Annotated in this window: 44 protein-coding genes (1 of these 44 only partly in view); 23 read left to right on the plus strand and 21 right to left on the minus strand. The window is 41.4% G+C overall.

All coding sequences use genetic code 11. The annotated features are described in order from the left end of the window. A protein-coding gene (locus OQ289_RS12025) for a hypothetical protein (protein WP_270087103.1) crosses the window boundary here: on the plus strand, positions 1-133 show its end. 1,316 nt of this gene lie to the left of the window's left edge; 133 of the gene's 1,449 nt are visible here — the last part of the coding sequence; its start codon lies beyond the left edge, outside the window; the stop codon is at positions 131-133. After that, the gene (locus tag OQ289_RS12030; protein WP_270087104.1) at positions 121-1,203 is read left to right on the plus strand and encodes a hypothetical protein; all 1,083 of its coding nucleotides are present in this window, start codon (positions 121-123) and stop codon (positions 1,201-1,203) included. The genes OQ289_RS12025 and OQ289_RS12030 overlap by 13 nt, the downstream gene beginning before the upstream one ends. Positions 1,204-1,390: 187 nt before the next feature. Here OQ289_RS12030 and OQ289_RS12035 read toward each other — a convergent pair whose 3' ends face one another. After that, entirely contained in the window at positions 1,391-1,681 is a 291-nt protein-coding gene (locus OQ289_RS12035; protein ID WP_270087105.1) for a hypothetical protein, read from the minus strand. Between the two features lie 206 nt (positions 1,682-1,887). Here OQ289_RS12035 and OQ289_RS12040 point away from each other — a divergent pair, with 206 nt between their 5' ends. From OQ289_RS12040 to OQ289_RS12055, 4 genes are all read left to right on the plus strand, one after another. Beyond that, complete coding sequence (locus tag OQ289_RS12040) at positions 1,888-2,358, plus strand: hypothetical protein (RefSeq protein ID WP_270087106.1); 471 nt, start codon at positions 1,888-1,890, stop codon at positions 2,356-2,358. Positions 2,359-2,904: 546 nt separating this feature from the next. Further along, complete coding sequence (locus OQ289_RS12045) at positions 2,905-3,435, plus strand: hypothetical protein (protein WP_270087107.1); 531 nt, start codon at positions 2,905-2,907, stop codon at positions 3,433-3,435. A 13-nt stretch (positions 3,436-3,448) separates the two neighbouring features. Then, the gene (locus OQ289_RS12050; protein WP_270087108.1) at positions 3,449-4,387 is read left to right on the plus strand and encodes a hypothetical protein; all 939 of its coding nucleotides are present in this window, start codon (positions 3,449-3,451) and stop codon (positions 4,385-4,387) included. Between the two features lie 486 nt (positions 4,388-4,873). Beyond that, positions 4,874-5,896: an SseB family protein gene (locus tag OQ289_RS12055; protein ID WP_270087109.1), complete on the plus strand. Its 1,023-nt coding sequence runs from the start codon at positions 4,874-4,876 to the stop codon at positions 5,894-5,896. A 15-nt stretch (positions 5,897-5,911) separates the two neighbouring features. Here OQ289_RS12055 and OQ289_RS12060 read toward each other — a convergent pair whose 3' ends face one another. From OQ289_RS12060 to OQ289_RS12115, 12 genes are all read right to left on the minus strand, one after another. Further along, positions 5,912-7,402 carry a S41 family peptidase gene (locus OQ289_RS12060; protein WP_270087110.1) on the minus strand — a complete coding sequence of 497 codons (1,491 nt, stop codon included), beginning with the start codon at positions 7,400-7,402 and terminating at the stop codon, positions 5,912-5,914. Between the two features lie 206 nt (positions 7,403-7,608). Next, the gene (locus OQ289_RS12065; protein WP_270087111.1) at positions 7,609-8,706 is read right to left on the minus strand and encodes a cellulase family glycosylhydrolase; all 1,098 of its coding nucleotides are present in this window, start codon (positions 8,704-8,706) and stop codon (positions 7,609-7,611) included. 14 nt (positions 8,707-8,720) lie between these two features. Next, on the minus strand, positions 8,721-10,145 hold the full coding sequence (locus OQ289_RS12070) for a BACON domain-containing protein (protein ID WP_270087112.1): 1,425 nt from the start codon (positions 10,143-10,145) through the stop codon (positions 8,721-8,723). A gap of 22 nt (positions 10,146-10,167) precedes the next feature. Then, positions 10,168-11,529, minus strand: a complete 1,362-nt coding sequence (locus OQ289_RS12075; protein WP_270087113.1) for a DUF5125 domain-containing protein — start codon at positions 11,527-11,529, stop codon at positions 10,168-10,170. 18 nt (positions 11,530-11,547) lie between these two features. Continuing rightward, positions 11,548-13,182 (minus strand): RagB/SusD family nutrient uptake outer membrane protein, encoded by a 1,635-nt coding sequence (locus OQ289_RS12080; protein ID WP_270087114.1) that lies wholly within the window; start codon positions 13,180-13,182, stop codon positions 11,548-11,550. A gap of 9 nt (positions 13,183-13,191) precedes the next feature. Continuing rightward, positions 13,192-16,599, minus strand: coding sequence for a SusC/RagA family TonB-linked outer membrane protein (locus OQ289_RS12085; protein ID WP_270087115.1), 3,408 nt, complete (start codon positions 16,597-16,599; stop codon positions 13,192-13,194). A gap of 245 nt (positions 16,600-16,844) precedes the next feature. Continuing rightward, positions 16,845-18,047: a FecR family protein gene (locus tag OQ289_RS12090; protein ID WP_270087116.1), complete on the minus strand. Its 1,203-nt coding sequence runs from the start codon at positions 18,045-18,047 to the stop codon at positions 16,845-16,847. A gap of 94 nt (positions 18,048-18,141) precedes the next feature. Next, positions 18,142-18,720, minus strand: coding sequence for an RNA polymerase sigma factor (locus tag OQ289_RS12095; RefSeq protein ID WP_270087117.1), 579 nt, complete (start codon positions 18,718-18,720; stop codon positions 18,142-18,144). A gap of 294 nt (positions 18,721-19,014) precedes the next feature. Next, on the minus strand, positions 19,015-20,352 hold the full coding sequence (locus tag OQ289_RS12100; RefSeq protein WP_270087118.1) for an SWIM zinc finger family protein: 1,338 nt from the start codon (positions 20,350-20,352) through the stop codon (positions 19,015-19,017). A 4-nt stretch (positions 20,353-20,356) separates the two neighbouring features. Next, positions 20,357-23,473 (minus strand): DUF6493 family protein, encoded by a 3,117-nt coding sequence (locus OQ289_RS12105; RefSeq protein WP_270087119.1) that lies wholly within the window; start codon positions 23,471-23,473, stop codon positions 20,357-20,359. Positions 23,474-23,797: 324 nt separating this feature from the next. After that, positions 23,798-24,892, minus strand: coding sequence for a Fic family protein (locus OQ289_RS12110; RefSeq protein ID WP_270087120.1), 1,095 nt, complete (start codon positions 24,890-24,892; stop codon positions 23,798-23,800). A 66-nt stretch (positions 24,893-24,958) separates the two neighbouring features. Beyond that, on the minus strand, positions 24,959-25,213 hold the full coding sequence (locus OQ289_RS12115; protein WP_270087121.1) for a hypothetical protein: 255 nt from the start codon (positions 25,211-25,213) through the stop codon (positions 24,959-24,961). A gap of 49 nt (positions 25,214-25,262) precedes the next feature. On the opposite strand from OQ289_RS12115, the gene OQ289_RS12120 reads away from it, so the two are divergent. From OQ289_RS12120 to OQ289_RS12150, 7 genes are all read left to right on the plus strand, one after another. Further along, positions 25,263-25,769 (plus strand): pyridoxamine 5'-phosphate oxidase family protein, encoded by a 507-nt coding sequence (locus OQ289_RS12120; protein ID WP_270087122.1) that lies wholly within the window; start codon positions 25,263-25,265, stop codon positions 25,767-25,769. Positions 25,770-26,017: 248 nt separating this feature from the next. Beyond that, entirely contained in the window at positions 26,018-26,596 is a 579-nt protein-coding gene (locus OQ289_RS12125; protein ID WP_270087123.1) for a Crp/Fnr family transcriptional regulator, read from the plus strand. A 60-nt stretch (positions 26,597-26,656) separates the two neighbouring features. Then, positions 26,657-27,010, plus strand: a complete 354-nt coding sequence (locus OQ289_RS12130; RefSeq protein ID WP_270087124.1) for a DUF4260 domain-containing protein — start codon at positions 26,657-26,659, stop codon at positions 27,008-27,010. 264 nt (positions 27,011-27,274) lie between these two features. Beyond that, on the plus strand, positions 27,275-28,924 hold the full coding sequence (locus OQ289_RS12135; protein WP_270087125.1) for a cell envelope integrity protein TolA: 1,650 nt from the start codon (positions 27,275-27,277) through the stop codon (positions 28,922-28,924). A gap of 13 nt (positions 28,925-28,937) precedes the next feature. After that, the gene (locus OQ289_RS12140; RefSeq protein ID WP_270087126.1) at positions 28,938-30,185 is read left to right on the plus strand and encodes a hypothetical protein; all 1,248 of its coding nucleotides are present in this window, start codon (positions 28,938-28,940) and stop codon (positions 30,183-30,185) included. Between the two features lie 371 nt (positions 30,186-30,556). Then, positions 30,557-31,054, plus strand: coding sequence for a DinB family protein (locus tag OQ289_RS12145; RefSeq protein ID WP_270087127.1), 498 nt, complete (start codon positions 30,557-30,559; stop codon positions 31,052-31,054). 416 nt (positions 31,055-31,470) lie between these two features. Next, positions 31,471-32,196 (plus strand): DUF2071 domain-containing protein, encoded by a 726-nt coding sequence (locus OQ289_RS12150; protein WP_270087128.1) that lies wholly within the window; start codon positions 31,471-31,473, stop codon positions 32,194-32,196. A 311-nt stretch (positions 32,197-32,507) separates the two neighbouring features. Here the strand turns inward: OQ289_RS12150 and OQ289_RS12155 are convergent, their stop codons facing one another. The 3 genes from OQ289_RS12155 to OQ289_RS12165 all read right to left on the minus strand — a co-directional run bounded on the left by OQ289_RS12155 (position 32,508) and on the right by OQ289_RS12165 (position 35,095). Continuing rightward, the gene (locus tag OQ289_RS12155; protein ID WP_270087129.1) at positions 32,508-33,617 is read right to left on the minus strand and encodes a TlpA family protein disulfide reductase; all 1,110 of its coding nucleotides are present in this window, start codon (positions 33,615-33,617) and stop codon (positions 32,508-32,510) included. Between the two features lie 74 nt (positions 33,618-33,691). Next, entirely contained in the window at positions 33,692-34,246 is a 555-nt protein-coding gene (locus OQ289_RS12160; protein WP_270087130.1) for a hypothetical protein, read from the minus strand. A 210-nt stretch (positions 34,247-34,456) separates the two neighbouring features. Further along, on the minus strand, positions 34,457-35,095 hold the full coding sequence (locus tag OQ289_RS12165; protein ID WP_270087131.1) for a GNAT family N-acetyltransferase: 639 nt from the start codon (positions 35,093-35,095) through the stop codon (positions 34,457-34,459). Positions 35,096-35,486: 391 nt separating this feature from the next. On the opposite strand from OQ289_RS12165, the gene OQ289_RS12170 reads away from it, so the two are divergent. The 9 genes from OQ289_RS12170 to OQ289_RS12210 all read left to right on the plus strand — a co-directional run bounded on the left by OQ289_RS12170 (position 35,487) and on the right by OQ289_RS12210 (position 46,467). Continuing rightward, entirely contained in the window at positions 35,487-36,041 is a 555-nt protein-coding gene (locus tag OQ289_RS12170) for an RNA polymerase sigma-70 factor (protein ID WP_270087132.1), read from the plus strand. A 66-nt stretch (positions 36,042-36,107) separates the two neighbouring features. Beyond that, positions 36,108-37,088 carry a FecR family protein gene (locus OQ289_RS12175; RefSeq protein WP_270087133.1) on the plus strand — a complete coding sequence of 327 codons (981 nt, stop codon included), beginning with the start codon at positions 36,108-36,110 and terminating at the stop codon, positions 37,086-37,088. 100 nt (positions 37,089-37,188) lie between these two features. Continuing rightward, positions 37,189-40,410 carry a TonB-dependent receptor gene (locus OQ289_RS12180; protein ID WP_270087134.1) on the plus strand — a complete coding sequence of 1,074 codons (3,222 nt, stop codon included), beginning with the start codon at positions 37,189-37,191 and terminating at the stop codon, positions 40,408-40,410. Positions 40,411-40,421: 11 nt separating this feature from the next. Continuing rightward, positions 40,422-41,885, plus strand: a complete 1,464-nt coding sequence (locus tag OQ289_RS12185; RefSeq protein ID WP_270087135.1) for a RagB/SusD family nutrient uptake outer membrane protein — start codon at positions 40,422-40,424, stop codon at positions 41,883-41,885. A gap of 31 nt (positions 41,886-41,916) precedes the next feature. After that, positions 41,917-43,293: a hypothetical protein gene (locus OQ289_RS12190; protein WP_270087136.1), complete on the plus strand. Its 1,377-nt coding sequence runs from the start codon at positions 41,917-41,919 to the stop codon at positions 43,291-43,293. 193 nt (positions 43,294-43,486) lie between these two features. Further along, entirely contained in the window at positions 43,487-44,443 is a 957-nt protein-coding gene (locus OQ289_RS12195) for a TolB family protein (protein WP_270087137.1), read from the plus strand. Between the two features lie 168 nt (positions 44,444-44,611). Beyond that, a complete protein-coding gene (locus OQ289_RS12200; protein ID WP_270087138.1) occupies positions 44,612-44,797 on the plus strand; it encodes a hypothetical protein in 186 nt (61 codons plus the stop codon). A gap of 58 nt (positions 44,798-44,855) precedes the next feature. Continuing rightward, on the plus strand, positions 44,856-45,968 hold the full coding sequence (locus OQ289_RS12205; RefSeq protein WP_270087139.1) for a helix-turn-helix domain-containing protein: 1,113 nt from the start codon (positions 44,856-44,858) through the stop codon (positions 45,966-45,968). Positions 45,969-46,161: 193 nt separating this feature from the next. After that, positions 46,162-46,467, plus strand: a complete 306-nt coding sequence (locus OQ289_RS12210; RefSeq protein ID WP_270087140.1) for a putative quinol monooxygenase — start codon at positions 46,162-46,164, stop codon at positions 46,465-46,467. Between the two features lie 99 nt (positions 46,468-46,566). Here OQ289_RS12210 and OQ289_RS12215 read toward each other — a convergent pair whose 3' ends face one another. Continuing rightward, a complete protein-coding gene (locus OQ289_RS12215) occupies positions 46,567-48,411 on the minus strand; it encodes a hypothetical protein (protein WP_270087141.1) in 1,845 nt (614 codons plus the stop codon). Positions 48,412-48,584: 173 nt separating this feature from the next. Here OQ289_RS12215 and OQ289_RS12220 point away from each other — a divergent pair, with 173 nt between their 5' ends. Next, entirely contained in the window at positions 48,585-52,556 is a 3,972-nt protein-coding gene (locus OQ289_RS12220) for a two-component regulator propeller domain-containing protein (RefSeq protein ID WP_270087142.1), read from the plus strand. 43 nt (positions 52,557-52,599) lie between these two features. On the opposite strand, the gene OQ289_RS12225 is transcribed toward OQ289_RS12220, so the two are convergent. From OQ289_RS12225 to OQ289_RS12240, 4 genes are all read right to left on the minus strand, one after another. Then, the gene (locus OQ289_RS12225; RefSeq protein ID WP_270087143.1) at positions 52,600-53,034 is read right to left on the minus strand and encodes a SusE domain-containing protein; all 435 of its coding nucleotides are present in this window, start codon (positions 53,032-53,034) and stop codon (positions 52,600-52,602) included. A gap of 6 nt (positions 53,035-53,040) precedes the next feature. After that, a complete protein-coding gene (locus OQ289_RS12230) occupies positions 53,041-54,747 on the minus strand; it encodes a right-handed parallel beta-helix repeat-containing protein (protein WP_270087144.1) in 1,707 nt (568 codons plus the stop codon). Positions 54,748-54,861: 114 nt separating this feature from the next. After that, on the minus strand, positions 54,862-55,971 hold the full coding sequence (locus tag OQ289_RS12235) for an FISUMP domain-containing protein (protein ID WP_270087145.1): 1,110 nt from the start codon (positions 55,969-55,971) through the stop codon (positions 54,862-54,864). Positions 55,972-55,983: 12 nt separating this feature from the next. Beyond that, positions 55,984-57,585, minus strand: a complete 1,602-nt coding sequence (locus OQ289_RS12240) for a RagB/SusD family nutrient uptake outer membrane protein (protein ID WP_270087146.1) — start codon at positions 57,583-57,585, stop codon at positions 55,984-55,986. Positions 57,586-57,671: the final 86 nt, after the last annotated feature.

Below are 57,671 nucleotides of genomic sequence, written 5' to 3' on the forward strand. Positions count from 1 at the left end.
TGAGGCACTATTTAAAGGGCTTCAAGCCCAGTTTGGGATATCGGAAAGCCAATTTGACGATTTTATAAAGAAACATACCAATATAGATCCCCAAGGATCTTTGAAAAACAAGAAAATATCATGTGCAAAATAATTTTATCTTCGATACTGCTGGTCCTGCTTGGTACTGTATTACCAAAACTAAGCCATGCACAGACTAGGTATGTGCTATTTGATCAGGACAGGTTGGCAGATACCTTGAATGAAACCCTTGTCTGCAAGAGGACCTACGCCGGGCTAGAATCGGATAGTGTCGGATTTCCGGACCTAACCATCTTTAATTTCTTTTTTAGGGAATCAGGTCCAGACTATCGGGATAGTAAAAAAGAATTTCAGGGGTTCCAAAATTTTTTAAACACAGGAAGGGAGCTACCCGTTAATGTACTGGTCACTATCACACCATTGACCACGACGTCGTTTACATATAAAGATGTCACGACATCTATTGAGAATAGGGAAATGGACCTCTTGCCCCTAGACTCCCTTTTAAGACGAGGCGCGCAGGATATCTTTTACTCGATCTATGCCCCTATGGGTATATTTGATTTCGACCCTGAGTTGAACCTGAAACGGACCGATTACAGGCTGGTGATCAAACATAAGAACAAGTACCGATTGGTGGATAACGAAACCCTTACCGAGTATTATTATATAGGTCGACGCCCAATAGAATTCTACATCCCGAATGCTGCTGGAATTTTCACACAAAGTGGCAGTAAAAACTTCTCTAAAGAATTATGTCTAAACGGCGGAAGATTAGGATTGATAGATGGTGGAAGTTTATACAGACTAAAAGGTGGTATTATGAAAGATACGACCATTACTATAGGATTTGAAAAGAACCAAAAAATACCTATCGACAGATTTTGGACACTGTCCGTGAATCCTGCTTTTACTAAATCTCCAAAAGTATTGAATAAAGGCTCGGACTGGTATGCCGTTGAGGGAATTGGCGATTTCGAATTTAACTGGAAGGTCGGCATCATCAATGGAAATTTCCTGGATTACTTCAAGAAAGGAAAATTGATATATTTTCCAGATAAACAATGGAACAAAGAAAAAGTCAACTTTTGGTACCGGACCAAAACGATCAATGGGAAAAAACTGAAAGATTTTTTTAAAGGAGAATATATTGAAAGTGGATTGATAAAGACTTATATGTAGCTGAAAAAGGATGGCTGAACGATTGAGCTTTATCTGATTATTACGTGTCGTAAATATTCTTCGATATTCCGATTCATGAATTAAAATAGCAACAAAGCCTTTCGAGAATATCCGAAAGACTTTGTTGTAAAAACTCGTAAGATCTAAAAAAGGAAAATTAAGAAAAACTTTATCCGCTTTCTTTTATCTAGGCAGTGTAACCGTAGTCTTCATCTTTCAATCTTTCATCTGAGGAGAAATAGCTATCGATGGTTTTAAAGACATTCTTTTTACTGACCGTACCTAAAACTAAGGTACAAAGGAACTCATGTTCTGCTTTCGGTGACACTTCTCCCTTTAACCATGGTTCTCTCTTACTAAAATCTACTTTTGAATAACGATCATTCTCAGATTGTCCTAATGTAAAGTCTGGGAGATTAAAAACCTCGATAGACCTCCAATATTTTATGATTGATTGCAAATGCTCCTTCTCTCTCATAATTTGCTCTAAGTATTTTTCTTATCGGTAAAAACAAATCTAACAAATGCCTTCTCTATTCTCAAGACATAACTAAAATATGATATATGCTAAAATTAATAATTCACCCTTGCAATACAAGAAAACATTGGATATCTTAGAAGGAAGTATTACCAACAATTAGGTAAAATAAAAAACCGTATTAAAAAACTTGAATAAGTGACGTTATGAGAAAATCGTTTACGCTCCCCCATTTACCAAACTCGATATTGGAGATTGAGACGTCTATATGGACCGGACGGTCTAAACTATGGAAAGATGGCGTGGAGTTGGAACGCTCCTCTGAAAGCGGAAAACCATTCCTCGTACCCACAGAATCTGGAGAAGTACACAAGATGTATCCTAAGCCGTCACTTGGTCAGTTGACTCCTCCTCTGGAGATTGATGGCATCAAATATAGTACTGCCGAAAAGCTTCATTGGTATCAGTATGCGTTATCCGCACTACCTATGCTATTAATCCTTCTAGGCGGTGGCCTCGGGGGCGGGATCGGTGCTTTAGGGACAATAATAAATCTTAACACTTTTAGTACGGATGAGCCTGCGACCATGAAGTACCTAAAGGTAATAGGCATATCTATTCTCTCCTATGTACTGTATGCGCTGGTCGCGTATTTGTTTGTAAAGATGATGGCTTGATGGAGGCTTGTGCTGTGCCTTACGGGAAACCGGAATATGTAACACGGCCTATTTGGTAGGTTTGCGATAATATAAATATAGTAGTTGTTAGAATTGAAAAACCTGTTATTAATCGTTGGCATTTTATGCTGTTCAATATGTTTTGGACAGACAGGAACCTCTATCAGACGTTGTATTGATATTGTCAAGTCTGACGATGGCAAGTACTATGCCTTGTATAGTGACAACACCTGGGAAGAAAGTACCTATGCGACATCAAAGCTTATAAAGGCAATGCGCAAGAAAGATATTGCTCCTGCAAAGACAACATCTCCAACAAACACATACGGAATAGCAAGCTCCTCTCCTGCTAAGACGACAAGTTCTCCGAGTAGAACATCCAGCTCTAGTAAATCCTACCAAAGCAGCAGAACATCAAACACAAGAAAATCAACATCAAGAATATATATTCGAGGCCCACGCGGTGGCTGCTACAACATCAATAGTAACGGTGGCAAGACGTACGTGGATAGGAGTTTGTGTAATTGATAACGAAAAATAAATAAAATGACTTTAGCCCAAGAAGAAGAAAAACTCAATAATTTAATCGGAGCAGATTTGCAAGTCGACATAACCGAACGTGTAAAAAACTTCACTCTATTATGGAATATATACGAAACATTCGCATGTAACAGGTCTGCCAACAGTACTGCAATTTCAAATAATGTCGACTGCATCGAGAATGCTAAAAATATAGACATTAGAAAAATCGAAATATTTAAATTATATTTCCTTAGCAGATACTTTAATAAAGATAAGGCTCCAAACAATCGTTTTCTAGACCTAGTCAAAAACGATTCAAGAATTGCAGAGCTTATAGTAAATGAACTACCTAAAAACATAATTGACAAAAATACTCTAAAGGCGTTGTTATTCATTGTTTACAGATATCGTAATAACTTATTTCATGGAAATAAAAATGTGGTAACTTTAGATAGCCAAATTGACAACTTTACTTATGCAAACGAACTATTAATTACAGTTCTAGAGATGATGAGTGATAGAGGTTTACTTTTACATCCGATTAAACAACCTTAATAATCAATTAATTATGTCAATATCTCCATTATCGGAAATTCAGAAAAAACGAGTAGCTATGCTACAAAAGCAACTTACACGAGCTTGCTCTGCAGGAGAATTAGAAACTGCTAAAAAGATTCTTGTCGATTTAAAACCCATCTATCTAGATACAGGAAATAACGCCAGATTTTATATATCAAGCCTAAGATATTATGAGTCAGTAATGGACCATGGCGATAAAAACATAGCCTTATTAGGGATAAAAGGTATTAGAGAACGATCTAACAAAAACACACGAGTTCATTTAGAAGCATCTACCCTATTAGCGATTTGCTATTTAAGAATAGGAGCTTTCGACTTATCGGAGCCAGTAATAAAAGAAGTTCTTAAAAACGACAAAGTGATTACTTCTTCAAAAAAGAGGGCTGAATATCGTAAAGAGATCATTTCAAGATTTGATGAAGAAGCACTAATAGCTGGACTATCAGAAACTAATCCTGTAAAAATGACTCTAAAGGACGTGGAAAATCAAATTATTGATAACATCGGCAAACATGAGGACGAATTGTACGAGAACATAGGCGTAGCAGTACCCGAAAATGCGAAAAACATATTACTAAGAATCGATATGTTCTCAAAAAAACAATTACCAACTGCAGAACGTATTGCATTACCCTCAGGACAAGAAGTAGTTGAGAATAAAAAAGTAGGAAAAAGAATACAACGTTTTATTTCAAGATCATTATATAATTCATTTTGCAATAAAGACAGTGAAATTTATAAAAGTATGATATCAGGGAACTTAACAAACTTAAACACCATTATCACCACGGCTATTATCGAAACTTTCTATAAATTTAGCATTGGTATTAGTGCACTGATAGGAGTTGTTGCTGCAACAATTATAAAGCATGGAATAGATTATATCTGTTCGATTAGCAAACCTAAGAATCTAATAGACTATAGATAGTTCTATTTGTAATCTAGAACTATTATATCAAATTTTTATATTTCTGAAATGATTCTCTCACAAGTCAAACTAAAAGGGTTTCGAATTGATTAAATGAATATTGGTATTGAGCTGTATAGAAATTGAGTATTTATGAGGTTGTTTAGTAGTTATTTTGTTAGTAATAACACGCGGCACGCGTGCACTAGCTATGGAATCTTGCCCCCTCCGATGGACATACTGACTAGGTGAACTTCAAACTAGATAAACCTTAGCTCGAACCAAAACTCAGTATTTACGTAATCCTACACGACAACCTCAGGTTGTATTTCCAAATAGAAGGACTATGACGAATGCCTTTGCAAGTATTCATCATCAATATTGCCAATTAACCTATTATACATCTTTAAATAATTCTATATTTATGTTTTTAATAGCTAAGTATAGATTGACCTATAGCGTATTAGCATTTGAACCAAATAACCAAACATTCAACCTATAAAAAGAATGGGACTATTTGACATATTTAAGAAAAGGAAGACCGCGACTACCTTTCCGGAGAACGAGCTAGAGAGATGTCTAATGGATATAGCCACGAGTGCATCCAAACAGAAAGAGTTCTTCCAGAAACTACTCTGGAGCGAGCTATTTGTAATGGAGATAGCCCCACCGGGTATGGAAGACGGACTTCACCCCCCTGAAGAAAATACAAGGGCGCTGTTAATGACCCTTGAAGGAGGGCAAATCCCGATATTCACTTCTGGAAATAGGATATTCGATCAAGGGGTACTGAATAAAGGGGTACTTTATATGACGTTCAGAGGGCAAGACCTATTTGAAATGACCAAAGGAGCCAGCTTTGTCCTGAACCCCTACTCGGACCATGGAAGAGAATTCCCCCCGGAAACGATAGAAGCCCTGCTGGATGGGTCGATATATGAGAAAATTGACGAATATGAGGCGGAAGAGAGACGCATAGCGGAATTCGTCGAAATATATGAAAGGGCCAGCAAAAGGCAAGAAAAGCTGATCTACCTGGATGGATATAAAATCAAAGATGTAAAGCCCGCTGAAAAACTGGCGCTTGAAGAATCGATAGCAGATTTTCAAAAATGCCTGGAAATGGTGCCCAACCATTGGCAAAGTATGGTATTGCTGGCTAGGGCCCTCCAACGACTAAGAAGACATGCGGAAGCCTTGCAACTATTGGAATCAGCCTGCAAAATAGAGCTTGACAACCACACGATCCCGATGGAGGCTTCCACAGAGGCGGTGCACATGAAAGATGTGGACAAGGCGCTGTACTATTCGACAGAAGCCCTTAGAAGGGCTCCTAAAGATAGCGCTACAATGGGCAACCACGCCATGAACCTACTCCTAGCGCATAGAGATATCGAAGCGCAAGAGACGATTGAAGAGGCGCTCAGGCTGCAACCGGATGATAGCGTCAATAGGCATATTGAATCTATCGTAAATGGTGTGCTATCTGGAGAGCGTGAAAGACCCACTTTTGAAGAATTGGTGAAGTAGAAGGTTTTCGTAATTTTAACTTGGGAAGGGTAAGATATTCTGCTCAATGGTATCCAGTACAAATCCTACCCAATCTTTCTGTGATATGGAGGGGTCTAGGTAATAGTCCGGTTGGATTCCGCTGCCGTCAATTTCCATTCCCGGGATGCGAAGGCTTTTCGACCTGCAGTACCATAACTGAAATTCCCCACTCGGCGAAATTGCAGAGGTCATATTGGAAAAATCAAGGGCTCCGAATGTAGAGCTTCCGTATAATTTGACCTTGCTACTCTGCTTTGCCTCAAGGAGGAACTGCTCTGTTGTACTGGCACAGTACTCGTTTACCAGGATTGCCACACGGAGGGGGTTGGGTAGAATCGAGTCCATACTGTCAACGGTTACATTGGCCTCCCTTACCCTCACGAAATTACCGAGATCAGCGTTCAGCCTTTCATAGGTCTCCTTAAACTCCGCCCGCTGTTTTTCCCCATACAATGTATCCTGAGAGAGTTCCAAAACGGCCATGTTGTTCAATTCGGTCGATAGGAGTTCGACTCCAACGGTTCTTATGGGATTTGTGTATATATAGGGTATCAAGGATGAATATGCCCAATCGGATCCCCCACCGTTATTGCGCAGATCTATGATTAGGTTATGGGCATTTATAATATTTTCATGGTGGGTGCGCAACACACTGTCAATCGCCGTTTTATTTGACATAGCGAAACTCGGTATGCGAAGGTAGCCTGTACGGACGGAAAGTTGTTCGTAGTAGGGAGAGTGGGTGTAAAGATAATTGATGTAATTCTTGACCAGTGGTTTGTCCTCAAATTTTCGGGACTTACGGAGAAAGAAGGACATGCCCTCGATATGAATGATGTTATTCCCGATAAAGTGTACCGGCACGTTTTCTTTAACGGAAAAATCCCGAAACCATAGCGTAGCCCTGAAACTATCTCCATCTGGATATAACTTGAATTTTATCTGGTCTTTTTTCCACGGCGTACCTGGAGCATCCAGGAGGACGCCACTATAACCGCTATCGGTGGGAACTATTCCTACTTTATATGGAGAGCTTTCCCAGACTCCGATCGGGGACGGCTCGTGCTGCTTAGCTATCTGATCCTGGAAACGCCGTTCATCTAAACCCAATGTTTCATGGTTTCGTATCTTATTACTGTCCAGTTTGAGTATAGGTACTGATTGCTTCTCCTCGTTTAGGACGATCACTCCTATATGTCCCTTTCTAAAAAATCGAAGCCAGTTATATATTAAATTCTTACAATCATTTTTTGTGCGTATATCTTTTGCCTGATGCATCAATAGTGCCGTGTGATCCTCATAGGCCTTCTGTCCTTTTTCATTCAAAATGTATCCAAATCCAGCATCATTTTTTTCGAATGTATTCTTGACCCATGTTAACTCCGATGAGCAGTCACATCGGTCTTGGGCCATTACGTGCTTTGCTGGAATAATTAACGATAAAAATAGAATTAAACAGCTTAAGAGGGCTTTAGTAGGGTTCATTATCAAATGATGTTGTTTTACCGTAAGATAGGAAGTTTTTCAAACAAACTAATTTAATACTTTCAACTGGCTTGAAAAATAGGGAAATCTACCAAAACAGGAAATAATACACGCTGCACGCGTGCACTAGTGGGGCTGCCTAGCGGAGTAAATCTCTCTATAAAAAAAGTTAAAACCCCGTCGAATGGGACGGGGTTTTAACGTGTTTATTTTAGCGTATCAACGGCACCAGTGAGCGATCGAATGACCTGCAATTCGGCTTCTTGGTAGGCTGTTCCATCTTTTCGGAAGATATCATGAAACCATAATGTGGGTTCGGCGAGATGAGGAAGTGGTGTATCCCATGCAAATATGGTATTGGTCTTACCAGATACGAGTCCCCAATTTATAGCGCCTACATTTTCTTGTTTTAGCATAGGCATGATGTCTTGAAATGTACTCTTCTGTGTCCTGGCCATATATTCTGTACATATGAGTGGCCGGCCATATTGCTTGAGAGAATCTATCAATTTTTTGTGCTCGTTTAAAGGTTCATAGGTATGGTAGGTCACGATATCTGAATTTTCTAATTGAAAATTGTTCAATGCTTGTAGATTTAGATCCCAGACGCCTGCTGTGATAGGCTGAGATGGATTTACGGATCTTGCCCAACTAAAAACCTTTTGCAGTAAAAAGAGACTTTTCTCGTTGTAACGATAAGGGCCTGATCCACCTGGTTCATTGTAGAGGTCCCACATTAGGATTCTTTCATCGTTTTTGAAGGTACTGAGTATATCTTTTACATATTCCTCTAATTTGGGTAGAACCGCGGTGGTATCGCCTTTGTAGTAGAGGTCTCCTGGATCTCTTAGCCAGCCCGAATTGTGTACGCCTGGCTTGGGACTTGGTTGCTGACCGACTTTGAACTCCGGATTCCAACAATCGTCAAAGAATACGAACATGGTGGATATCTTGTGCTTGTGGGATATGTCTAGATATTGATTGATGCGTTCCTTAAATCCTTCTTTGTCCGATTCCCATAAGGCATGATGTAAAAAGACGCGCATGGTATTCATGCCGATAGCGGCAGCCCAGCCTAATTCACGATCTATGGTGACAGGGTCAAAGGTATCTGCTTGCCACATCTCTAACTGATTAATGGCATTGCTAGGAATAAAATTGGCACCGCTCAACCAGCCTTGTCGGGCATACCAGGTGGAGGCCTTTTCCTTGCTCCAAATATCCGCTGTATCTGTCTTCTGCGCAGTACAGGATTGGAATAGGACTAACACTAAACATGCATATACAATGATTCTATTTTTCATGATTTTATCTTTTTTTAATTCCAAGTATAAATTACGACATCTCCTGCTTCCACTTGAATGGAAGTATTGGCTACGCTCTGGGTCTGCCCATTTTTCAGCATCCTTTTGACGCCTGCATCTGCATCGACTTTTAGTTCCATGGCTGATCGATAATCTTTATTGACTATAATCAGATAGTGTTTGTTGTCTTTAGTCAGGTGAGAGACCACCGCGCCTTTTTCTCCTGTATAAATTGATTTTATCGGGCTGGGCAAATTACCGATGCCTCTGGTTCCTTCGGGAAGTACGGCCCCGGTATGCCACACATCTTGTACGGTAGCATGCATAAAGACAGTGGCTAGGTCTTGAATCTCTTTGTTGACCGTTTTAACCAACGCATAGACGGGTGTCTCTGTCTCTCTATAAACACCGTGGAAGGTAAAGTATTGTATCGCTTGGGCTCCATAGGCCAAATTACTAAATACCTGCAAACGCAATTCTCCTAATGTAGGGACCTGATAAAAATGACTGGCATCCAAACGATGTGATAAGGCCAGTACAAATGCCCAGAAAGGGATGTTCTTTTTCTTCGCCGCTTGTGCAATCTCCTCTAAATTTCTATACCAATCTGCTCTGACGACACTGGGGTTGCCATCGATGGATACAATAGGATAATTGTCAAAGGATAGGAAGGGAACGGGTACTTTGTCCAAATAAGTCTGCAAGGTCGTCTTGTATTGCTCTTTACCCCAGGCCCAATTGGGATATACATTGACATACACGGGATGCTTACTGTCAACGGCTTGAATTTTTCGGGCCCAAGATCCGATTTCATCCAATTCGGATGTTTCGGGTTCGTCGTCGAGGTGGTATCCCATAAGTGCTGGCGAACCTGCAATTGTTGAAACGGTCTGCTGCGCATCGGTCTTAAGCTCTGGACTTGAAATAATTAGTTTGACGCCAGCTCTATCTGCCTCGTGGAGCACATGCTGTACGGTAGCTATATCATCATACCATCCTAGATAGGTATTGAAGCCTGCTTCTTTCATTTTTAGAAACTTAGTGTAAGCATTCTCGGATTCGATGCCTGTCCAAGCAACGATTGGGATTTCATCTTGCTCCTGGTACGTGTATGCTTTGCCTTGTTGTACTTGGATAACCTGCGTTGCAATGCCATTGCCGGAGATGCGGAATGCGGCTGTTCTTCCGACCCCACTATACTCCGCTACCTGTAGTTGTACGCTCGCTTGCCCCTCTCCTTCTGCGGGACTGATCGTACACCAGGATTGCTCAGAAATGGAACTGATCTTCCACGTTGTATTGGATTGTACATTCAACGCCTGTTGACTGGCTTGGTCACTTACTGCAATTTTTTCGGCTACTCCTTCAATTGAAAAATAAGCTTTCATGGGCTCAGGTGCACATGACCATTGCAGCAGTAAGAATATATAAATCATCATATGTTTCATGTTAATTAGTGCTTTAATATTGTGGTATAAATTCGATTATCTCCTGAGCTACGTCCATTTTTACCTGATAGATACCAGCTTTAAATTGAGCCCCAGGTATTAAGTCCCCAGCTCCTGAACGGGTCACGAGGGTATTGGGAATCACCTGATATTTATTTTTGGTATCCACTTCTTGCGCCCAGCCATATCCTTTAAAAAATTTAAAGCCCATACTGTTATCGAGATATAAAGTCGCTTCAAATACTTGTGGCCCCGATGTCTTAAAAAACAACCATTGATGTGGGTAGCTAAAATCCCAGTTTAACGTGGCTACAAAGGGTTGTATAGGTAATCCTGCTCCTGTGCCCAAGATGTACATAACATCGGGATAAAACACATCTCTTGGTCTTTCCAAATACAAGAATCTGGTACTGGAATTGAACTTTAGATTATACAGGGCTGTGGGTCCTGTAAACTTGGCGTCTGTGGCTCCCAGCAGCTTAAAGAATTCGGGTCTTAGGTTTTTAGCTAGGTCTGAACCCATGCCGCTAAAGCTTACGACAGCGTCTTCTACTAACGTAATATCGGACTGGGTGTATGCTCCTCCAATAGAAAAAAAGCTGCTTAGATCAACCTGTATGCGATGCTGGAGCAACTTGGATATATTAAAACTAAGCATGTCAAATTCGAGATATTGAATCGGAAAGCTACTTGAATTTGGTGTTGGAATGCTAGATGATGTTTCATCAGTTACGACTGAAATCTTGTTGTTTTTCCATCCCCAGACTAATCCGGAATAATCGGGCTTGTTATCGATCGTACGCTCGGCTATCTTAAAGTCTGCCCCAACGCTAGTCAGGTCTACAGCTGTAGTACGATAACCGTAAGGGCTATCCCCTAATTTTTGCATCGTGTAAACAGCCCCTTTGCCATCGATTAGAAATAACTGTTCTGGATTTTCTGGCCTGACGACGTCTACACTTTCTTCGTCTTTCAATACTAACTCCGTAGTGGTATTTGCCAATGCATTGCTGACCTTCAGCGATACGTTCAACTTCCCATTTTTAAATCCGGCAACAAAGGGTAAAACGGCCTCTTCGACAATCTTTAATGATCGTCCGGAAATGTTTTTGGTTATATTTAAGATTTCGGCTTCATCCATGCGGATTAATAATTGATAAGACACAAGGTCATTGTTCGCGTCGCTTACATCGGCCGTGAATCTGACCTTCCCTCCTGCAGGAACTTGTATCTCTCCATTAGCTCCTTTTAGTGCTGCATGCGCAATGGTGGGGGCAGATGGATTAGGCCATTCTGGCCACTGAGGTGTGGTGATATCTTTATTCTGACAGGAAATAAAGATTAATACAAAGAGTATATATACTATTCTTTTCATGATTAATTTATTATTGAACTACCTTGCATTTGCGACATCACTCCGCCAGCCTTCGCGCTCAAAGGTTTGAACTAAATTCTTTCCATACGACTCCTTGGCCTGTTGGACGGCATAATTTGGTATGGGTAAATACTGATGGGTAGGTATGACTCCTTTTAACTGAAAATTGCGCTGGGCAAATTTATTGAATCGGATCAGATCGATTTTACGCAGTCCTTCATAATATAGTTCATGGCCCCGCTCTGTTAGAATCGCATCCAAAAAAGATTCCTTATTGCTGCGTGCTTGTTCTGGAAGATTGCTTAAGCCTGCCCGTTTGCGCACGAGATTGACCGCGGCAATAGCTTCAGCAGAAGGAATGCCATTGCTCTCTCGTACGTCGGCTTCGGCATACATCAAAAGAACATCTGCCCACCGAGCTAGTGGTATATCAGTGCCTTGAAATGGAGTGGCTGTCTCTATGGGAAACTTATTCAGAATAAATCCATCCCAGATAGGATTATTGCGATCGATCCATTTGCCGGCAGTTGTATAATAACGGGTAATGATGGCCTCTTTGCGCAAATCATTGGGCTCAAAGGTGTCGTAAAAACGAGGACTTACGTTGAATGTCTGGCCCCATCCGGCGCCTTGCAAAGCGAATGCTGTAGGCTTACCCTGATCATCTACACGCGCTGCATTATCCGGAACAGCCAACATCATCAACGGATTGAAGTTTCCAGATTTATTACCCCCGTCTGCGCTTTCATCAGCACTTACGGCCATAATAATCTCTTCATTGAAATTGTTGGCATTCTTGAACACTTCGGTGTACGGATTAGTTCCTTTGCTATATAGATTGTACTTTCCTTTTAATTCTTGGTACATCTTCAATGCTTTGGCATAATAGCCTTGCTGGTGATATCCTTCATTTAAACAATGGCGCATAATGCATACCCGTGTGTAATCTTTGTTGTATCGCCCGATATCTTTCTGCGTCTCAGCTATATATTGGTATGCGAAATCAAAGTCATCCATAATCCATTGCGACATCTGTGCCATGGTAGGTCGTTCTAAATTTTCTAAAGCGACTTTGTCGGTCACCAGGTCTGGGTCGACAATGACCGGTACCGGACCGTATACATGTAACAAATAGTACATCATCAAACCGCGACATAAACGAGCTTCGGCAAGAAGTTTCATTTTGTCGTCTTCGGACATGATGGATGTAGATGCTTTATCAAGTGTGCCAATAACATTGGTAAAGTAGGTAACCTCTGCTAGCTTTGGGAAATGATTTGGCCTTGCATCATCCAATGTACCACGCACGTAATAAACAGCTTGACTGAAATCGGCTCGAGAGAGTCTGAGGTATTCGCCGCCCCAACCATTATTCCAAATCGCCATTTCTTCTGTGGGATAATCAAAAAGCTTCAGCACGCCACCGGCAGGAATATACCAGCTATGTTGATTACCCGTGGTCCCTGCGCCAATGTAATAGGTCCAGGTGGTGGTAAACGGCATATAGCACGTCATCATAAAGGATTCATACTCTGCTTTTGTTTTGGGGTAATTCGAGACATTTAAGGTTCCGTATAATTGTGGGTCAAAATTTTTCTCGCAACCTGTGGCTAGAAAAATAACACCAATTAAATATAATATCTTCTTTTTCATAATGAATCATTAAAAACTGACTACCGCACCGATTGTATAGGTCCTGACCATAGGATATTCGGCAGCGGACAGACTATTGTAGCCTGTATAATATCCTCCTGTCTGTGCTTCTGGGTCTACGCCAACAAATTTTGTAAAGGTGAATGGATTTTGTGTATCGATAAATAATCGGATATTCTTTACATAGTTGGAGATAACCTTATGCTGTTGTAGATTGAAATTATATCCAAGCGTGATGTTGCGTACACGTACAAACGATGCATCTTGAAGATCTTCTACATAGCCAACATCTCCAGGCAAGGCTACGGCTTTAGTGGAAGCGATACCTCTTCTTGTACCTTCTGTATTATTCTGGGAATTCCAGATTTCAAAGGCGTATTGATTTGAATTTTTCGGCCCCGGATAATACAGGTCACCGACCATGGCCCAACTATACGCATAATTGCGCTTCCACTGACCTAACTGACCATACATGAAAATATCCAGATCGAAATTTTTATAATTGAATGTGTTGCCGAATCCAAGAATGATCTTAGGTTCTAGATTTCTCATTTTAACATCGTCTACCGTGATCTCGCTATCTCCGTTGTTGTCTTTTATGATGGGGTACCCGGGTTTCTGAGCATCTGGAGATAAACTTTTTTGGGATTCGGGCATATTGCTCCGATCACTATTGATGATACCATCAGTATCGTAATAATAATAAGCGTTCATGGGTTCGTAAAACCGCGCTCTGTATTCTTCATAATAATGGTTTGGCTCACGCTTGACCCAGGTAGACTCGTAATGGGAAAGGGTGATTAGTGATTTCCATTGAAAAGAGGAAACTGATTTTATTTGATGGGTATGGACACTCGCCTCCCAACCTGTCCGCATATAATGGCCGAAATTCATGGGTACAGTACCACTTGAACTCAGAGGCGAAGCGGGATCGCTGCCCAGTAAATCGGTGATATCATTCCGAAATACATCAAAACTCCCGGTTACTCTATTCGCAAACAAACTAAAGTCTACGCCTATATTTTTCATGGTAGTCTTTTGCCAAGATACATCTGGATAATCTGGTCCACTTAAAAGATAAGGAATATAGGTCACGGAATTATTGGAAAATTTGATAAACTGACTGGCGACGTAATAGGTGCCATACAAACTAGAACCTAAATTGTCACTACCTGTCTCTCCCCAACTCCCTCGCAACTTAAGTTGATCTACCCAACTAACACCCGCTAAGAAATGTTCGTTGCTGATCTTCCATGCTGCTGATAGAGATGGAAAATAGCCATATTTCTTACCTGGGAAAAACTTGTCTGTACCGTCTCTACGCAAAGTCCCGGATATGATATACCTGTCTTTAAAATCAACTCCTGCCCTGACAAATTGGGACCTTCTCTCGCTTCCGCTTCGGGAGGAGGTAGGAAAATATTCGCCTTCTGCTGCAGCAATATTGTCGGCTCCAATATTGTCGTTAATTTGCTGGTAATCGATTTCCAAACCTTGACCACTTTGCAGGTATTTACCCATGCCGGCAACGGCTTCTACACGCCATTGCTCGTTGATTTTTTTATTGAATGATAAGGTGGATTCAAAGGTTTGGTGTTGTCGCTCAATATACCCCAGATGTCCTCTTGACTTATACATCTGAAAGAAATAGATATCGGATGGTATGTATAAATCACGATTGGTATTTTCTTTGTTCAGACCATAAATGACCCTTCCTTTCAACACATCTTTAATAACATCAATATCGGTTGCAAAATTTAAATAATAGCCATTTGATCGGGTATTGTCCTTGATCTTGACCATCTCTGCTGGATTAGGAAAATTCTGGTAGATACTTGCCTTACCATCTGCACCATATACGGGCAGGTATGAGGGATATGTCAATGCCGATTGAAGTGACCCGGAACCGTGACCTCCTGAACCTCCTTCGGCACTGGAGTTGGTAAAGTAATTTTGATTGATATTAGCAATTGCGGTCAGTTTTAAAAAAGGAAAGAGTTGAGCTGAAAGATTGGAGCGCATGGTGTAACGCTTAAGACCGGAATTGACCACGGTACCATCTTGGTTGAAATAGTTGCCAGATAGATAATAATTGTATGACTTGGTACCGCCCGATAGCATGATGTTTTGATTCGTAATGCTTCCATTCTTCAATACATGGTCTAACCAGTCGGTTGTAGTGGCAGCCTGGATGTCGTCTGGTGTAAATTGTGGTATCCAATTATGATCAAATGCATGCGGGCCATAGGGATACATCTCATGGGTAAACAGGTAATTTTCCTTATTAAAAAGATTGGCAAGATTCATATAATCTTGTCCATTCAATGGTTTTAGATAAGGGTAATTTTTAACGACAGAATGTGAGCCATCGTAGCTGATTCTTGGTGAAGATTCTGTTCCTTTCTTGGTTGTAATCAAAATTACACCATTGGCTGCACCAATACCATAAATCGCAGCCGAAGCATCTTTTAGTATTTCGATCGACTCAATGTCGTTTGGATTTAACCCAGCCAATCCGCCTCTGCGTATAGAATTGGGGACATCTGTGGAGCCGGATCCTACTTCTAACTGTCCGCCCGGCATCATGATGCCATCGACAATATAGATGGGCGGACCTGCACCTCGTATGGACAAATTAACGTCTCCTCCTGGCTGGGGACTGCTCAAGGTGGCTTGTAATCCTGCGGCTCGTCCTAAAAGCATTTGCGACATATTACTAATGGCTGCTTTTGAAATATTATCAGGCTTTACGGTGGATACGGCTGTAGTTAGGTTTTTTCTTAAAGCCGTACCATAGCCTACGACAACTACTTCATTGAGGTTATTCAAAGAACTTTTAAGCTGAATTTCGACTTGATCACTGCTAGATATAATCTGCTCCAGGCTCTCAAACCCGATGCTGCTGAATGCTAGCACTTTGTCGGTTGGTGAAACCTTAATCTTAAAATGACCCTGTTGATCAGATTTTGTCTGCATATTGGCCCCCTTTACCTGTATGGTAACGCCTGCAATTGCTTTGCCTTGATCGTCCTTAACGATACCCGCTATTTCTCTTTCTTGAACAACTACGGGCAATTGATAGGTATCTTTTCCTTTAACAGAGGGGGCTTCTATTTTAGTTCTTCTATGGACTAAAATAGTTTTATCATCTAACGTATATTCGTAGGGTTGATCTTTAAATAATACGTCCATCAGTTGGTTTATACCGACTGATTTAACAGAAAGTGTCACAGGTTTTGCCGCTTTGAGATCTTCTAAATTATATAAAACCACATAGGGAGTCTGTTTTTCGATCAATTGGAATATTTTGGCTATAGTCGTTGACTTTACTTCCAACGAAATAACTTGAGAATAGCTTTTGGCCTGTATATGGATACAAAAGCAACATATTAAAGGACAAACTATTTTAAAGATCATAATCGTTTTCTTTAAAAATGATAAGGGTAGTTTTCTTCGGGGCAGGAATATGCTTTCCTTTCCTCGCATTTTTTTCATAATTTTGATTTGCTAAGGTTTACTATTAAAATATGAGTCCATTCTATTTTAGCGTGTATCCTAAGTATATGGCTGGGGCAGTGCGGTCAACACGCCCAGCTTTCTTTGATACAACACTTAAGCTTAAGTAGGTGCTGCTTTCATATAATGATTGTTTTGGTTATCTATTATTTTTTAGGATTAAGATCGTCATATAACAATAGGGTGCGATTGGTCTGAAATTCTGATTTTAAGTTAAACTCTTGCTCAATGAAATGGACAAAAGTTGACAACTTGACGCCTCTACTCATTTTCCCCCCTAAATAGCCGTTAAGTTTCTTTCCTTTATAAATTACTTTGATGTCATACCAGCGTTCAATTTGTTTTAAAGATTCTTCAATACTGATCGCATGAAAATTGAAATATCCATTCTTCCATGATACGATGGCTTCGGTATCTACAGGGTGTACCTGCATCTTCTTATCTGCTCCATAGACGATTTGCTCGCCGGGTGACAACACAATCGTTGCACCTGAGGGATCGATAGTACGCACGCGCACGGAACCTGTCAGCAATGTGGTTTTACTGTTTTCTTCATTTTTGTAGTCATTGACATTGAAGGTGGTTCCGAGAACTTCAATCTGCTGCTCTCTTGTATGAACAATGAATGGCCTATTTTTCTCTTTAGCAACCTCAAAATAGACTTCACCTTCTATTTTTACTTCTCTATAATCTTTATTAAAAGTAGAGGGATATGTAATTGCAGAACCTGCATTCAGCCATATTTTGGTGCCGTCTTGAAGTACGGCAGAATAGGTCCCTCCATTCGGAGTGGTCAAGGTGACTGTTTCATTATGGGCAAGATGTCTAATCTCTGTTCCATCCCCATAAGTAATCTGATCGGTATGCTGGACAACCTGCGAATTTGTGCCATCCAACGCCAGTGTCTCTCCGTTAGATAAGGTAAGTAAGGCTTGATTTGACCCAGGCATAATATCTTGAACCTGTAGGTTAATATCCACCATATTGTCGGACAATTTTTGATCGCGGGATGCCCAATATAGGGCACTTCCAATACCTATGCATACGACTATAGCTGCTGCGTAGCGAGACCATATAGGAAATTTTCTGATGCGTGGTGTAGACGCTATAGCGCTATCTAGTCGCTCTTGGATAGTCAACCAAGTATTATCGACTATACGGGCAGCTTTTAGGCGAAGGTCATTTGTAGCCTCTTCTCTACTCATGAAATGCGCTTCAAACAAGACGTCGATAGCTGGATCGATTGGGTCAGCTAGCATATAGGTATATAATGTATCTATATCTTCTGGCGATGCATTGCCAGCGAAATATCGTTCCAAAAGTGCTGAAATGTGTTCCTTATTTTCCATGCAGTTGGTCTATAGTTTTTTCCGTGTATGTATCTAATACACTTAAAAAAAGAAAACTAACAGCTTGAGAGAAAAAAAAGATTGTTTTTTTTGACTAGTACAATAAATAAAATAGCACTAGATGGAGATAATGTGGTTTTAACACGTGTTTTAAATGCTTATTAGCAGCCTGGAGGTGCTGATTTATAGCGGAGTAACTTATATTCAACTCTTCACTTATTTCCTTATAACTCTTGCCTTCAATGCGATGTAAAACAAATACTTGTCGCTGCCTGTCCGTTAAAAATTGAAGTGCTTTTTCCAATATATTACTACAATCCTTTTTAAATAAATTCTCTTCGATGGGATTATAAAATTCATTATTTACTAACGAGCTGCGATAGCGTTGATCCATCAATGAACTTCGAAACTTATTTAAAGAAATATTTTTGGCAATTTTATAAATGTAAGCATTAAAGGATAAGGCTGGGTCAATTGACGCTCTATTTTCCCATAGTTTAAGAAAAACGTCTTGAAGAACATCCTGGGCCAATTCTTCAGACTTTAACAACTGTATCAGTTTAATGGCAATTTTATGGGCATACTTTGAATAAATAACCTCAAAGGCTTTCTTATCTCCATGCTTGAGCAGGGTAAGAATCTCTTGTTCATTAAATTCAGAGGCATTACTCACAGTTTTGCTTATATCTAGGTCTTGGTTATTCTTTTTTAAGCCATAAATATAGTCGATATTTTTAAATCCATCACAAAAAATATAATTCTATTCAATTTTTTGATAATTCATCGGGATTAAGGGCTGCTTCAGCACGCGACATTCAACAGGAGCGCCGATTGTCGGATCAAAAAGCATTCGAAAGGGTGATATCTGGCTGGAAACAGCGGCACGCGTGCACTAGCTGACGTCTTTTCATTTCGTATGATAAACGTTTAATTAGGAAAGCTTTACTGCATTACAATTTGGGCGCCATTACTTGCCGTTTAACATTTTGACTGCGAGGATATGCTTACAAAGCCCGCGCTGCCCTTGATGATTGGTAAACCAATTGCAGGTGCACTGATGCTTATCACCTTGAATGATAACGGTGTGTTGGACGCCTGACCCATCGACTCGGGCTTCGATATATTCCGGATGATTTTTAATAAACTGAACACCTTCTGTAGCGACAAGCTTTTTCGCATTTTTTAACCGTGGATTTAACGCCAGGATACGCTCCATCTTAAACGGTAAGCGTCTATAGTAATGCTGGTGGCTGTGTAGATCATACCCCAATAACCCGATGGATGAAAGGGATGCCGAAAGTGTATCCATGGTACCAAAGTCTACATCATGCTCGATGGATAACATAGTGGGATCGAATAACTCATTTGATTTGAGTAGGCCATTGACGGCATGTACCCATTCATCAGGGACTGCTTTTATCATATTTTCCAACACATTGCCTTCTCCTGAAAATCCCCGATAACTGTCTGGTGATAGGGCCAATGTCAACCGCATCTTGCCAAAGTCAGCCACAAATGCGGCACTCTCCCCTCCTTTTTCCTGATAGACGAGCAGCTTGTCAGCGTAGGTAAGCAAACCCTCTAGTAAGCGCAGACGATGGATACCACCGATACGAACGGCATGGGCCGTATTAATGGGTGAGAATACAAATCGATTGGCCCGCTGGGTGAGGTAAAACTCGCCTTTGACATTTCCCTTGGGCATAGCCTGAAACAGTTGGATAAGCTGTATCTTATTCAGCTCAAATTGTAATTCCATACCTGCAAGGTATAACTGTACAGAAGTAAGACCTTTGATCCAACGTGGTGGTAGGGTGACTTTCTTTTCGGTGACCTTGGCTTTGTCGGTACTGATGGCAACTTCATTGCTGCCTACACCTAGGACCATCTTCTCGGTCTTCTTGACGGCATTCAAGGCGTTGAGCATAGGCTCATTAAAATCGACATTGGTGGTGCCACTAGCGATAAACTCACCATCAATGGCATCTTCTAAGAGATCCAAGCGCGCGTAAACGCCATTACAGGAGGAGAATCCTTCAAAACGAATCTGATTGGTACCTGCGGATACGATCGGATCCCTAAGACTAGGTGGTATAGGTCCAAAACTAGATCGCACTACTTTTGAGAGCGTCAACAAGCATTTGGAAGTCAATAAGGGATCCGTCAGGCTTCCCCAAAAAAAACAAGGTACATTGGCAACTTCGGCCAATTCGGACTGATGTGCTAATACCAATTGTTGGATACCTGACTGCTGTATCAGCTGTGAATTTCTTGTGTAGTTAAGTGCTAAATCTTGCTCGGCCATATTCTTATTTGTTTATTTTCTTCAAAATAGGTTGCAGACTCTTGTATATCGCTAAGTTCTTGAATACCGACTGCAGCTCTTTCGGAACGTGGTATTGTTCTTTACTCATGAGATCGTAATAGTATTCTATTACTTTCTTGAAATTGGTAGGCATTTTCTCCACAACGACATAGTGGACAAGCGCGATATCCAACAGCTGTAACAACGCATTGTTGTGCTTGGAAGACATATCGCGACATTGTTCTAAAGTCTCTACAAAACGACCAATGGGTCCATAGCCATGGCTTAAGAGTAGCCCCAAATGCGTACCTAGGATGGATACATCTAATCTATTATCACTAATGGAGGCCAAAAGAACCTCGACGGCCATAGCGCGCACTTCTTTCTCTTTATTGAAGATGGAGGTGGCTAGATACAGACTGGACTGCCCATCAAATCGAAAAAAATCATATAACATCTCTTTTAAATAGGCTGCCGGAAGCTTCCCCCCTACATCGCTCTTGCTATTGAGTCCGAGTGTCAAAAACATAGAGAGACTTTCGGTATTCTGCGGCATCAAACTGTGTAGGTAGGGAATATCGGATTTGTTCAGATAGTAAGTGCCAACGGTATTATTGCCGCGATTATAGATGTCTTTATGATATAAGAAGGTGTCGACACTTTGCTTAAACATGGGGAGTGGATAGCTGAGCTGATCCCCATTGTACACACGTTCGGACTTCTTGGTGGCATAGTTGTAGCTATCGTAATAAGTAGGCTCCATTTTCAATGTTGGACGGAAAGGCTCGGCGGCAAAAGGAATGTCTTTTAGGGAGGATTGATCAAACTCTTCAACGTGTTGGTCGGGATAATGTGTACGTGCTACGGTGGCCCATACGCCAAGCCAAAGAAGTTCGTTTGAATCTTTCGACAGGAGTAAATTCTTCAACCATGACTGCTGCTGTGTCTTGATGGTCGTATCAAAACCTAAAGCATAGTTCAATATTTCTTGGACCCGTGGCTCCTTGACCTGCTGTATGAGTGGCTTGGCATGGTCTAGATCTTCGCGAACCGTACGACTGAGTGCGATAGATAAATCCAAAAGATTTATCTCTACGTCAAGGTGTTGATAGTCCAAAATGCGCTGAACCAAAACGGACGGCGCAATCCAAAAGGGTTTATGGGTAGGTAGGCTCAATAAAGGCAGCTCCAATCCAGCTATAAGGTGACGCTGCAGTTGCTCCATTTGACTCCCCATTAAGCCAATCCACTTGGAGTAGCTATTATAACGGTCCTTGTGCTGATATACGGTATTGGGCTTATAATGCATATTCAGAAATACGCTGGAAAAATAGTCGAAGCAAGAAGATTCGCTATAAATACTCGTCAACTGCTTGATATAAGGGTCTAACTGCTTCTTATAATCTGTTGGGAAAATAGGGGTATACTGCACCCAGGCATTCATCAGTACCTCTATCTCTACGGGATCCGCACCTCCAATGACCTCGCCTATCTTAAAAAAGATGTCATTCCAAGTCTGCGGATAGACAAGGGCTTCGTTCAAAAGTCCGCGCTCCGATGGATGGTACTCGTAACGCTCATTTCCAGGGCCGCCTAATACCGCTAATATCTCATCTTCGGAATAGGCTTCTTCTTCTTGGAATAATAGCTGTAGATCAGTAGCGACAGCACCCATCATCTGCAATCTATAAGATTGTAGCTTGTGTGCAAGCTCTTCGGAGGGTTGCTTCTGATATTTTAAAATAAACTTAGTCGCGCGCTCCTGCAATTGCAAATCGGAGATCATAAACAGATCGGCCGCTAAAAGAACGAAACGGTCTTGTAACGCTGGCCGTTGTTTCAATAATTTATCGAATTGAATCAATAAAGTCTTGAGGCTTGCCTTAACATCACTCCGCATAAAGATGCCTTCGGCCCAATCTAGAAATTCTTGCAATTGAAAGTCGGGATGCGTGAAATAAGGCTTTAGATAGTCTACCGTAAAATTAATGACTGCACTATGCTCGGCATGTAACAATGGAAAGAACGCCCGCTGATAGGCTATCACGGTATCTTCAGGCAGTTGCAACCGGTCGATCAGCTTTCTAAAATAGCTTTTGAGATTGTTGTTCCAATTTTTGGTCTGTGCTTCCAGTGCGCCTGTGATAAGTAGTTCGCGCTCTATTTTGCCCGCATCCAGCAGTTTGTCGAACACCTTGTCCCAGAGCAGTTCATTAACGGTATTTTGGTGACTGTAATCCTGATAGATATTATGGATGTTTGATTCGTATTCAAAGACTAAGGGAATATCTCGTTGAATAGTCAACTCATCTTCTGTCAAGACCTTAAAAATCTTATGGGATTCGTGGTAATCGAACCCGGAAATAGCACTTGCATACAGTTCGGGCTCGAACTCGACATGACCTAAGCTCTCTAAATGACGAAGGCTTGAATAACTGATACGTTGCCATTCATTGCGCTTGACCAATTGCAGCAGATACGCTCCCAACCAATTGGGCTTGGCATAGGCCAGTACCTCCCCCACATCGGGGCTTTTAGCTTGTTCTAATAGTTCTTGAAAAATATCCCAATTACCGATATCGGAACCTGAAAAAGTCGCCAAAGCGAGTAACTTGACAATACGTTGCTGCTCTTTGGTACCTCGAGTACCCCAATTGTACTGCGCTTTATTGCGATAGACAGGATCATTGGAAAGATCGCTATAGTCTACCCAGTACCGCTTGGCTGTGCGAATTTCTTTTTTTAAGGCTTCTAAATGGCCTGCGGCATACTGCTCCAAATAGGGAATAATATCCTGCACCTTCCCCTCGCTTATGAGGGCCTTCATCGCCGCTATGGCTTCTTCTTTACGTTGGGCACTGGCGGTAGGTGGACGCGTGGATGCAGCGGTTGTTTTGGGGAGGGCCTCAACGCTGCCATCTTCTGAATATCCCTTTCTAGTCTTCTCGGCAATTAGCTTCTCGGCGTCCTTCAAACAGGTTTCTTCTGAATCGAATGTCTTACTTTTCTGTTGGCCGGCGGTCCCATTTCGTCCATATGTAACCGTGTGGGTGCTGCCTGCGGTCTGTATTTCCCAAAATTTATCTGATGTACCGTCTATGTATTTTAGATGCTTAAACATAATATCTTCACGTAATATTGATTCTTTTCCGTTAAACGAAAATAACTTCTTTTATCATATAGGTAATCGGGATATAACTAAAATTGTTCATACACCTATTTATCCAAGTATATCCACGACCCATACAGTTACCTCAAGCTCCCATTTCCGCTAAAAATTTTAATAGCGAAATATAGTGAATTAATGCAAAAAGATAGCATATGATATTTAGTTAATAACAGAAAGAGGGGAATTAAAATAATGCGCAGCCTGATTAAAGATACGGCTTCGATTCACAGCAGTGGTTAACTGGTCCAAAAAATCTTTACTTTCTTTACTCTAAGACTACCAATTTAGCTCATAATGCGTACTTCTACCACCTGAATCTTTCTTAGATAGAACATCTTTACTGACCAAATCGGTAATATCACGAAGTGCCGTATCAGTGGATACTTTTGTCACCTTTGCCCACTTTGACGAAGTGAGGTTTCCTTCAAAATTATCCATCAATTTATTCAACATGATGCGCTGTCGATCATTACCTATTTTAGAAGCATTATGCATCCAAAAGTGATGCTTTCGCACCACTTTGTCGATTATTGCATTGGAAGCAATAATAGCTTGCTTGAGGCAGTTCAAAAACCAAACGATCCAAGTTGTAATATCAGAGTCGCCTTTTTGAGTTTTCTCCAATACAGCGTAATAACCCTTTCTTTCCTGCTTAATCTGTGCAGACATGCTGTAAAAGCGTTGATTTACACCATCAGCTTTTGATAGTTGCATATCTGTCAATGCTCGAGCGATGCGTCCATTACCATCATCGAACGGGTGTATCGTGACAAACCATAAGTGTACAATACAAGCTTTTAATACTGGATCTACAGTCGAGTCCATATTGAACCAACCTATTAGCTTATTCATTTCTTGTGAAAGCCGTTCAGCCTTTGGCGCTTCAAAATGCACCATTTCTCTTCCCATTCCTCCTGATACAACCTGCATATCGCCTGCTCTCCATTGTGCAACATCAATTTTATGCAGTCCACTTCTTCCTGTCGGAAATAACGCACCATGCCAGTCGTATAGTCTTTGGATACTTAGCTTTTTATCCGTGTTTTGGGTCGCATCTAGCATCATTTCTACCACACCGTCAACATGGCGATCAGCGTTCACCAAACCAGAGTTATCCAACCCAAGTCGCGTAGCGATTGACGAACGTACTTGCTCAGGGTTCAGTATTTCCCCCTCAATTTCAGAGGATTGAACAACGTCTTGAATAAGTGTTTCCAAGTTTGCTTCATCCTTTAGCTCAAAACCCAACAACTCTACTTTTCCAATAAGTTTTCCTTGGAGATTTCGAACATCGCTCAATAAACTGAGGATCTTCTCATCTTCCCAATGAAAATCTGTCCAATTATATCGTTCATGTATATAAACTGCCATGACTTTAAAAATATATGCGGTAAATATAGTGATTATTCACCGCATATTTTGCGGCGAATAACGAGCTTATTTACCGCATGTTTGCAAATTTGTATTCAATTCACGCATCAAGAATGAATTTCCGCATAGGTTTAACACGGACGCAGGAAGTTGGCAATTAGGAAAAAGCCGAGTAAAACTGCCTGTATACCTGTAGCTGTCTCGAAGAAAAACCACCTGGGAATTCAGATCTAAACTGCCCAAACGCACTGCGTAGCGAACGAATGACGGTGTTCGAGAGTTCTGCGCATCATCGATAATCCCCTCCGAAAACTTTATCATTGGATGGTTGTTTTAATACGTGAACATAATCCATAAAATTATTTATACTATGGCTACAGAAAATCTGAACAATAAGGAAGCAATTACAAAACTTCAGGAAATGGTCAATAAAATAGACGTCGGGATGTTGTGTACCTACCCTGGAAACAATGAATATCTTCACGCTGTGCCCATGAGCAGGCAGGAGGTAGATGATGATGGCAATATTTGGTATTTATTTTCAGCGGAAAGTGACACTTTTAAAAATCTACAAGGCAACAGCAAAGTCAGCGTATTGTTCTCGCATGTGGGCGACTATAATTTCCTAAGTATAAACGGTATAGCAGAAATATCCAATGATAAGGGGCGCATTGAAAAATACTGGAATAAATTTGTGGAAGCTTGGTTTGAGAAAGGAAAAGAGGACCCTAATATTCGTATTTTGAAAGTAAAAGTTGAGGATGCTCATTATTGGGACAATAAAACCAGTAAGTTGGTTACTATTTTTAAAGTTGCGGCTAGCGCTATATCCGGCCAAAAAATGGATATCGGACGAGATGGAGAATTGAATATTTAGATAGTTATATACACCTACTCGCCCTACCATTCATCATACTCATCTACACCAGCTCCACAGCCTCCAATTCAGCTGCTAGACGGTGAAGCCCCCTTCAATCTTCTTAAGCTGAGGCTGACGGGGCTTTTTCGCGTCGGGAACGAACTCTTCCGCGATAGTCTTGATGGTATCTAAAATGAATTGCTTGGCAAGCACCGATAGCTATTTTGTATCTTTGAAATTGATCGACAACAATTTCAAATCCTAACGTGCAAGACTTTAATACATTAATACAGGAGCATTTTGGCCAACTTACAGAAAAGGAGTTGGCAATAATCCATTCCTATTTTCAAGAAGAGCAGCTACAAAAAAATGATTTTTTCACCAAGTCAACTAAAGTCTGCGACAAGCTCAGCATTATTAAATCGGGAATTTTAAGGGTCTATGCTTTGGCAGATGGAAAGGAAATCACACAATGGATTTCTACTGAAAACTTCTTGATCACGGAAGTTTTAGGTTTCTTTTTTGATCAGCCGAACCGTTGGAATATACAGGCATTTACCGACACAGCGTTATTGACCATTACCAAAGCCAACTATCTCAAGCTTTGCAAAGAATTTCCAAAATGGAACGAGATTGAAAAGCGATTTATCGTAAAGTGCTTTGCTATGATCGAAGATCGGGTTTTCTCGCACCTATCAATGACAGCGGAAGAACGATATGACTTGTATTTTGAACAAAACAGGGCGTTGTTTAATCAGGTCCCGTTGCAGTACATTGCCTCTGTGCTAGGAATGACACCAGAAACATTCAGCCGAATACGGAAGCGTAGAACAGGAAATCCTTGATTTTTGTCAAGAGATATCGGATTAAAGTTTCAGAACTTTGCTTCATATAAAGCAGCAAATATGAATAACCTTCTGAAACTGGAAGAATTGGGCCAGTTACTACTTTCTATCTTCTTATTTAACCAACTGGAATATTCGTGGTGGATTTTTCCAGCGTGTATTCTATTACCGGATTTGTCCATGATCGGCTATTTGTTCAACAGCAAGATAGGTGCCTGGATCTATAATTTTTTTCATCATAAATTGACAGCAATTGCTATTTTGGGGCTGGGATTTTGGCTGGACAATTCATTGCTTATTTTAGCAGGTGTGATTTTATTGGGGCATTCGGCAATGGATAGAATATTTGGTTATGGCCTAAAATTCAGTGATAACTTTAAGAATACTCATCTCGGTGGAATTGGGAAAAAGTAAGGGGTACACGCTACCGCACTATTGTAAATTCAACCTAGGTTCAGGGCGAACTTCTCAATGGCCGATAGGTATGTTCTTATTCAAACATGCAGCTTAGCATAGAATGCCAACTTCCGCTTCGCGAAGAGCGAGAATGTGACTGGACCGGCTGTAAAGACTAATTCAAAAAATACCCCATTTTAGGTATTTTATTGAAAATAAATGTTTCTGTTATTTGTAGAGCAATATAAAGGCTAATTACCACGAAGGATAGAAGCTCAAGCTATGAAAATCACATTATTAATCGTGCTGTTCCTTATCAATTGGGCGGGAACAACTCAGGGACAGAACAAAATTGATTTTAGTGCCAATTTTAAGACAATGTCTTATTACAACAGTATAGGCGGTGATGGATTGCGTTCGGAAAAATTTTTCGGGCAATACCGCGTATACGATCATGGTGGGTCTTTGAGGATTGGAATAAAACTCACCGTAGCGCCCAATAGTGGGCGAAGCTACACCTACAAAGGTAAGACCTATACGGCATCGGAAATACCTGAACTCAATAATATAGATATCAAAACGGTAACGGGCGCACTGAAAGTCCATGATAACCGGCTGAAGGCGGGTGAGAAAGATAGAGAATTGGAAATATACATCGGGGGCTATGCCGACCAGTCGGGTAGTCTGGGTGGAAATAACTACGAACTATCGAGCAAAGTGCCTAAATCCTTCCCTAACACGACACTTATTGAGTTTGTTCCGGAACGCATATACTTTAACTCTAGTGATCTACATTCGGCCATAGAAAGGTATATCGGAAAAGAAAAAGAACGAGAAGCAGCAAAAGCGAACCAACAAAAATACGAGAATTTGCTCCGAGAAGCAGACCGCTTGTTTACAGCCAAAAATTACGACCATGCGTTAACTCAATACTATTCGGCAAGCTATATAGATGTATCTGATAAAACAAGAGCGGAAAATGGCATCGCCAAAACCAGAAAAATATTGGGCGAAGAAGCGACGGAGGATAAACCAAAAGAATCAAACGCCCACACCTATAAGAATGGTGAATGTAAATTGGCGGGAACCGTAGCTGAGCACTACAGCTGCCCCCTATGTGCGCAACAGGCGAAAAAGGAAACCGAGGCAAAGGCAAAGGAGGACAAGCGCCTAGTAGATGCAAAAACAGCACGGGAAGAGGAAGCACGTAAAGCTAAAGCGGCGGAAGAAAAACGAATCGCAGATGAAAAGGCTGAAGCAGCACGTAAAGCGAAAGAAACAGAAGCAAAACGTATAGCCGACGAAAAGGCGGAACGGGAGATGAAAGCTAAACTCATGGCGCAACTGAAGAAAAATGGAGGGGCGGGTGAAATAGATCTAAAGAACATTAAGGTGAAGCAAGAGGCCACGGAATATGTCTTCCTATATAATGAAATTCCGATAAATAGATTTCCGAAAAATAGGATAAAGTATGATATATCGAACTTAGGTCCAACAGATTACTTTTACGGTGTAGATCCGAATGCTGAAGTTCTTTATAAAGGAGTTTATGATAACCCTGGTAAGAGCGGTAAGATTATCTTATTTGACCCCCTGGGAAAAGAGTTAACGGGCTTTCCCGACTTGTATAATTACAAAATTGATGAAAATGAAAAAACAATTGTATTCTATCAATACTTGTCTACTCCTGAATTTCTACGATTCACGACGAAAGAAACGAAGAGAGACCTTGATTACAGAAAGGTACTGGGATTTTACACCAGTGATGGAGCAGCAAGAACTGCCGTAACCAACTATAGGCCCCCATTCGAGCAGTGGCGAGATTTACAATTTTTTATCGTTAAGGTAATGGCTATAGTAACAGACTTCAACCTGAAGATCGTCAGTGAAAAAGAGGGTTACTTACTGACGGAATATCATTACAGCAATTAATGTCATAAGTGTCATGAAAAAACAAATCATAACATGCATATTCCTACTATTCACGGCATCCATATCTGCGCAAGAAGATGTGGCAGATTATAAAAGATTTGATGCGCTAGCAAAGAAAATAAATGACATCCAAAGGACAGCGGACGGTAAAAAAGTAAAGAGCGATCAAGCGGATCTAATATTAAGTATTCCTCCGGATAACTTCTTTTTCAACTACCATAAACAAAGTGCAACGAATATCAATAAAGTGGAAGACGCATTGTTGGTATATGAAAACCTTGACCTGTCCGATGTCAACGCTATCGGAATATTGGATGAATCATTCGGAGGCTGCGGAATGGTGGCTATTTCGACAAACAGAAAACAAGGCTACACAGTGGTAGCCAATGGGAAAACAGAAAACGCTGAGCTAGAAGATATTGCATTCTACTTTTCATCTACAGAAAGAGCAAAGGGCAATGAAATGTTTGACGCACTTGTTGAACTGATATATCTCACTAAAATAAAGAAAGGGCTATTGACCTCCGAGCAGGCGGCTCGTCAACGGAACAAATGGAAACAGACTGTTGAAAAAAATACGGCCGCCGCTTACTATGACTATTGGAATAACGAGCCCGAGAACCTATTCACCGATTTGGCGTATTATAAATTCGAAAAAAATGAGAAATCTTTAACTATCGATAAGATCCAGACTGGAATCTACGCCGTGGGGATGACTAAGAAACAATTCGAGGATTTTGTTTACGGTCAATTCAAACAAGTGCAATCAGAGGACCAGACATGGAAAGAAGTGGTCGAAAATTACAAGATACCCTACTTTGTAAACTCAAAGGGCTTGACGGAAGTCGCCACGATTTACGCTTTTGATATCGGTAAACTGACGACGGGGATCAAAAGTAAAAAATTAGAGAAAATAAAACCTATCACAAATCCGGTCAGCAATAAGCTTAAGCAGGTAGCCGATCAAAACGACCTGCTTTCTCTACTGCCTCCGGGGGGAAAGTTTAGGCTGGGGGCTATCAGGTTCAATCAAAAGGATATAATAACCGAAGTCTCCTTTTTCTATGAAAATGAAGCGAAAAGTGCGGCGGAAATCACAAGCGAGTCTGTGAAAAAATTTGGGGCAAAATTTGGGGAGCCATCGTATGTTGACGCGGAGAAGACTTACTTTAAATATGGCAGTAAATACACTAAGAGAAGTATCACTTTGTTTTCGGGAAGTCTAGTGTTAATTACAGTTAGCATGAAGTCTACAGACTAGTCAATATATCTCATTAGGTCTACATTTATAACCATCAGTGTATCGAAAGATAAAAATACACGTATATGAAGAGCTATTGGACTGAACATCTTTCTACCAATAGCTACCGAGGTATCGTACACAGGAAGCCGGAAACACTATTTATGAACTAGACAGTATTAAGGTGATAGCAGACAAACTATCGTCAACTCCCAAGGCTTTCTACGTCAGAATCTTTCAAACAATCCTAACGATAGGAAAAACAAGTGGTCCCTTCATTGTTTATTAAGATTCATTGTAAAGAGAGGTAGATCCGCCCATTGGCGGACAACATGTCGACATCTTCTTTGCTCTCTTAAACAAATATAGAGGCTGAATGTTATAAAAGGAATATGGAACTAAGTAAAGCTTTTCAGCAAGTAACAAGCGAATTCATAGCGCTAATGGATACATTGGACGAAAATGAATTGAATAGGAAACCCAACGAGGGAGGTTGGTCTCCTGGACAGGTCGGCGATCATATATACAGGTCTTATGCCTCTGCAGGAACGATGGCCGGACGTACTGGACCGACTTACCGTGAACCAGATGAAAAGGTACCGTCCATTAAAGCGATATTCACAGACTTTACTACGCAGATGGAGTCTCCTGTAGCGGTATTGCCTTCGGAGAAACATCTTGACAAACACCTGTTAATGACAGGTCTCCGTAATCGTACGGCGCAGATGATAGCGATAATCAATACCAGAGACCTCTCGGCCACTTGCCTTGATTTTGCGATTCCGGAGTATGGTCCCTTTACGGGGATGGAATGGGGTTGGTTCAACACCTACCATACACAGCGCCATCTGCATCAATTAAAGAATATCATCTCGTCAATCAAAAGTTAATGATGCCCGATTTCACCTATTACAGATTACTACAAAACAACAGATAGGGAGAGGTTGAAACCTTCAAGTTAATTCGTCAAATTTGTAAAGAGATGACAGGCTTTATAATACAAATACGGAGCAACCTACGGTATAAATGGGTTGATAAAGTGATAAGAAAATGGCGATAGCTTGAAGTTTTTATACTTTTGGGGACATACCATCAAACATAAGTAAGACATTGGAAAATTCTGCTTCAGCCAATGGTTTGAATCGTTATTCGTAGAGAGGGTATAACTTAATAGAACGGTCGAACACTGGATGATGGCCATAAGGCTTTGCTATTTGGAGATAACGAGTGCTTTAATCGCAATAATCTCTGCTTATAATTTAGCCACAAACAGTATTACAAATATTATGTAAAGTAAAATTACGCTATGTTAATACCTACCATACACGGACTTATTGAACGACGGATACTTGTGAACTATGTTGCTGATCCACAAATCGTAGAAAAGATCCTCCCCTCTCCTTTTAGGCCGAAATTGTACAACAACAAGGCCATTGTTGGTATCTGCTTAATCCGTCTTAAGAATATCAAGCCGAAGGGCATGCCTGATTTTTTGGGGATAAGTTCTGAAAATGGAGCTCATCGGATTGCTGTCGAATGGGAAGATGCCGACGGAGAGACAAGAGAGGGTGTTTATATACCGAGACGCGACACCAATTTAAGGGCCAATGCATGTGTTGGCGGAAGGATATTTCCGGGAAAGCACCATTACGCAGACTTTAATATACGGGAATCGAATGGCTACTACCACTTGGATTTCATAAGTTCGGACAATACAACCATCGAGATTGATGCCCAACTTTCTGAAGCTTTCAGTACAGAATCCATATTTCAATCTTTGGAAAACGTATCTGCATTCTTTGCGAGTGGCTCAATGGGCTACTCCCCCAATGGCAGCTCATTCGATGGTCTGAAACTAGAAACATATAATTGGGAAGTAAAGCCATTGGAAGTAGTCCATGTGAAGTCAAGCTTCTTTGATGATAATAGGGTCTTTCCGGAAGGGAGTATCAAATTTGATAATGCACTGCTAATGGAAAATATCGAGCATGAATGGAAGTCTTTGAAGTCGATTTCATGTATTAAGCTATAAAACATATGGGGATTTAAGAATAGGAAAGCGGAAATACTTAAACTACGCTCGATATGTTACCTACACAGAGATGCTGAATTAAATTCAGCATGACGATATAAATTCAGCATGACGCTATCTTCTTTGCAAATACTTAAAACTATGCTCGATGTGATACTACATAGAGATGCTGAATTAAATTCAGCATGACGACATTTTCTTTGCAACCTAAAAATAATACCCGTTAAGGGCTATGCTTGCCAAGGACTTAGAGTCATTATATGATGCGGAAATGAAAGATCTAAGCAAGCTGGGACTTTTCGAGAGTGGTGTCAGTTAAGCTGCTCCTTAATCACTGTAACGTAGTTCGGTAGATTGAGACGTGAGGTAATTACCTCCACATATTTGTCATAGCTATCCTTGTCATAACCTTTGAATATCTTTACTGCTTGACCTTCACGATTTGTAAATACTACAAATGGAATCGATGTCAAACTGTATTTGGCTTCAAGGAGTAGCAATTGACCCTCGTTTATCTTGTATCTTGGCCACTCTATAGGAAATCTATTTATAAATTGTCGCCATACGGTCGAGTCTTCATCAATAGACACACTGGATATACTGAATCGTTTTTCATCTTTGAATTGCTCATGCAATTTCTTCAGTAGGGGGATTTCCTTGATACAGGGGCCACAATAGCTGGCTTCAAACACCACCATATTCAAATCGGTCTTCGTCTCAACATCGGTGACCTGAACTCCGGAAAGGTCTGAAACCTTAACAGGGATGAGATGCTCTGACAGTTTATACTCAATAAAATTATTGATTTGTGAACCCAGATATGTAAGCTGTACCTCAGGGTCGAATGCGTCATATAAGCTTTTCAAATCACGAACTTCAATCCCAAATCTTGAATAGTATAACATCGACATTAGGTGATTGGAATTCGTGTTGTCATCTATTAGACTTTTTATCGCTTTAACAGATTTCTCAACTTTAGCATCAGAAAAAGAAGAAGCTCCATCATATCTGAAAAGAAGTAAATTCTCTTTGGGATTGTCAATATTGACAATCAGGTTATTTCCGCTTAACAATTTTTCTTTCCCCCCATCTATCACCGTTGCATATTTCTCGAGGCTGAATGACGTCCAGTATTTGTCTTTCTCTGGTTTGGGGAATATTAAAAAATCAAATTCATCTCGATCTCCTATTTTGAATATGATGGAATAAACATCAAATCTTTTCGGACTTGGTATCTCAAATTTGAACTTATTATCTTGAACAATAGTAGAATCTTTAAATCCAAATATATTGGTCAAATAAACGATTTGGCCATCCTCAAGTGCTATATTCCTGCCCTCAACTTTGTACGGACTGCCTTTTTGAGAACAGGCAATCAATGAGAAACAGAATAAAAGTGTGTAGTATAGATACTTTATCATAATAGTGGTAGTACATGGCTGAAATTCATTTCCAAACCTCTATAAATCTACAAATTATCGTGTAGACTTAGATGCTACTTAGGAGGAAAGGTTTTCATCACGGTATGCTTTACCAAGTGTGGATGATGTTTCTTCAGCTCATCCCGGAACTCTTCCAGACCATACAGCATTCCGCTAATACGAATACTACCGCCCCCCGTTCCATACAAGACTATTTGATGCATAAATCTGTCATAACGCGCTTCCGTGATGTCGGACCAATTCAACTCGGCAGCGACACCCCATGCATTAATAACCTTGACCCTTGCATCATTGATGAATACCCGGTGCTTAAAGTGTAAACCTAAATAATATATGGAAATGTATCCAAATAGACCTGCAAAAAGCATAATAAATGTGGCAATGACCCATATATTGTCTCCTTCCTCTGGTTCGGAGACGAATACCATCGCTAGAACAAAAGCACACAAAATAGCACTAGAAGCTCCGAAAAAAGCGAAAACAAAAGGATTGCTCAATACCCTATCTCCTTCGGCATTGATCCTGACAGTACGAGAATGGCGATTGGCCAGCCAATAAATAGCCCCTATCAATATAAACGTGAAGAAAACAGTGAAACCAATATTCATATTGTAAAGATAGTAACTATACTTATCTTGTAAAGCAATGAAAAATACTTAAACTACGCTCTATATGATACCTACACAGAGATGCTGAATTAAATTCAGCATGACGATATAAATTCAGCATGACGCTATCTTCTTTGCAAATACTTAAAACTATGCTCGATGTGATACTACATAGAGATGCTGAATTAAATTCAGCATGACGATATAAATTCAGCATGACGATATGGACCTGATGCCATATGTCTGGACCAGGTACTTATCTATCGCTTCCCACTCGTCATCAATAATACTGAAAACATAGAATCCCTTGCTTGGTCCGTATGACTGGATAGAATAGTTCCTTAATAACCCTTCACAGGTGGCGCCCAATTTTTTCAAACTTGAGGCTGAACGCTGATTCTCGAAATCGACCATGAATTGGACTCTTCTCAAGCCTTTATCAAAACAGTATTTGAGCATAAGGTGTTTAACAAAATAATTGATACCTGTCCCCTGCCAAGCTTCTCCAAGCCAAGTCCAACCGATTTCAATTCTCTTTTGCGAAAAATCCACCGAACCAAACTGGGTGATTCCGGCTATTTTATGGGTATGTTTATCGATGATGACAAATGGGTAATTGCGCTTTTGATCTCTCCAGGATAGACAAATCTGAATGTACTGCTCGACGTCCTCTCTGTTCTTAACCCGACGGCCATACTCCCAAAGACGGTCTGAAAAGCTAATGGCGACCAAACTTTCTAAATCTTGACTATGGAGAGGCCTTAATAATACGTTGTTATTTTCTAAAATAATGTCTGATTTAAAGAACTGCTCGTTTCCGAAATCGTCTTTCACACCGATAGCACTCATAAAAAACTATAATTTGTACGTCAATAATACACAATTATACGTTTTTTCGTAAGAGACAGCAACCAAACAGCGATAAATGGGTCTGCAGCTCTTGTGCAAATCAGCAGCGCCCTAACTTCGAACATTCTTCGGATGGGCTATAGCCTCCGTCCTACATTTGTCCTCCCCATGTCCTACAGCGGCCCTACTCCAGTAGGACATGGGGAGGACATTACTGGGGAAAAGGGCGAAGGTGGCCAGTAGTTGGTCCGAAGAATGGGCGAAGAGCCCAAGCTGTCAGTTCTGATTTTTTAGAGGATATTCTAATGTCGATTTCTTTTAATTTGTTTAAAATAATGTACATTCGCTTACGGTAACAAGGCGATTGGAGTCGATTAGATACTGCAGAAGAATGAACGTAGAGCAAGAATATATAAAGAAACTTTCCGAAGGAGATAAACATGCTTTCGACGCACTTTTTTTGTTGTATTACCCCAAAATCAAGGCTTTCATATATGGCTTTGTCAAGAATGAAGACGATACTTCGGATCTGGCTCAAGATGCATTTATCAGGGTATGGAATAATCGCGTAAACCTGACGAAGGTTGATTCTTTTGGGGCTTACTTGTTCAAAATCGCAAAGAACATCATTTTTGATTTTTTCCGTCGTAAATCTCTTTACGAGAAGTATGCGCTACAAGAAGTGCAGATGAACGTCGAAGAAATCTCTTGGGAACTTAATGATGTATTGGATGCCAAAGAATTGGAAATCCTAATCTATGCGTTAGTCGACAAAATGCCCGAAAAAAGACAGGCCGTCTTTAAAATGAGTCGGAACCAACGACTATCTAATGAGGAGATTTCAGAGCAATTGGGTATTAGCAAACGTACCGTGGAAACCCACATTTCCAGTGCTTTAAAGGAACTTCGCAAATTTATATCCTCTATCCAAGCAATTATTTTATAAAAAATTAACTTTTCGCTTACGTGTATCGCTGGCTTTGAACGTCTATTACCTTAGAAAGCCTAGAATATGAACAAGTTTTATAAGTTAATTAGTTTCTATTTCAAAAGTAAACATTCGGACAAAGTAGAAAATCTATTTGGGCGCTGGCTTATTGAGGATGCTGAGAGCGAGCAGAAGGCACAGGCCATGGAAGCGTTGTGGAACGAAGTGAACGCGCAAGCGGATGATACGACACTGCAAGACTTGGAGCGTATACATGCGAAAATCGATTCGTTTGTTCCTCAAAGAAGACCGTCCTTGGCTTTGCGCCTCGGGAAAGTTGCCGCAATGATAGCAATGCCGTTGCTATTTTCGTGGGCAACATACCATTATACGAAGGAGTATTACATCACTAATTCGGCAATGATCGAAATGGCAACAGCCTATGGTGAAAGTAAGCAAATAGTGCTGCCGGATGGTACATCGGTCTGGCTGAGTCCAGGCTCCACCCTCACCTATCCTAAATTATTCTTGGGCAAGGAGCGGAATGTTTCTCTGAATGGAGAGGCAATTTTTAAAGTAGCCAAAGATCCTAATAAGCGCCTTATCGTAAAAACCAACAATATAGAAGTGGAGGCATTAGGCACCGTATTCAGTGTGGTGGGATACCGTGATCTATCGAAAACGACAGTGACACTCGAGGAAGGAAAAGTCCGGGTAGGGATACACGCTGATAAGCCTACTTCGCTGATTCTTGCTCCGAATGAACAAGTGACCTACGATTCAAAAGGTGGAGATATAGTGCGACGAAAAGTAAATGCTGAACGCATGGCATTGCGCAAAGATCGTTACCTGGTCTTTCAGGAAGCATCACTAGTCGAGATATTACACGCTATTGAAAAGAAACATGGAGTGGTATTTAATTATGACTACACGAAATATGAGAACCGATTTTTCACCTTAAAATTTACACCCGATGAAAGTTTAGAAAGTATGCTGGAGGTCTTGAGTGAAGTAAACAAGGATTTCCATTTTAAAATAAAGGACAAAACTATTTTTGTTTTTTAGATCGTTAGTATAAACCCATTATGACCTTGCTGCTATACTTGCACCGTATAGCAGTGAAATAGTACCCAATTATTTAAAACTTAAAACGCAGCTAATGTTTATGAAAAAACATTTATTAGTATGTTGCATGTTCTTTTTGATGATAAGCGGACATGCATTAGCGCAATCAGGCATCAATATTTCGAAGAAAAATATCAGTATACGGGATGCGCTCTACGAAGTGGAAAGGCAGAGCCAGCACTCCGTTGCTTTTGATGAAGGGATTCTCAACGTAAATCGAAAAATTACATTGTCGGTCAAAAACAAGCCTTTAGCAGAAGTGCTAAATACGATTCTTGAAAATACGAACTGTACGTTTACCATCAGGAATAAGCATATTATAATCATGCGTAAAGACGCTAAGGAGGATGTGCTCAAGAAAACAATCACGGGTAATGTGGTCGATTCAATCGGTGAGCCCGTTATTGGGGCGGTGATAACCGTATTGGGGGAAGATATCAGTACCGCTACAGATGCTAAAGGTAACTTCAAAATCGCTAATGTGCCGGTCGGATCGACCCTCAAAGTTTCATATATGGGCTTTCTAACTCAACATATTCGCTTGGGAAACAGCGACAAAATAAATATTAGGCTCCAGCAGGACGCACACCTACTGGAGGAGATCGTTGTGGTGGGATATGCGACTGTCAAGAAAAAGGACTTGACTACAGCGGTGGCAATCGTATCGACGGAAGATATCAATGAACGTCCTATAACCCAAGCGGCACAAGCCTTACAAGGCAGAGCTGCAGGTGTACAGGTCGTACAATCTTCGGGCGAACCTGGTGGTGGGCTGATGGTACGTGTCCGTGGGACGTCTTCATTTCAGGCAGGCAATGAACCGCTATATGTGGTGGATGGCTTGCCTATGACTAATATCGCTAATTTGAGCCCCAATGATATCGCATCCATGCAGGTGCTAAAAGATGCTTCGTCCGCAGCCATCTACGGGGCACGGGCGGCCAATGGAGTGGTAGTGATCACAACAAAACGAGGAAAAGGTGGAATTAGATCCTTAAGTCTTAACAGCTATGCTGGTATTTCGAAAATCGGAAATACAATCGATGCGTTAAATACAGCGCAATATAAAGAGTACTTAAAAGATCTCAAGAAGCAAGTGCCTACGACCACATTGATACCGGAGGATGAAAATAGATATACGGATTGGAATAAGGAATATTTTGGCACAGGTATCAACCAAAGCCATCAACTGGCATTGACAGATGGTACTGAAAAGCTCCAATATTATATTTCGGGCGGTTATATGGAGGACAAGGGAATAATAGAAAAAGCTAATTTTAAACGATACAATTTCAGAGCGAATGTAAACAACAAGCAAACTGATTGGCTAAGCCTTGGATTCAGTATCGGGTATACGCGTACAAACGGAAGGACCATACCACATAATAAAACGGCTATGCGGGGAGGTTCGATTCTCTCGGTCGTGAACACGCCCCCTTATATGCAGAAGTGGGATGCTTTCAATCCTGGTGCCTACGATGAGTTTACCTATGGTTCGCAATTCTTTTCACCATTCCTCGCTTCGGCCTCGGACGATACGTATAGTACGTCGCGGATTGTGGGGGTGACAAATCTTGATTTTACGATTATAGACGGCTTGCATTATAAGGTAAACTTTGGTATAGATGAGGACAACTCTACTGGAGAGAGCTACTTAGCACCCGGCGCCAATGGCGAAAGTCGATCGTATAACGGGTTGTATTCGGTGTCTGCTTCCAAAAACTTTGAATGGCTTTGGGAGAATCTAATGACCTATGATAAAAAATTTGACAAGAGCAGTGTATCTGTGCTAGGAGGCGCTACCCTGCAGCGGGCATTGAATGAAGGAAATGGCGGTGGCGGTCACGATGTATTGGGGCCTTCCTTGAACCTCGTGAATATCATTGTCCCTGACCAATCATGGAGCAGCAAGGGCTCTTGGTCGCTACTCTCCTACTTGGCACGTGTATCATATGATTACGATGGAAAATATCTGCTGAGTGCAAATATGCGTACGGATGGTTCCTCGAAGTTTGCTCCGGGCAATAAGTGGGGTGTATTCCCTTCAGCTTCTGCGGCTTGGAGAATCTCGGCGGAACCATTTATGAAATCAACGGCCAGCTATCTGGATGACCTAAAAGTTCGGGTAGGCTGGGGTAAAACAGGTAACCAAGGTGGAATAGGTAACTATGACTGGATGGCAACCTATTGGGCGAGTCGAAACATACCGAAGCCCGAAGACGAAAATCAAACCCCGGGAATGAATACAGGTCTCGCGTCAAAGGGATATAGGGGCTTGACATGGGAAAAGACCACGCAATATAATGTAGGTGTAGACGCTACGCTGTTCAACTCCCGGCTTAATTTAATATTGGATGTGTATTATAAATATACGAACGACCTATTGAAGACTTTCTATCCTCCAGGAACGGCCGGAAGTACGTACAACATCTTGACCAATATGGGCGAAATGAGCAATAAGGGGTTGGAAATCGCTATAAATTCGAAGAATATCATTCAGCCAAGGTTTAAATGGAATTCGGAGTTTAACATCTCGTTCAATAAGAATAGGGCTGAAAATATAGGTATTACACCTGTAGAATATTATGCTACGATGTATTCCAACAATCAACCTGCCATTATTCTGAAGAACAAAAGTAGGTTGGGTACTTTCTTCGGCTACCGGACCAATGGTGTTGACCCGGAAACGGGAGACGTTGTTTATCTTGATCTAGATGGCAATGGACGTATAACGCCCGAAGACAGAACTGTACTAGGGGATGCACAGCCATTATTTACAGGAGGCCTTACGAATACGTTTACGTATTCCAATTTTAGCTTGTCTTTGTTTTTCCAGGGATCGTATGGGAATGATATTTTCAATGCCACAAAGATGGATATAACGGGAATGCAAGATTTTAGAAATCAATCTTTAGAAGTATTAGATCGATGGAAAAGACCTGGAATGGTCACGGATATTCCGCGACCAGGAAACCGGGAAAATATTTGGAACTCGGATCGGTACATCGAAGATGGTTCGTACTTGCGGCTTAAAAATGTGAGCTTCATGTATGACTTTGATACCAAAGGAAGATTGTCCAAGCTGGGTATCAAGAAGCTACAACCTTACATTACGGCCCAAAACCTATGGACCTGGACCAAATACTCGGGATATGATCCCGAAGTGAATGCCTACGGGTCTAGTGCTTTGGAACTAGGAGTAGATTATGGGACCTACCCACAGTCAAGGACCTTTGTATTGGGTATAAACGTTGAATTTTAATCTTAAAAGTCATGAAAAAAACTACATATATCGTATTAATGCTAGGGGTGATGTTATTAAGCTTTAGTTCCTGCAGTTTTCTCGATACCGAGAGCTTCGCCGACCTTGTGGGAGAGCCACAGGACAAAGTCGAACAGGAATCTGCCTACAAATCTGCAACGGATGCCCAGCGCGAGGCGGCAGGTTTATACGAGAATTTTAGGAATAATACATTTCAATTTGACTTATTTGGATACAACGATATCCAATCTGACAATTGTTATCATGGAGGAGATGGTGTACCGGGGGAAGAGATGGACGCCGTAAAGTTGAATCCGGACAATGATAAGGTTAAGATCCTTTGGAATGAGTATTTTAAGATGGTGGGCGATGCGAATATCGTAATCGATAACACGCAGCTGATGGATGCTAAGCTGATCGATGAGCAAACACGGAATAGAATTGTTGCGGAAGGAAAGTTTGTCAGGGCATATGCGTACTTGGATTTGGTCCGGATCTATGGCGATGTGCCTTTGCTCCTGCATATGATACCTGCTATGTCTTCCGAGAATCTAGAACAAATACGTCCCCTATTGTATCCGGAACGTGCTGCGAAGGAAATCGTTTATAATCAAATCGTCCAAGATCTGGATGAAGCTATCCCTCACTTGCCGAATGTATCGAAAGGAAGTAGCAATGCGACGAAAGGAGCTGCCTATCTATTATTGGCCAAGGCCCATGCCAGTCGGGGGGCAAAAAATAGTCGAGATTATAATCAGGTGGTCGCTTATTGCAACAAAGTGATTGGAGAAGGGTATCAATTGGTGACAGAATTTGACGATCTATGGAAGCCTGAGAACAAATTTACTTCGGAAAGCATTTTTGAGATCAATTATGAAAATGAAAGACCGAACTGGGCCTATTGGGTATTGTTTAGTGAAGCAGACGGACAGATTACGTGGAGAAGATATTGTACACCTACGCACGATCTCATAGCAAAGTTCACGGCCAATGACAAGCGATATGAATCATCGATCGTCTATAAGTCGGTCGATTATGATACCCACTATCCTAAGGGTAGATATCCAATCTCTAATAAAATAAGAAATAAGGTGTCTAATATCAAGCTCCTACGACTGGCAGATGCCCTACTGTTGAAAGCAGAAGCATTGGTAGAGCTGAATAACATCAGCGAAGCAATGTCTATCGTCAACGTGATTAGAAAGCGGGCTGGATTGTCGGATATTACTGGACTTCCTAGCCAGGCGGCGGCGCGGGAGATCGTTGAATTGGAACGGCAGCTGGAATTATATATGGAAGGACACCGTTGGTTTGATCTTTTGCGGAATGACAGGGTAATTGAGGTGATGACTAAACATAAGTACAAGGATGGAAAGCTGCTCGTTCCTGTGCTAGAAGAATTTAGACTTGTTTGGCCTATTCCTCAAAACGAAAAGGATGCCAACCCAGCTTTGATTCAAAATACAGGATATTAATATTTTCACAAAAGCCTAAAATTATTTAAGAATGAAAAGGATTATATATATACCCTTGATACTGATGGCACTCAGCTGTTTTTCATGCAGTAAAGACCTGTATATGGAGAAATCTACTCCTACCATCGATTACGTCAAGACGATAGGTGACATCAAAGAGCTGTCTGTACCAGGTGCCGTGAGCTTTAGTATCGCTGTCAAGGATGAGGTGAGGCCATTGTCCACCTTGGAAATAGAGGTATTGATCAATGACATTGTGGTGCACTCAAAATCTATCCGAACCAAAGGAAATAGTGCTATAGTTGAAAACGAAGCTTTAGATATTCCCTTTGTGAAGGATATGGAGGACGTTGAAGATGTAGTGGTACGTTTTACGAGTATCAATGTCGATGGAGATTCTGCGTTTAAAGATGTGATTTTAAAAGCAAGGCGTCCTGTATTACCAACGACGTTATATTATCTGACTGAAGGAGGTAGCCCTATCCTACTGACAAACTCTACTGCCGAACCATTGCTATACAAATCTGCAGAAAGTATATTTGAAAGTAAAATTTCTGGCAAAATCGCTACGGCAAACACGCTGGAAGAAGCTGATTTTATCTGGGGAAAAGGGCGATACGAGAGCGAATCTGCTATCGTAAGTAGCGCAGGTGATGATATCGAGTTTGACTATACTGGTATGATCGTGAAGCAAATCATTTTTGATGCACAGACCTTCTTAATCGATGTAAAGGGTGATGTCGCCACCAAAATCACCTTAAATCCGAGGAGCGATGCTCATGATAGCGAGATGAAATCTGCTACTGTGAACCTTAAAAAGGGACAGTTTTTAGAAATAGTAGGCTTGAATATGGAGAGTAACTTTAACCCTGACTTCTTTAATCACAGTGCTTCGAGCAAGATATACGAGTTCCTAGGTGAGGATGGTGATTGGGAAATTATATACTCACCGAAATATAAAGGGCTCTGGGTAACACGGCTCCAAGACGAAGCGCCGACTAACTACTGGGTAGTAGGTCATGGCTTTACCACGGCGACAGCCTGGCATGATGACTATAAGCCTATCGGATGGGATTTGGAGGATTTCAAACAGGTGGCGTATGGACGTAAAATAGCAGAGAATGTTTATCAGGCTACCGTTTTTATTTCCAACGAGCATGACTGGGGAAGTTTCGAATTTCAATTTTACTCCAACAGAACCTGGGAAGCCGTACCGGCTGAATTTTCAGCAGCTTCTATCCAAGGAGATAGCCAAGGATTTTCTATCGGCGCACCGATAGCTGGGAAGCCCGGAAAATCTATCAGTATTACAAATGCAGCAGGTTTTGTCCCAGGGTATTACAGGCTCGTGCTTGACATGACCAAAGGTGCAGAACAGGCAACCGTACATATTACGAAGGTAAAGTAAACTGCAAACATAAGCTATGCGTTAGTCAAGGATTGGAAAGACTAACGCATTAGGGTAATTAAAGGACATAATATGAAATACTCATGGTGAGCAAGCAAAAAGCCCGTAAGTCCGCCAACTGGCGGATGAGATAAAAAAACATACGGAGGGAGTGCATGCATTTATATCCATGAGAACAAATACTTATACAGATATGAAAAATAAATTGATCATTACGCTAAGCCTGGGACTGCTTCCTCTTTTTGGATGCAGCGACAATAATGTTGTGGAAATAGAGAAGGCCGAGTTGCCTACCCATCTTAAGGGGCAACTCTTGTACCATACCTACACGAACTATGGCGCCAACGATTCGGAGATATTCCTATATGACTTTAGTAGTAATAAAGTTCAAAGCCTGAGTTCCGGTTGGGACATCAAGAATCCGATGAATGCACATATCTCGCCGGATGGTACCCGAATCGTATTTATGGGAATCAGCGAGGATACTGATAGTTGGGATATTTTTGTGTATGAATTGAATTCAAGCAAACCGCCCGAGAACCTAACGCTGATTGGGCAGACAAGAGATGAAGACCCGAAGTTTGCTCCTGATGGCAAAAGAGTGGTCTTCAAACAAGACTCACGTATCGTTGAAATGGATCTTGCGAGCCGTAAGGTAACCCGCCTATCGCCAAAAGGCTACGGTATCCCCTATTATAACCACGATGGCACCAAAGTGGTGTGTACACAGGGCGATGCGGCCACGTCTTCTATAGCCATTATCGACGTCAAGTCGAAAGAAATCCAGCAAACGGTGTATGATGCTGAAGGTGTGCAGGATTACTACCCAATCAATGCAGATCAGACCTCGTTTTACTATTCGGTAGGGCTGTCCAAGACCAATACGGTGGACCAGGTGTATAGAGGTTACTGGAGTGGGTTACGTAGCTACAAACTGCCCTTTAATGCTAATGACGGGAACTATTCAGATGCCTATCCCATAGATGAAAACTGGCTGGTATTGTGCAGTACGCGTCCCGATACAAAGGGGGGATATGATCTATATGTAGCAAATGTCCATACAGGCGATATCTATTCGATGGATTTGTATAATACGGGTATCAACTCGCCTAAGCAACAACTAGGCCCCTGTTATTTTACGAAGAAATAATACTCTGAAATATTACCAGTTACTAAGGTCGCAACTTGTGGCCTTAGTAACTATAAAACGGCTATCCTACCTACGCTAATCTCTCTTATTCTATCCGCTTGGATGGAGGCGGACACCCTTCACGAGCATCCTTTCTAATTTGCCGAAAAAGAAAAGCAAATGATTAGCATGAAGATCTTCTACATCGTCCTACTCACCATGACGATCTGCTTCCCTATACGGGCGCAGCAACCGCGGACAACATATGCCGATCATGGCATAGCGCTGTTTGTTTTTAACAATTTCTTTTTAGGCTATCTCGTGGCGCTGCTGACCTTAAACGGTTGGATCGGGGTGCCGATATGGATGATGTAGCTTCAAATTGGTCTATAATGCGTAAATTCACCACACACGAGCACTGTTACTGCCGGTTATGATTAATATACTTACTACATTTCACGCCTTTTCGGCTGGTGCACTATGGTTGCTCGGCACGTTGATCCTGCTTGGGGTAAATCGGACTAACACGCGAGCAGACCGATGGTTAGGCTCTTTCTACTATATGACAGCTGGGTTATTCACCCAGCTTTTTCTGGAAGGCTTTCATATCGAGAATGGAGTTTTACTCCATCTTCTTGAACTGCCCCGATGGGCCATTCTCCCCTGCTTTTACCTAGCAGTCAGCTACATGGTCAGACCAACCTCAACGCTAAAAAATTGGGGATTGCACTTTATCCCATTTTTGATTTTTATATTCTTTTCGATCGTCTATCTGATGCCCCGATTTTTCAATATACAGATTGACCCACCTCAATTGCCGCAGTGGATAGTCTTTATAATCAAATATTTCTTCTTCGCCCAGAGCGTCTTTTATTGGTTAGCCTGCTATCAACTTTTTAAAAAACATCAGAAAAATATTCAACAATTATCTTCGTATACGGAAAGAATCGATCTAGCTTGGCTCAAGTACCTCATGATAGCCCTCTTATTTCTAATTGTAATCCGAGGACTGGCTCTTGTACATCTAGGCATTAGCTCGCTATCACCAATCCTATATTTCTTGGGTATAGTCGCTCTCGCTTATTTTGCGTTAACACAGCGTTCTATCTACACGATTGAGCCAAGCCACAATTTGGTGGATGAAGCAGGTACGCAAAAAAAGAAAGCGGAAGAAAGACTGACATCTCTTCAAGTGAACGAGCTTAAAGAGCGTGTATTACAGAAGACGATAGATGAAAAACTATATCTGGATCCAGGCTTGACGCTCACCACCCTATCTGATCAAGTGGGGGTCAATCCTCACGATCTTTCGTACATCCTAAATAATGGGTTACAGCGGAACTTCTACCAGTTTATCAACGAACTGCGTACAGAGGAGGCAAAGAAGCTGCTGTTGTCAGGGGAAGCCAAGCAGCTCGATATGTTTGGAATAGCTGTACGGGCGGGCTTCAATTCAAGGACAACATTCTACAGCTGTTTCAAAAAAGCAACTGGCATTACTCCAAAAGAATATATTAAAGCGAATGCTCACCACTCTTCGAAATAAAGGTGTTCAACAGTGTCTGCGCGAATCTCGTATAATAAAAAATATATTGTGTAGTTTTAAGGAGTATATCGAGAGACCGACATCTACTAAGTGAAATAGCAATTGATTATAGAACGATACATCTGTACTTTTAGTAACGAATTCTATTCCTTGCTAATAAACACAGCATTCGATTGTTCAAAACCCTAAAAAAATGATTGTAGTTAAAGTAAAGTATACCGTAAAAGAAGCGTATGTAAATGCGAACAAACAACTTATAGAAGAGTTTTTGACCGATTTCAGAAGCTTGGACAGCTCTCGCTTTTTGTATTCTGTTTTTCAAACCGAAAATGATAGCACGTTTGTCCATATCTCGCAATACGCGGATCAAGATATACAGCAGAACATATTGGGTACTCCTAGTTTTCTTCGCTTTCAGACGCAACGGGATAAAAATCTGACATCCGCGCCGCATATCGAAGTGCTCGAATACATAGGGGCTTCGAAGGACGTCCTTTAAGATCCACTTATGGAAACCAAAACCACAGCGAGCATACTCCAGATGGCTACTACCTTATGTAAGATGCAATGACATTGAAAACGATACGTTCGATGAGAGCTATGGCCCCTGTATGGCTATGGCGTGCCGATCATTCTTTGATTGCTTAACGTCTGATCTACGCATATGGATAAGTTGCATATTCTTTCCCAGAAAATCCTCGCTAAATGAATTGTTGGAAAAGGAAACTTCGCGACATCCGTCCAAATAGAAATTGACTTTTCGATAATATGGCTCATAATCGTAGGTGCGGACGAGTGTGTTGTCATGGAAGGCTAACCCCTTTACCGATCGAGCGAAGAGGATAGCATAGTCGAAGTGCCTAAATTGATTGTTGTGTATCCTGATATTCTCATGGTAAGGTCGGGCATCTATACTTTGAGGCTTGACGGATGGTGTAATGGATATAACCGCTTCGCCCCAGCCCCAAGGATAATCGGATATGTTGTCGCCTGAGGTATAACAGTTTTCAAACATATTGTTTTGAATCAATACATCGCGTACGGCTCCCGATTCATTCCATAACTCGATATCGCCTTCAATCAATATAGCAGCACCGGCGGTATTAAAATAATTGTTCTCTATGCGTACGGTACCGGGAGAGGATACTAGAATAGAACGTCCTCTATTTTTCTTCAACATACGGCAATTACGAACGGTTAGACTGGCAGTCTTATCCTTATTTTCAAGCAGATCACCCACCTTTATTAATTTTCGGATATTTTTGGAAAAAGCTATCCGATAGTTAACAATATGTCCATCTGAACCGTAGATGCTCTGCTGATCGTTGACGAATAGTACATTGGTCTTGACCATGGTGGCGGTATCCAACACCCATGCCTGCTCACCTGATACAAACCCAATGTAACGACCATTGGGGGCTACCAAGACGCTGCTATCGCCTTCAATAGCTACGACATTGGCATACATCCCGTGAATATTCATGTAGTCATCGCCTGCTCCTGATACCTCACAGCCATCAAAAAGAATATCGCCTTTGCAACCATTGAAATGGGTGGCATCAGCAATGGTACTGAAAGCCCTCCCTTTGGAGGAATTGGTAATAATATCGACCTTTTTAAGACTTATATTTTCACTTTTGTATCCACTGACGCCACAGCTAAGGGTGTGGTATATGGTTATATTCTCTAGAGCGATATCCTTGCTTTGCATTATCAAAATGCCATCGGCAATATAACGCCCATGAAAAAAGACAATTTGGGAGCCTATTACGGGGTAGTAGGCTGGCCTCGTATGAAAACGCAGCGAGCCGTCTGTATTCTGCGTGACTTTAGCTTGATAGAAGTCACGCCCCAATGGATTGTCACGGGTCTGATAGGCTATATTCAGCTGCTTGGGTTCGTATATATTGGTATACTCACTAACGATTGGCTTGCGCCACCCCTCTCCTAAGAAATAGATGCTATCGCTTACGATTTCAAATGGATACTTATCACCGTCGACCTGGATGTCGACATAGGTATCGGAGAGTCCTATGATGGTGCCTTGGGAATTGTAGGGTCTATCCCAATCAATGACTAGATTTTGGATGCGGACGTTGCTGGATTCGGTTAATTTGAAGGGAGTGACCTGTCCATGAAAGATGAACTCTGCACCCTGTCCATCTATGATGAGGTTTTTTTTGTGCTTAATATCAAATGCAATAGTAGTGACGTCCTTCCCATCAAAGCAAGAAGTCCCAAAAAAATCATATCGTCCCTTCTCTAAGACCAATTGAATGGAATCTGCTCCAAAATCACGAGACAAAAAGGCTTTGATCTGCGGGATGAGATTTTGCATGGTATTGGGATGGATGCCTATGGACCTACCGGTGATGACTCTTGTGCTGGCAGCTTGTACAAGCAAAGGGAACACGAATAGAAGGACAAAAATAGTTTTTCGCATGGTTCATAAATTTAGATTGCCCAAAAATAGTTCAAATCGCCTCCATGCGGAGTATCTATCTGTACATGAAGGCTTCTTTTGAGAAAAATGAATCATATATATATGGACTTGGAACCATTATGTACTTGCTTTAGCTAAATAATACCTATTTTTAGTATGACCTAACTGACCGAATGATGAGGAACATTTGTATAGCCCTACTCCTATTATTATATAGCCTACCGCACATCCTGCTAGCGCAGGAGGAAAGGAAAATACGCGATTTCGTCCAATTGAATAAGTATGATGGACTAGAAAGTAACCGTATAACTGCTATCCAAGATGATAAATTTGATAGGATATGGATTGGGACGGACAATGGGCTGAGCATCTATGATAGCAAGACAGCCAAGAAGGTACAGCACTATATGGGTGAGTGTATCACCGACTTAAAGGAAACTCCTGAAGGCATGCTCATCGGCAGCTCAAAAAGCACGACCATGTATGATTACAAAACGGGGAGATACCTAAGTATCCAATATGACGGGTACGATATCAAATACGTCAAATTTGTGGAGATAGACAAAAAGATATTCGGATATGTGGATGGAGAAATCGTTCAATTGGAAAACAGAAAATGGAAATCGTATAAAAGAGGGGTTAATTATAAAACGGTACGTGAGGATAAATTTGGCTTTGTATGGGCTGTAACCGACTATAAAATAGATAAATTAGATAAAGGGCTTACTAAAATAGAATCCTACTCTCTGCCGGTGAGTGACCACTCGCAAGCAATCGTATATTCGTTGTTTGCGGATAGTAAGGGTATGGTGTGGATAGGTACACGGAAGGATGGACTATTTAAATATAACAGGGCACTGAATGGCTTTGTACGCGAAAATCTGCCACAAAGACCTGGACTATCCATCGAAAATATTGGCAGTTTGGGCGAAGATCAATGGGATAGACTGTGGATTGGACACAATCGAGGTGTGGTGGTGCTGGATGCCAATAATTCCGCATTCTACGAAAACATACTCGAAACATCTGATAATAAGGCGTTGAATACCACCGTCACTCAGATATATCGAACAAAAAAGGGGGCGATGGCATTGGGGTCGTACTTTACGGGATTTTTCCATATTCCTGGAGAGGAGTCGCCATTTAGCATGATCAGCTTGACGGGCAAGCACTTGACACACCTCAACGTGACTGCGAATGGAATGGTGAAAGACCATAAAAATCGATTTTGGATGGCGACCAATTTTTTGGGGGTGAACATCTTTGATTCTGCTGGCAAATTTGTGGAGCAGATCAACCAATCTAACGCTATACTCAGCAACAATATTATCGCGCTAACGACTGATGAACAGCACAATGTATGGGTGGGGTCGCTATCTAACGGGCTTTTCAAGATAAGTGCCGATAATAAAATCGAGCGCTTTAATAGTGTGGGTGTGCAAGCTGCGCAACTATCCTCGGACGCTATCCACTGCTTGCTCAATATCGATGCAAGCTACCTGGCCGTGGCTACCAACAACGGAATCGACTTATTAGACAAACGGCAAATGACCTTTGAGAATATCTTGCACAAAAAGGAAAAGGACTTTGCTTTCATCAAGCTCTTGCGATATCAAGACCTACTGTGTGGTGTGACAACAAACAGCGTGCACTACTATGACCTTAATACAAAAGCTGTCAAAACGATACTCCTTTTCGAGAACATCGAAAATATGTTCATCCAATCCGCCTGTATGACATCAGGAGGTGTGCTCTATTTGGGCTCTACAAATGGTAAGCTGTTCAAACTGGAGGGTGGTAAGTTGGTATTGCAACCTTATGAAGCCGTCATCGGAGCGAATAGTATCGTCGGCATCCAAGAGGACGAGCATCGCAACATCTGGATCACGGCTGGAAATAGAATCCATCAGATCCAAAGTGATAAAACTTTTCGGTCATATGACCTGCGGAGCATGATGGGAACGAAAGAATTCAATATCCGATCGGACTATAGGGATGACAAAGGCAATCTGTACTTTGGGACCTATGATGGGGTACTGACATTCAACCCTGCACACTTTACTACTCCATCATCTGCTAAAGCCGAAAAGGCATTGCCTAAAATCTTTTTGAGTGATTTTAGGGTGTTCAATAAAATAGTAAATATAGACTCCTCGTCTATATTGTCTGGCCCGATACAGACACTTGATAAAATCACATTGGAAAATAACGAAAATTTCATTGGATTCGACGTGTCTATCATTGACTATAAAACAGTCGATAAGATACCTTATACCTGCTATTACAGACTCCGCAACTTGGACGACAATTGGTATGAAATGAATGTAAATGCCAGTGTGGTATCGTTCACTGGATTGCAAACGGGAGACTATAAATTTGAACTGAAACTAGAGGCGATGAACGGTAAGATACTGGATTCAAAGATAATAGAAATACAAGTGAAGCCGCCTTTTTATTGGACTACTGGGATGAAAATCTTGTATGTGTTGGTATTGCTAGTCTGTGTTGGGCTGGTGAATAGGTTTGTGGCGAAGCAAAAAGCTGCAAAGAATGCCATTCGAATGGCAGCCAAAGAAAAGGAAGATTTGGCAAAACTGCACACTTCAAAACTAAATTTTTTCACGTATATAGCACACGAATTCAAAAACCCACTATCGATTATCTCGACTTTGCAAAAAGACTTGTTTCCGATGAATGACAAAGCGGATAGCGATACCGCGATATTTAAACGATCGATTGTAAGGTTGGAATTTTTGATCGGTCAGCTGCTGGACTTCCGGGAATTGGAAGCGAACTACGTACAGCCGCAGTGGAATAGATATCATATCACGGAAATCTTAAAAAGCATTATTAACGCCTTCTCTCCTATTTTTAGCGAGCGGAATATCAAATTCGTGCTGAGAGACGAACTGGAACATGGTACCGTCATCTTGGACAGAAACAAAATGGAAATGTTGATTGGTAATATCATCGGCAACATCCTAAAAACGACAGCTGACGACGAGCTTGTATACATTGATGCTGAAATGACACCGGAGGGGCTGAGATTGAAGTTTACAGCGAAAACCTCTTTTCTCCAATCCGAAAATGCGAACTTATTCTTGACACAGGGTGATGGGATACCCTATACGGAGCAAATCTTAAAAGCGGATATCGCGCAGGCCATAATCGACAGCCTGGTGAAGTTATTGAAATACCAAATCCAATATCAAACGGACATGGACCAAAGCATACTGACGCTAAGCATACCGATATTGAGTGAAGAGGATGTCAAAATAACAAATCATATCTTGAAGACGTCAGTATTAAAGGGGTTGGTCGAGAACTCTCAATATTTAAACGATCATGGCCACACATTCCCCATATTGGATAGTCAACAGATGGCCTTCACGCTATTGATAGTAGAGCCATCTAATGATTATAAAATCATCCTCAAAAGGAAATTGCAACCTTACTATAGGATCATTACGGCGAATACGGAGAAAGAGGCTATCATCATGCTGAAATCACAACAGGTGGATCTTATTATCGCAGAAGGGATACTGGAGGGGAGCGATAACGTACACTTCGTCACTTACTGTAAGGAAAGTGAGAAAACCAAACATATCCCCATACTGATTATCAGCCAAAATAACGACCCTCAGTTCAAATTAGATGTATTCTCCTCGGGCGCAGATGCGTATATGATCAAACCGCTAGATATGCAAGAGCTGTTACTGCGTATACAGAATATGTTAAAAAGTAAAGATGTTTTGAAAAAATACTACGAGGGCTTCAAAAATCTACCCGTAGAACAAAAGAACTTAAACAATGCAGATGAACTTTTCGTAAAGGAAATAACAGACTATATATACAATAACCTTGAGGATTCTAACCTTTCGGTAAATCAGATGAGTAAGCATTTGAATATCAGTCGAACACAGCTGTATTTAAATATAAAGCGAATCATGGACATGACACCGTCATCACTGGTGCTAAGTATAAAGATGGATCAGAGTAAAATCTTATTGAAGACGACACCGATGACATCTTCGGAAATATCGCTGAAACTTGGCTATTGCAGTCCGAATCATTTCAGTAAGCAATTCAAGGATCACTTCGGCGAGTCGCCAACTGAATTCAGGAAGAAAGTGGAAGTAAATTGATAGGTAAAAAGCCGATCCAATAGGAATGGACCGGCTATATCTGCTAACGAACAATATTCAATGTGCGGACCTCATCGCACCAACCGGCTTCGGGATTGATAACTTGAACTGACCAATATAGGGTTGCCTTTTGACCAATCTGAATGTCAAATCCTGCTAGTATCTGATCTAAATCGGTCCCAGTGATATAGAAATCCCGCTTGATCCCGGTAGGTAGCTTTATCGCATTATTTATACTGGACTTGTCTTTGCTGAATAAGAGATTAAAGTCTATAAAATTACGTTTGGTCGTCCAATTGAAACGGTAGAGGGAATCCATTTTGGCTCTATTGATGGTGACAAGGGTATCTTGTATGGGATAGGTCAATGTCACGGGCTGCTTACCTACTTCGTAGAAATCATTTTCCTTTTTACAACTTAAAAGGGTGGCTATACCAAGGGTGGTAAATAGTAAAAGTACGTATGTAGTTCTTTTCATAACTTGTTAGTGATTAAATGCGCCTATATTATTGGTAGTGGGAATTGATTTACCCCAAAAGTCATGGCCATGGGGGTATATAGTTGAATTAGCGACGGAAATACCAGCCGCAATACAAGGTGACCCCGCCCCCAACTGCAAGCCTTGTAAGATCTGATCCTTATCTACTAACTTGCTACCGCTGAGAAATTCGGACACTAACTGTACAAACTTAGGGTCAACATGGATATTGCCTGTATCGAAAATAGGATCGCTGGGTATATTGGTATATCCAAACACATTGTTGTTCTTGAATACAATGGATCCGCTGGGGTCAAGATGACCTACGGTCAATCGGTAAAAGTCATTGGCTACGGCTGTGCTGTTGTAGAATATATTGTTTTCAAAAATCAAGGACTGTGGAATATTGGTATAGCTGTCGAAGGTTAAGGCGACATTATCCGCATTTTGGGCTGCGGACCTGGTCTTAATAAAGGTGTTGTTATGAAAATGGGCATCTTTGACGCGTCCTACGATATCGATGGTAGAGGCTAGGATTTTGCCATTTTCCTTGAGATAGTCACGTGTCCCATCATTGATGCTGATATTGTATCTAAAAATGGTACCTGTAGATTCCGCATATCCATTGTTGAACCCAGCGTCGGCCGGGCACAACAAGAAGGCACCGCCTACATTGTTGTAGCTAATGTTGTACTCGAAGAGCGTGTGCTGTGAATTTTGATCGCAATCAAATGCCTGCCCATCCCAAGTAGCCTTATGATCTTGTACGATATTATACCTGAACTGGGTGTGGTCGCTATGGATACACCATATGGCAGCGGCGGCTTCTGCGCGAAAGGGAATCCCATCAGGAGAGAAGTCACCGGGAGCACAATTGAATACGTTGTTCCGTTCGACAAGGGCGCCATCGCAACTGTTGATAATAATCTGGTCGCCTGGTATATTTTCGAAGGTATTGTCGCGAATGATGAAGTTGGTATTGGCTTTCCGTCGAGCTCGATCGCCGGTAGAAACCCAGCCCGTGATACCATCTCGTTGTGAATTGGATAGGGTACAATTTTCTATCCAAACTTTATTGAAAGAGGATGGCTGATTACCGTCTAATACATTATAATAAAAGATAGCCGAACCTCCCCCACCCAAATGGTGTGTCTTGGTGCCATATACATCCGTGACAATACACTCGCGGATAATAATGTGATTCATAACACCACCTTCGATCTGATTGGCGACGAGACGTATGCCTACAGATTTGGGTCGGGGCACTGCGCCTTTGTTGGTGACCTTAAGCTGGTGCAGCTCCCAATATTGAACATTATTGACCAAAATAGCCTCGTCGACGGTACCACCACCATTAATAGTAGGCAATGGATCTGACTCGTCTCCATAACTGGTGATGACAATGGGTGCTGCTTCCGTACCGCTCCCCTTTAAGACTAGCTGACCATTGAAGGAAGATCCTCTTTTTATCAAGATGGTATCTCCGGGATTCCATACCTTCTCGTTGATGATGTCGATAGATTTCCATGCCTGTGAAGGGGAATGTCCTGTATTGTAAAATTTGCCATTATCTGGATCGATATAATATCGATTGGGGTACGACTGCTCCGCTACTGGCTGCGGGACGTCTATTAATGTATCTTCCTTGCAACTGAGGAGCAGGATGAGCAGTAAAAGCATAAGATTAAATCTAGGTTTTAAATATGTTTTCATCTATTTCGGTAATAATGGGCATAAGCTCGAATGGTATTCTTGAGCTTATTGCACTCGGTTAATAATCGTATTGTCCCGTGTGTAGACATGATGCGTTTCAAAGGTTTCTATCACTTATTTTCGATTCATGATGCATCTAACCGGACATCCTCTATTTTCGACACCTGGAACAACGCTATAGCCTTGGAAATAAATATCGTCTACATCGTTGTATAGGGACATCAGGGTAGCCTTGGACTTGTTATCGTCCATTGCAACTTCGCCCCAAGCATAATTGATTCCTTTGAGATATGGAGTAAGTGTCCAAAAGTAGGCTACGGGATTGGCGGCATCGATTCCAGCGTCGATAGTGGGGACGCCTTCATGCCAGAAATAGCCTGAGGGCACGATATTCATCTTTGAGGAATTGGTGATATTGACCGTATTCTTCCAGTACATGGGGTCTTTGACAGCCAGCCCCGCGGTATATTGTCCTAGGTATAAGCGCAACTGTTCCAATTCGGACATGGAGGGTAAATGCCAACCGTCCGGACAAACACCCTGTACCTCTTCTCCAGCAAGATGGGCTTCCTTTGCATCGTCCCAAGATAGACGCGTAGCGGTAGCCCAGGTATAGTATGCACCGGCTAACTTATTGTATACTTCATTACTTGTACCTGCCCACTTGGCGGCAAATGGAAATGCGGTATTGTCAGCATAGACCTTCGCTCGTAAATTTTCACGCATAATGGTCAGCAGGCTCCCGTCAAGAAGGACATACTGATTGGCGTTGTACACTTCATTGTCCCGTGCATCGGTAAAGGACTCGACCGTAAGAACGGCATCAAAATAACGCCAAGAGCTCTGTACATGGCCGTTGTAGCTTTGCTCTACTTTCCAAAAATATCGACCGATACTGTTGAACTGTGGACGAAGCTCCTTCAGTACGGCCAGAAAATCTTCATTGCGTATCTTCAAAGAATCTAGGTGTCCCATATCCATCTCTACTGCATTCTCGAAATGCATATCGGTGTCAAACATAATTTTGTAAGTAGCATTGGATCGGGCCTCCCAGGTAAAATTCAACGTGTCATTGGGTTTGAAGTAGTCAATCTTGACGGAAGCACCATCTATAGGAAATATAGGTCTTGCCCAATCGGCTTCGACATACGCGATATCGTCCTTGCAGGAGTATACGCCCAATAATAGGCCTAATAGCGTGATATAGTTTATAAGTCGTTTCATGATGTTTCTATTTTAATAACCTGGATTTTGGTCGCCTTCAAATTCGGGATTGGCATTCATTTCCTTTTGAGGGATGGGCCATAGGTAATCCCGTTTGGCATTAAATGAACGCTGATCGATGACAATGGGTTCATATTGCCAATCTGCGGTCACATTGCCATTGGAATACCATTTCATCTTGGACACGTCCAAGCCAACAGCATCTACCATGACTCGCTCGGCTATCTTCCAACGTCTGATATCAAACCAGCGCTGTCCTTCGTTGAAAAGCTCAACCCTCCGCTCATTACGGATGATGGTACGCATCGCTGCCTTGCTTAAGTTGGGCATGGCTACACTAAGCTTGATCATACCTACTCTACTTCTTATTTGATCAATCAGTGGGTAAGCAGCTGCAGGCCCGTTCAGCTCATTCTCGGACTCGGCCCATGAAAGCAGTACCTCAGCATAGCGCATAATAATCTTATCACTACCATCGTTCTCGGTATTGGCGATATACTCATCAGCCCCCTTTTTGGGTCTAAAACCACTGAGGTTGCCCCAGCTCGCGGGTACCCAATTGGCCTGATACCTACTCTGTGCAACTAATCTATATTCGGATCCAGGACATAAAATAGATAAATGCAATCGGGGGTCACGATTGGTAAACGGAAGATTGGGATTGTAGGTTGGATCTTTCGAAATCACACCGCCACCGTCGATCGCTAAGTCTTTTACCGGCAAACCATTTGTAGTAAAGAAGCTCTCCACCATAGGCAATGTGGTGTGAAATGAATTCCAATGATACCAAAGCATAGTTTGATAACTGGATTTCAAATCCTTGGCATAGTTTATTTTAAAAATAACCTCCTGATTGGCCTTGTCATTGATGCCGGCATCTAGAAACAGCTTCGCAAAATCTGGATACAAGGTGTACCCTAGGTCTCTAATCTTGGGAGCCAGTGCGACTACCGCTTCATTGTCATCTGTATATTGGGCTACTTTCAACTGCAACATAATCGCGGCTCCTTGGCTGGCGTATTGACCGCCAAAGCTATGGGGTAGATTGTCTGCCGCGAAGGTCAAATCTGCACCTATAAAAGTCAACACATTGCTAATGTCTTGGCGGGGTGGATTTTCCAATGGTGAATTTTCATCCAAAATGGGGAGTCGGCCATACAGGGTCAACAACTCATAGTAGAAGTAAGCTCTTAAGAAGCGTGATTCTGCAAGTAGTGATAATTTGTCGGCGGGGGCAAGTTCACTCTCTTGGACGCCTCGAATCAAACTATTGGCCCGCGAAATCCCCAACCAATTTTTATTCCATTTGTATTCTGCCAACCAACTGTTGGAGGTCTGGGTTCCTTTTGCAAATTCAGCTGAATTTTCCCATGTATTGGGATTGAACGAATTGTCGCTCATATTTTCAAAAGAGTATGGAAAGATATATACCGGACCATCGTCGTACAGGCTATTGTAAATCCCAGCCATCAAACTTCGGGCTTGATCGACATTTGTTAGAAAGGTCTTTGGAGATACCTTGTCAATAGGTACAGTGTCGAGGTAGTCTTTGCAGGAGTGGAAACCTAGTGAGATTAGACTCCACAATAATATATTTAAATAATTCTTTTTCATCTGTATATAATTTGTTTTTAGATTTTATAGTTGTCAGATGGAACCATGTATGAGTGACATAATTTCGATTAGACATATCTAATTAC

Source organism: Sphingobacterium sp. SYP-B4668 (assembly GCF_027627455.1).
In the GTDB taxonomy this organism is placed as follows: Bacteria; Bacteroidota; Bacteroidia; order Sphingobacteriales; family Sphingobacteriaceae; genus Sphingobacterium.

What these genes read in the sequence shown, in the direction of transcription:
- OQ289_RS12030 (WP_270087104.1), top strand. Translation starts at nt 121, where the DNA reads ATGTGCAAAATAATTTTATCTTCGATACTGCTGGTCCTGCTTGGTACT.
- OQ289_RS12035 (WP_270087105.1), bottom strand. Translation starts at nt 1,681, where the DNA reads ATGAGAGAGAAGGAGCATTTGCAATCAATCATAAAATATTGGAGGTCT.
- OQ289_RS12040 (WP_270087106.1), top strand. Translation starts at nt 1,888, where the DNA reads ATGAGAAAATCGTTTACGCTCCCCCATTTACCAAACTCGATATTGGAG.
- OQ289_RS12045 (WP_270087107.1), top strand. Translation starts at nt 2,905, where the DNA reads ATGACTTTAGCCCAAGAAGAAGAAAAACTCAATAATTTAATCGGAGCA.
- OQ289_RS12050 (WP_270087108.1), top strand. Translation starts at nt 3,449, where the DNA reads ATGTCAATATCTCCATTATCGGAAATTCAGAAAAAACGAGTAGCTATG.
- OQ289_RS12055 (WP_270087109.1), top strand. Translation starts at nt 4,874, where the DNA reads ATGGGACTATTTGACATATTTAAGAAAAGGAAGACCGCGACTACCTTT.
- OQ289_RS12060 (WP_270087110.1), bottom strand. Translation starts at nt 7,402, where the DNA reads ATGAACCCTACTAAAGCCCTCTTAAGCTGTTTAATTCTATTTTTATCG.
- OQ289_RS12065 (WP_270087111.1), bottom strand. Translation starts at nt 8,706, where the DNA reads ATGAAAAATAGAATCATTGTATATGCATGTTTAGTGTTAGTCCTATTC.
- OQ289_RS12070 (WP_270087112.1), bottom strand. Translation starts at nt 10,145, where the DNA reads ATGATGATTTATATATTCTTACTGCTGCAATGGTCATGTGCACCTGAG.
- OQ289_RS12075 (WP_270087113.1), bottom strand. Translation starts at nt 11,529, where the DNA reads ATGAAAAGAATAGTATATATACTCTTTGTATTAATCTTTATTTCCTGT.
- OQ289_RS12080 (WP_270087114.1), bottom strand. Translation starts at nt 13,182, where the DNA reads ATGAAAAAGAAGATATTATATTTAATTGGTGTTATTTTTCTAGCCACA.
- OQ289_RS12085 (WP_270087115.1), bottom strand. Translation starts at nt 16,599, where the DNA reads ATGATCTTTAAAATAGTTTGTCCTTTAATATGTTGCTTTTGTATCCAT.
- OQ289_RS12090 (WP_270087116.1), bottom strand. Translation starts at nt 18,047, where the DNA reads ATGGAAAATAAGGAACACATTTCAGCACTTTTGGAACGATATTTCGCT.
- OQ289_RS12100 (WP_270087118.1), bottom strand. Translation starts at nt 20,352, where the DNA reads ATGGCCGAGCAAGATTTAGCACTTAACTACACAAGAAATTCACAGCTG.
- OQ289_RS12105 (WP_270087119.1), bottom strand. Translation starts at nt 23,473, where the DNA reads ATGTTTAAGCATCTAAAATACATAGACGGTACATCAGATAAATTTTGG.
- OQ289_RS12110 (WP_270087120.1), bottom strand. Translation starts at nt 24,892, where the DNA reads ATGGCAGTTTATATACATGAACGATATAATTGGACAGATTTTCATTGG.
- OQ289_RS12115 (WP_270087121.1), bottom strand. Translation starts at nt 25,213, where the DNA reads ATGATAAAGTTTTCGGAGGGGATTATCGATGATGCGCAGAACTCTCGA.
- OQ289_RS12120 (WP_270087122.1), top strand. Translation starts at nt 25,263, where the DNA reads ATGGCTACAGAAAATCTGAACAATAAGGAAGCAATTACAAAACTTCAG.
- OQ289_RS12130 (WP_270087124.1), top strand. Translation starts at nt 26,657, where the DNA reads ATGAATAACCTTCTGAAACTGGAAGAATTGGGCCAGTTACTACTTTCT.
- OQ289_RS12135 (WP_270087125.1), top strand. Translation starts at nt 27,275, where the DNA reads ATGAAAATCACATTATTAATCGTGCTGTTCCTTATCAATTGGGCGGGA.
- OQ289_RS12140 (WP_270087126.1), top strand. Translation starts at nt 28,938, where the DNA reads ATGAAAAAACAAATCATAACATGCATATTCCTACTATTCACGGCATCC.
- OQ289_RS12145 (WP_270087127.1), top strand. Translation starts at nt 30,557, where the DNA reads ATGGAACTAAGTAAAGCTTTTCAGCAAGTAACAAGCGAATTCATAGCG.
- OQ289_RS12150 (WP_270087128.1), top strand. Translation starts at nt 31,471, where the DNA reads ATGTTAATACCTACCATACACGGACTTATTGAACGACGGATACTTGTG.
- OQ289_RS12155 (WP_270087129.1), bottom strand. Translation starts at nt 33,617, where the DNA reads ATGATAAAGTATCTATACTACACACTTTTATTCTGTTTCTCATTGATT.
- OQ289_RS12160 (WP_270087130.1), bottom strand. Translation starts at nt 34,246, where the DNA reads ATGAATATTGGTTTCACTGTTTTCTTCACGTTTATATTGATAGGGGCT.
- OQ289_RS12165 (WP_270087131.1), bottom strand. Translation starts at nt 35,095, where the DNA reads ATGAGTGCTATCGGTGTGAAAGACGATTTCGGAAACGAGCAGTTCTTT.
- OQ289_RS12170 (WP_270087132.1), top strand. Translation starts at nt 35,487, where the DNA reads ATGAACGTAGAGCAAGAATATATAAAGAAACTTTCCGAAGGAGATAAA.
- OQ289_RS12175 (WP_270087133.1), top strand. Translation starts at nt 36,108, where the DNA reads ATGAACAAGTTTTATAAGTTAATTAGTTTCTATTTCAAAAGTAAACAT.
- OQ289_RS12180 (WP_270087134.1), top strand. Translation starts at nt 37,189, where the DNA reads ATGAAAAAACATTTATTAGTATGTTGCATGTTCTTTTTGATGATAAGC.
- OQ289_RS12185 (WP_270087135.1), top strand. Translation starts at nt 40,422, where the DNA reads ATGAAAAAAACTACATATATCGTATTAATGCTAGGGGTGATGTTATTA.
- OQ289_RS12190 (WP_270087136.1), top strand. Translation starts at nt 41,917, where the DNA reads ATGAAAAGGATTATATATATACCCTTGATACTGATGGCACTCAGCTGT.
- OQ289_RS12195 (WP_270087137.1), top strand. Translation starts at nt 43,487, where the DNA reads ATGAAAAATAAATTGATCATTACGCTAAGCCTGGGACTGCTTCCTCTT.
- OQ289_RS12200 (WP_270087138.1), top strand. Translation starts at nt 44,612, where the DNA reads ATGAAGATCTTCTACATCGTCCTACTCACCATGACGATCTGCTTCCCT.
- OQ289_RS12205 (WP_270087139.1), top strand. Translation starts at nt 44,856, where the DNA reads ATGATTAATATACTTACTACATTTCACGCCTTTTCGGCTGGTGCACTA.
- OQ289_RS12210 (WP_270087140.1), top strand. Translation starts at nt 46,162, where the DNA reads ATGATTGTAGTTAAAGTAAAGTATACCGTAAAAGAAGCGTATGTAAAT.
- OQ289_RS12215 (WP_270087141.1), bottom strand. Translation starts at nt 48,411, where the DNA reads ATGCGAAAAACTATTTTTGTCCTTCTATTCGTGTTCCCTTTGCTTGTA.
- OQ289_RS12220 (WP_270087142.1), top strand. Translation starts at nt 48,585, where the DNA reads ATGATGAGGAACATTTGTATAGCCCTACTCCTATTATTATATAGCCTA.
- OQ289_RS12225 (WP_270087143.1), bottom strand. Translation starts at nt 53,034, where the DNA reads ATGAAAAGAACTACATACGTACTTTTACTATTTACCACCCTTGGTATA.
- OQ289_RS12230 (WP_270087144.1), bottom strand. Translation starts at nt 54,747, where the DNA reads ATGAAAACATATTTAAAACCTAGATTTAATCTTATGCTTTTACTGCTC.
- OQ289_RS12235 (WP_270087145.1), bottom strand. Translation starts at nt 55,971, where the DNA reads ATGAAACGACTTATAAACTATATCACGCTATTAGGCCTATTATTGGGC.
- OQ289_RS12240 (WP_270087146.1), bottom strand. Translation starts at nt 57,585, where the DNA reads ATGAAAAAGAATTATTTAAATATATTATTGTGGAGTCTAATCTCACTA.